This window comes from Verrucosispora sp. WMMA2044 (assembly GCF_027497155.1).
GTDB classification, from domain to species: domain Bacteria; phylum Actinomycetota; class Actinomycetes; order Mycobacteriales; family Micromonosporaceae; genus Micromonospora; species Micromonospora palythoicola.
In genome coordinates, this window is record NZ_CP114913.1 from 800102 (window position 1) to 857772 (window position 57671).

Annotated in this window: 51 protein-coding genes, 2 tRNA genes and 1 pseudogene (2 of these 54 running past the window's edge); 43 read left to right on the plus strand and 11 right to left on the minus strand. The window is 71.3% G+C overall.

Annotated elements, in window-relative coordinates:
- From O3597_RS03760 to O3597_RS03790, 7 genes are all read left to right on the plus strand, one after another.
- Positions 1–711: the 3' portion of a siderophore-interacting protein gene (locus O3597_RS03760; RefSeq protein WP_281603258.1), read on the plus strand. It extends 135 nt beyond the left edge of the window; only the last 711 of its 846 coding nucleotides appear in the window; its start codon lies beyond the left edge, outside the window; the stop codon is at positions 709–711.
- A 133-nt stretch (positions 712–844) separates the two neighbouring features.
- Positions 845–2494 carry a BCCT family transporter gene (locus O3597_RS03765; RefSeq protein ID WP_164449450.1) on the plus strand — a complete coding sequence of 550 codons (1650 nt, stop codon included), beginning with the start codon at positions 845–847 and terminating at the stop codon, positions 2492–2494.
- Positions 2495–2672: 178 nt separating this feature from the next.
- The gene (dnaG, locus tag O3597_RS03770; RefSeq protein ID WP_281603259.1) at positions 2673–4538 is read left to right on the plus strand and encodes a DNA primase; all 1866 of its coding nucleotides are present in this window, start codon (positions 2673–2675) and stop codon (positions 4536–4538) included.
- A 2-nt stretch (positions 4539–4540) separates the two neighbouring features.
- Positions 4541–5077, plus strand: a complete 537-nt coding sequence (locus O3597_RS03775; RefSeq protein WP_164449451.1) for a hypothetical protein — start codon at positions 4541–4543, stop codon at positions 5075–5077.
- A gap of 148 nt (positions 5078–5225) precedes the next feature.
- A complete protein-coding gene (locus O3597_RS03780; protein WP_281603260.1) occupies positions 5226–6158 on the plus strand; it encodes an ABC transporter ATP-binding protein in 933 nt (310 codons plus the stop codon).
- A 26-nt stretch (positions 6159–6184) separates the two neighbouring features.
- Positions 6185–6982: an ABC transporter permease gene (locus tag O3597_RS03785; RefSeq protein WP_281603261.1), complete on the plus strand. Its 798-nt coding sequence runs from the start codon at positions 6185–6187 to the stop codon at positions 6980–6982.
- A 21-nt stretch (positions 6983–7003) separates the two neighbouring features.
- Positions 7004–7813, plus strand: coding sequence for an ABC transporter permease (locus tag O3597_RS03790; protein WP_281603262.1), 810 nt, complete (start codon positions 7004–7006; stop codon positions 7811–7813).
- 126 nt (positions 7814–7939) lie between these two features.
- Here O3597_RS03790 and O3597_RS03795 read toward each other — a convergent pair whose 3' ends face one another.
- Positions 7940–8176 carry a flavin reductase gene (locus O3597_RS03795; RefSeq protein WP_281603263.1) on the minus strand — a complete coding sequence of 79 codons (237 nt, stop codon included), beginning with the start codon at positions 8174–8176 and terminating at the stop codon, positions 7940–7942.
- 266 nt (positions 8177–8442) lie between these two features.
- Here O3597_RS03795 and O3597_RS03800 point away from each other — a divergent pair, with 266 nt between their 5' ends.
- The 3 genes from O3597_RS03800 (at position 8443) to O3597_RS03810 (ending at position 9890) form a co-directional block, all read left to right on the plus strand.
- Positions 8443–9246: a helix-turn-helix transcriptional regulator gene (locus tag O3597_RS03800; RefSeq protein WP_281603264.1), complete on the plus strand. Its 804-nt coding sequence runs from the start codon at positions 8443–8445 to the stop codon at positions 9244–9246.
- Positions 9237–9428, plus strand: a complete 192-nt coding sequence (locus O3597_RS03805; protein ID WP_269737741.1) for a DUF397 domain-containing protein — start codon at positions 9237–9239, stop codon at positions 9426–9428. The genes O3597_RS03800 and O3597_RS03805 overlap by 10 nt, the downstream gene beginning before the upstream one ends.
- Before the next feature lie 138 nt (positions 9429–9566).
- On the plus strand, positions 9567–9890 hold the full coding sequence (locus O3597_RS03810; protein WP_281603265.1) for a hypothetical protein: 324 nt from the start codon (positions 9567–9569) through the stop codon (positions 9888–9890).
- A 5-nt stretch (positions 9891–9895) separates the two neighbouring features.
- Here the strand turns inward: O3597_RS03810 and O3597_RS03815 are convergent, their stop codons facing one another.
- From O3597_RS03815 to O3597_RS03835, 5 genes are all read right to left on the minus strand, one after another.
- The gene (locus O3597_RS03815; RefSeq protein ID WP_281603266.1) at positions 9896–10864 is read right to left on the minus strand and encodes a TAXI family TRAP transporter solute-binding subunit; all 969 of its coding nucleotides are present in this window, start codon (positions 10862–10864) and stop codon (positions 9896–9898) included.
- Positions 10861–11286: a roadblock/LC7 domain-containing protein gene (locus O3597_RS03820; RefSeq protein ID WP_235945082.1), complete on the minus strand. Its 426-nt coding sequence runs from the start codon at positions 11284–11286 to the stop codon at positions 10861–10863. Before O3597_RS03820 ends, O3597_RS03815 begins: the two co-directional genes overlap by 4 nt.
- Positions 11287–13701 carry a nitrate- and nitrite sensing domain-containing protein gene (locus tag O3597_RS03825; RefSeq protein WP_281603267.1) on the minus strand — a complete coding sequence of 805 codons (2415 nt, stop codon included), beginning with the start codon at positions 13699–13701 and terminating at the stop codon, positions 11287–11289.
- A gap of 62 nt (positions 13702–13763) precedes the next feature.
- Entirely contained in the window at positions 13764–14795 is a 1032-nt protein-coding gene (locus O3597_RS03830; RefSeq protein ID WP_281603268.1) for a TAXI family TRAP transporter solute-binding subunit, read from the minus strand.
- Positions 14792–16897, minus strand: coding sequence for a TRAP transporter fused permease subunit (locus tag O3597_RS03835; protein WP_281603269.1), 2106 nt, complete (start codon positions 16895–16897; stop codon positions 14792–14794). The genes O3597_RS03830 and O3597_RS03835 overlap by 4 nt, the downstream gene beginning before the upstream one ends.
- Before the next feature lie 762 nt (positions 16898–17659).
- Here O3597_RS03835 and O3597_RS03840 point away from each other — a divergent pair.
- The 15 genes from O3597_RS03840 (at position 17660) to O3597_RS03910 (ending at position 34758) form a co-directional block, all read left to right on the plus strand.
- Complete coding sequence (locus O3597_RS03840) at positions 17660–18721, plus strand: YihY/virulence factor BrkB family protein (RefSeq protein WP_348650328.1); 1062 nt, start codon at positions 17660–17662, stop codon at positions 18719–18721.
- Between the two features lie 183 nt (positions 18722–18904).
- The gene (locus O3597_RS03845) at positions 18905–20083 is read left to right on the plus strand and encodes an ROK family transcriptional regulator (RefSeq protein ID WP_164449460.1); all 1179 of its coding nucleotides are present in this window, start codon (positions 18905–18907) and stop codon (positions 20081–20083) included.
- Positions 20080–21654, plus strand: a complete 1575-nt coding sequence (locus O3597_RS03850; protein WP_281603270.1) for a sugar ABC transporter ATP-binding protein — start codon at positions 20080–20082, stop codon at positions 21652–21654. The genes O3597_RS03845 and O3597_RS03850 overlap by 4 nt, the downstream gene beginning before the upstream one ends.
- A complete protein-coding gene (locus O3597_RS03855) occupies positions 21651–22769 on the plus strand; it encodes an ABC transporter permease (RefSeq protein WP_164449462.1) in 1119 nt (372 codons plus the stop codon). The genes O3597_RS03850 and O3597_RS03855 overlap by 4 nt, the downstream gene beginning before the upstream one ends.
- 89 nt (positions 22770–22858) lie before the next feature.
- On the plus strand, positions 22859–23911 hold the full coding sequence (locus O3597_RS03860; RefSeq protein ID WP_164449463.1) for a substrate-binding domain-containing protein: 1053 nt from the start codon (positions 22859–22861) through the stop codon (positions 23909–23911).
- A gap of 21 nt (positions 23912–23932) precedes the next feature.
- A complete protein-coding gene (locus tag O3597_RS03865; RefSeq protein ID WP_164449464.1) occupies positions 23933–25141 on the plus strand; it encodes a Gfo/Idh/MocA family oxidoreductase in 1209 nt (402 codons plus the stop codon).
- Positions 25142–25642: 501 nt separating this feature from the next.
- Positions 25643–26803, plus strand: a complete 1161-nt coding sequence (locus tag O3597_RS03870; RefSeq protein ID WP_164449465.1) for an inositol-3-phosphate synthase — start codon at positions 25643–25645, stop codon at positions 26801–26803.
- On the plus strand, positions 26787–27764 hold the full coding sequence (locus O3597_RS03875) for an SCO3242 family prenyltransferase (RefSeq protein WP_281603271.1): 978 nt from the start codon (positions 26787–26789) through the stop codon (positions 27762–27764). Before O3597_RS03870 ends, O3597_RS03875 begins: the two co-directional genes overlap by 17 nt.
- Positions 27761–28690 carry a sugar phosphate isomerase/epimerase family protein gene (locus O3597_RS03880; protein WP_164449466.1) on the plus strand — a complete coding sequence of 310 codons (930 nt, stop codon included), beginning with the start codon at positions 27761–27763 and terminating at the stop codon, positions 28688–28690. The genes O3597_RS03875 and O3597_RS03880 overlap by 4 nt, the downstream gene beginning before the upstream one ends.
- 70 nt (positions 28691–28760) lie before the next feature.
- Entirely contained in the window at positions 28761–29408 is a 648-nt protein-coding gene (locus O3597_RS03885; RefSeq protein ID WP_281603272.1) for an EboA domain-containing protein, read from the plus strand.
- Complete coding sequence (locus O3597_RS03890; RefSeq protein WP_164449468.1) at positions 29378–30229, plus strand: TatD family hydrolase; 852 nt, start codon at positions 29378–29380, stop codon at positions 30227–30229. Before O3597_RS03885 ends, O3597_RS03890 begins: the two co-directional genes overlap by 31 nt.
- Positions 30229–31506, plus strand: coding sequence for a metabolite traffic protein EboE (eboE, locus tag O3597_RS03895; protein ID WP_281603273.1), 1278 nt, complete (start codon positions 30229–30231; stop codon positions 31504–31506). Before O3597_RS03890 ends, eboE begins: the two co-directional genes overlap by 1 nt.
- A gap of 120 nt (positions 31507–31626) precedes the next feature.
- Positions 31627–33015 carry a nucleotide pyrophosphatase/phosphodiesterase family protein gene (locus O3597_RS03900; protein WP_164449470.1) on the plus strand — a complete coding sequence of 463 codons (1389 nt, stop codon included), beginning with the start codon at positions 31627–31629 and terminating at the stop codon, positions 33013–33015.
- On the plus strand, positions 33012–34079 hold the full coding sequence (locus O3597_RS03905) for a polyprenyl synthetase family protein (protein WP_281603274.1): 1068 nt from the start codon (positions 33012–33014) through the stop codon (positions 34077–34079). Before O3597_RS03900 ends, O3597_RS03905 begins: the two co-directional genes overlap by 4 nt.
- Before the next feature lie 208 nt (positions 34080–34287).
- Complete coding sequence (locus tag O3597_RS03910) at positions 34288–34758, plus strand: hypothetical protein (RefSeq protein ID WP_164449472.1); 471 nt, start codon at positions 34288–34290, stop codon at positions 34756–34758.
- Between the two features lie 65 nt (positions 34759–34823).
- Here O3597_RS03910 and O3597_RS03915 read toward each other — a convergent pair whose 3' ends face one another.
- The gene (locus O3597_RS03915) at positions 34824–38864 is read right to left on the minus strand and encodes a hypothetical protein (RefSeq protein ID WP_281603275.1); all 4041 of its coding nucleotides are present in this window, start codon (positions 38862–38864) and stop codon (positions 34824–34826) included.
- 132 nt (positions 38865–38996) lie between these two features.
- Positions 38997–39470 carry a hypothetical protein gene (locus tag O3597_RS03920; protein ID WP_164449474.1) on the minus strand — a complete coding sequence of 158 codons (474 nt, stop codon included), beginning with the start codon at positions 39468–39470 and terminating at the stop codon, positions 38997–38999.
- Between the two features lie 442 nt (positions 39471–39912).
- Here O3597_RS03920 and O3597_RS03925 point away from each other — a divergent pair, with 442 nt between their 5' ends.
- From O3597_RS03925 to O3597_RS03935, 3 genes are all read left to right on the plus strand, one after another.
- Positions 39913–42753 (plus strand): PQQ-dependent sugar dehydrogenase, encoded by a 2841-nt coding sequence (locus tag O3597_RS03925; protein ID WP_281604466.1) that lies wholly within the window; start codon positions 39913–39915, stop codon positions 42751–42753.
- 77 nt (positions 42754–42830) lie between these two features.
- Positions 42831–44549 (plus strand): ThuA domain-containing protein, encoded by a 1719-nt coding sequence (locus O3597_RS03930; protein WP_281603276.1) that lies wholly within the window; start codon positions 42831–42833, stop codon positions 44547–44549.
- A gap of 251 nt (positions 44550–44800) precedes the next feature.
- On the plus strand, positions 44801–45808 hold the full coding sequence (locus O3597_RS03935) for a sugar phosphate isomerase/epimerase family protein (protein WP_164449476.1): 1008 nt from the start codon (positions 44801–44803) through the stop codon (positions 45806–45808).
- A gap of 45 nt (positions 45809–45853) precedes the next feature.
- Here the strand turns inward: O3597_RS03935 and O3597_RS03940 are convergent, their stop codons facing one another.
- Together O3597_RS03940 and O3597_RS03945 are read right to left on the minus strand one after the other, a co-directional pair.
- Positions 45854–47032, minus strand: coding sequence for an ROK family transcriptional regulator (locus tag O3597_RS03940; protein WP_164449477.1), 1179 nt, complete (start codon positions 47030–47032; stop codon positions 45854–45856).
- A gap of 157 nt (positions 47033–47189) precedes the next feature.
- Positions 47190–47573: a hypothetical protein gene (locus O3597_RS03945; protein ID WP_281603277.1), complete on the minus strand. Its 384-nt coding sequence runs from the start codon at positions 47571–47573 to the stop codon at positions 47190–47192.
- 275 nt (positions 47574–47848) lie between these two features.
- Between O3597_RS03945 and O3597_RS03950 the strand changes: the two genes are divergently transcribed.
- The 9 genes and pseudogenes from O3597_RS03950 to O3597_RS03990 all read left to right on the plus strand — a co-directional run.
- A tRNA-Asn gene (locus tag O3597_RS03950) sits at positions 47849–47921 on the plus strand.
- 289 nt (positions 47922–48210) lie between these two features.
- Positions 48211–49446, plus strand: a complete 1236-nt coding sequence (locus O3597_RS03955) for an NAD(P)/FAD-dependent oxidoreductase (protein WP_281603278.1) — start codon at positions 48211–48213, stop codon at positions 49444–49446.
- A 46-nt stretch (positions 49447–49492) separates the two neighbouring features.
- Positions 49493–50443, plus strand: a complete 951-nt coding sequence (locus O3597_RS03960; protein WP_235945084.1) for a hypothetical protein — start codon at positions 49493–49495, stop codon at positions 50441–50443.
- Positions 50440–52137 (plus strand): insulinase family protein, encoded by a 1698-nt coding sequence (locus tag O3597_RS03965; RefSeq protein WP_281603279.1) that lies wholly within the window; start codon positions 50440–50442, stop codon positions 52135–52137. Before O3597_RS03960 ends, O3597_RS03965 begins: the two co-directional genes overlap by 4 nt.
- Positions 52138–52287: 150 nt before the next feature.
- Positions 52288–52364: transfer RNA gene (locus O3597_RS03970), tRNA-Ile, on the plus strand.
- Between the two features lie 80 nt (positions 52365–52444).
- Complete coding sequence (locus O3597_RS03975) at positions 52445–52837, plus strand: type II toxin-antitoxin system RelE/ParE family toxin (protein ID WP_281603280.1); 393 nt, start codon at positions 52445–52447, stop codon at positions 52835–52837.
- Complete coding sequence (locus tag O3597_RS03980) at positions 52837–53151, plus strand: helix-turn-helix transcriptional regulator (RefSeq protein ID WP_164449481.1); 315 nt, start codon at positions 52837–52839, stop codon at positions 53149–53151. Before O3597_RS03975 ends, O3597_RS03980 begins: the two co-directional genes overlap by 1 nt.
- Before the next feature lie 220 nt (positions 53152–53371).
- A complete protein-coding gene (locus O3597_RS03985) occupies positions 53372–53626 on the plus strand; it encodes a hypothetical protein (RefSeq protein ID WP_281603281.1) in 255 nt (84 codons plus the stop codon).
- Positions 53608–54009 (plus strand): annotated as a pseudogene (locus O3597_RS03990) (type II toxin-antitoxin system VapC family toxin); the annotation flags it as partial. The gene O3597_RS03985 and the pseudogene O3597_RS03990, both read left to right, overlap by 19 nt.
- Positions 54010–54473: 464 nt before the next feature.
- On the opposite strand, the gene O3597_RS03995 reads toward O3597_RS03990, so the two are convergent.
- The gene (locus O3597_RS03995; protein ID WP_281604467.1) at positions 54474–55697 is read right to left on the minus strand and encodes an IS110 family transposase; all 1224 of its coding nucleotides are present in this window, start codon (positions 55695–55697) and stop codon (positions 54474–54476) included.
- A 219-nt stretch (positions 55698–55916) separates the two neighbouring features.
- Between O3597_RS03995 and O3597_RS04000 the strand changes: the two genes are divergently transcribed.
- From O3597_RS04000 to O3597_RS04025, 6 genes are all read left to right on the plus strand, one after another.
- A complete protein-coding gene (locus O3597_RS04000; protein WP_164449374.1) occupies positions 55917–56066 on the plus strand; it encodes a hypothetical protein in 150 nt (49 codons plus the stop codon).
- A gap of 139 nt (positions 56067–56205) precedes the next feature.
- Positions 56206–56424, plus strand: a complete 219-nt coding sequence (locus O3597_RS04005; protein ID WP_164449483.1) for a hypothetical protein — start codon at positions 56206–56208, stop codon at positions 56422–56424.
- Between the two features lie 37 nt (positions 56425–56461).
- Positions 56462–56842 (plus strand): hypothetical protein, encoded by a 381-nt coding sequence (locus O3597_RS04010; protein ID WP_281603282.1) that lies wholly within the window; start codon positions 56462–56464, stop codon positions 56840–56842.
- Positions 56770–57156, plus strand: coding sequence for a hypothetical protein (locus O3597_RS04015; protein WP_164449485.1), 387 nt, complete (start codon positions 56770–56772; stop codon positions 57154–57156). The genes O3597_RS04010 and O3597_RS04015 overlap by 73 nt, the downstream gene beginning before the upstream one ends.
- A gap of 87 nt (positions 57157–57243) precedes the next feature.
- On the plus strand, positions 57244–57489 hold the full coding sequence (locus O3597_RS04020; RefSeq protein WP_164449486.1) for a hypothetical protein: 246 nt from the start codon (positions 57244–57246) through the stop codon (positions 57487–57489).
- Positions 57490–57507: 18 nt separating this feature from the next.
- Positions 57508–57671: the 5' portion of a helix-turn-helix transcriptional regulator gene (locus O3597_RS04025; protein WP_281604468.1), read on the plus strand. It continues 64 nt past the right edge of the window; the window shows 164 of its 228 coding nt (coding positions 1–164); the start codon lies at positions 57508–57510; its stop codon lies beyond the right edge, outside the window.

The window sequence follows — 57671 nt, forward strand, 5'->3', positions numbered from 1 at the left end:
ATCAAGATTGTCTTTCCGGTGGCCGGGATCGACCACCCGCGCCCGATCGACCTCGCCGCCATTCGTCGTGACCTGCCGCGCGAGCAGTGGCCCCGGCTGCGCGCGTACACGGTTCGCGCCTGGGACGCGGCGGCCGGGGAGATGACCGTCGACGTGGTGCACCACGGCGACGAGGGGCTGGCCGGTCCGTGGGCGGCGGCGCTGCGCCCCGGCGACGAGGTGCTGTTCGTCGGCCCGGGTGGGGCGTACGCGCCGAGCCCGGCGGCCGACTGGCACCTGCTGGTCGGTGACGAGAGCGCTCTGCCGGCGATCGCCGCCGCCCTGGCCCGGCTGCCCGTCGGTGCGCCCGCGCACGTGTTCGTCGAGGTCGACGGCCCGGCCGACGAGCAGCCGCTGCCCAGCCCCGGCGCGGTGCGGCTGACCTGGCTGCACCGGGGCGTACGCCCGGTGGGTGAGGCGTTGGTGGCCGCGGTGCGTGAGCTGGAGTTCCCGCCCGGCACGGTGCACGCCTTCGTGCACGGTGAAGCGTCGTTCGTCCGTCAGTTGCGTCGCCTGCTGCGGGTGGAACGCGCGGTTCCCCGCGAGTGGCTGTCCATCTCCGGCTACTGGCGCAAGGGCCTGGACGACGAGGGCTGGCGGGCCACCAAGGCCGACTGGAACCGCCAGGTCGAGGCCGACGAACAGCCGCGTCTTCCCGTGCCGCTCGGTTGACCTTGCGGTCGACAACCGGCAAGGTGGCACCCCAACACGCCCTCTGAACGGCCGAAAGTCGGCTCTCCGGGGGTGATTGACCGGAATGTCGGAGCACGACGGCAGGGGAACGGGAGGATGGTCAGGGGTGACCATGAGCGAGCAGGTAGACGAGAAGACCGCCGAACCGGGCGGTAAGGGCAGCGCGATCGACCCGATCGTGCTCGGCCTGGGCGTCGGCGGGGTGCTCGCCGTGGTGCTCTGGGGGGCGCTGGCCCGTGACTCGCTGGCAAGCGTCGGCGAATCGGGTCTGGCCTGGGTGATCGACACGTTCGGCTGGTTCTTCGTGGTGGCGGCAAACGCCTTCCTGGTGCTGGCGGTGGTGCTGGCGCTGTCCCGGTTCGGTCGCATCCGCCTCGGCCGGGACGACGACGAGCCGGAGTTCAGCACGCTGGCCTGGATCGCCATGATGTTCAGCGCCGGCATGGGCATCGGCCTGGTCTTCTTCGCCGTGGCCGAGCCCATCCAGCACTACGCCACACCGCCACCGGCGACCGGCGTCGAGCCGCAGACCGGGCAGGCGGCGTCGGCGGCCATGCAGTTCACCCTCTTCCACTGGACCCTGCACCCGTGGGCGATCTACGCGGTGGTGGCGCTGGCGCTGGCGTACTCGACGTTCCGTCGCGGCCGGCAGAACCGGATCTCGGCGGCGTTCCGGCCGCTCATCGGCGACCGCGCCGACGGCGCCGTCGGCCAGGTCATCGACCTGCTGGCCGTCTTCGCCACCGTCTTCGGCTCCGCCACCAGCCTCGGGCTCGGCGCGCTCCAGGTCGCCGCCGGCCTCGACCTGGTCGCCGGGGTGCCGGACAGCACCGCGGTGGAACTGGTGGTGATCGGGGCGCTGACGCTGGCCTTCGTCATCTCCGCCTTCACCGGCCTGCACCGGGGCATCAAGTGGCTGTCCACCACGAACGTGGTGCTGGCCGTGGCGCTGATGCTCTTCGTCTTCGTGGTCGGGCCGACCATCTACACCCTTGAGGTGCTGCCCGCCTCCATCGGCGACTACCTCAGCAACCTCGTCTTCATGTCCACCCGGACCGGGGCGTTCTCCGACCCGGCCTGGCTGGGCGGCTGGACGATCTTCTACTGGGCGTGGTGGATCTCCTGGGCGCCGTTCGTCGGCACCTTCATCGCCCGGATTTCCCGGGGCCGAAGCGTGCGGCACTTCCTGATCGGGGTGCTCCTGGTGCCCAGCGGTGCCAGCGCCGTCTGGTTCGCGATCATGGGTGGCAGCGCGCTGCGGGTGCAGGCCACCGGGGTACGTGACCTGGTCGCGGACGCCTCCACCAGCAGCGAGCAGGCACTGTTCGGTCTGCTCGACGCGCTACCGCTGGCGGCGCTGACCGGCGTGCTGGCCATGGTGCTCATCGCGCTGTACTTCGTCACCAGCGCCGACTCCGCCTCGCTGGTGCTCGGTTCGCTGACCTCCCGGGGCGCGCTGCGCCCGCACCGGCTGGTCGTGGTCAGCTGGGGAATCCTGATCGGCGCGGTCGCCGCCGTGCTGCTGCTCGTCGGTGGACTTGACGCGCTGCAACAGGCCACCATCATGGTGGCGTTGCCGTTCGTGGTGGTGATGCTCGGGCTGGCCGTGGCCCTGGTCAAGGACATGGCCCGCGACCCGCTGCTGGCCGCCCCGGCACGTACCCGCCCGCACGGCCTGGCCGACGCGGTGCGCGCCGCCCGGTCGTACGAGGAGGAGGACCCGCCGCCGGTACGCCGCTACCTGCGTCGCCGCCCCCGCTGACCGTTCCTACCCGCCCGCCGCGCCGTTCCGCCGCTGTGCCGGAACGGCGCGGCGTCGGTGTTCGCACCCCGCGTCGACGGTGTCGGCAAGGGTGCATCCGCCGTCGGAGACGTCACCAAGGGGCCCTTCCGCGCGTCGCGGGCGGGCAGGGCAGGATGTAGGTCGAGGAGGTGGCGGCATGGCGGGGCGGATCCGGGACGAGGACATCGCGCTGGTCCGCGAGCGTACGTCCATCGCCGAGATCATCTCCGACACCGTGACGCTCAGGTCGGCCGGCGGCGGCAACCTCAAGGGGCTCTGCCCGTTCCACGACGAGAAGAGCCCCTCGTTCAACGTCTCGCCCGCCCGCAACGTCTGGTACTGCTTCGGCTGCGGCGCCGGTGGCGACGCCATCAAGTTCCTGATGGACGCCGAGCATCTCAGCTTCGTCGAGGCGGTGGAGCGCCTCGCCGCCCGCGCCGGCCTGCAACTGCGGTACGTGGAGGACGACCGTTCCGCACCCCGACCGAACCGTCCGCAGCAGGGGCAGCGGCAGCGGTTGGTCGCCGCGCACGCCGCCGCCGTCGAGTTCTACAGCGCGCAGTTGGCCACGGCCGGCGCGCGTCCCGCCCGCGAGTTCCTGGCCGAGCGCGGCTTCGACCGGGCCGCCGCGCAGCGGTACGGCTGCGGCTTCGCCCCCGACGGATGGGATCTGCTCACCAAGCACCTGCGTCAGCGTGGCTTCAGCCACGACGAACTGGTCACCGCCGGGCTGTCCCGCCCGGCCCGCTCGGGCAGCCTGATCGACCGGTTCCGCCGCCGGCTGCTCTGGCCGATCCGGGACCTGACCGGCGACGTGATCGGCTTCGGTGCGCGCAAACTCTTCGCCGACGACGACGGCCCGAAGTACCTGAACACCCCCGAGACACCGATCTACAAGAAGTCCCACGTGCTCTACGGCATCGACCAGGCCAAACGGGAGATCGCCAAGCAGGGACGGGTGGTGGTGGTCGAGGGCTACACCGACGTGATGGCCTGCCACCTGGCCGGCGTACCGACCGCCGTGGCGACCTGTGGCACCGCGTTCGGCGCCGACCATATCGGCGTGCTGCGCCGGCTGCTGCTGGACACCGACGCCGTCGCAGGCGAGATCATCTTCACCTTCGACGGGGACGCGGCCGGGCAGAAGGCCGCGCTGCGCGCCTTCGACGACGACCAGCGTTTCGTCGGGCGTACCTTCATCGCGGTCAGCCCCGACAACATGGACCCGTGCGAGCTGCGACTGGCAAAGGGCGACCTGGCCGTACGCGACCTGGTCGCCCGCCGCGAGCCGCTCGTCGACTTCGCGCTGCGCCACGTGATCAGCCGGTACGACCTGGACACGGTCGACGGTCGGGTCGAGGCGATGCGCCGCGCCGCGCCCCTGGTGGCGAAGCTCAAGGACCGGGAGAAGCGCCCGGAGTACGTCCGCAAGCTCGCCGGTGACCTCGGCATGGAGATCGAGCCGGTGCAGCGGGCGGTGCTGACCGCCGCCTCGGGACGGCCGGCGGACGGTCCGTCCGCCCGGCCCGCCCGGGTCGAGCCGAGTGTGGACAGCCCGCAGTCGATGGTGGAGCGGGAGGCGTTGAAGCTGGCCCTCCAGGAGCCGGTGCTGGCCGGGCCGATGTTCGACGCGGTCGAGGCGGCCGACTACCGGCACCCGGTGCACGTGGCCGTCCGGGCGGCGATCGCCGCGGCCGGCGGGGTCGCGTCGGCGGCCGGCGGCGCGGTGTGGATCGAAGCGGTACGCGACGCCTGCGACGATCTCGCCGCCCAGGCCCTGGTCGGTGAGCTGGCCGTGGAACCGTTGCGGATCGACGGCGAGCCGGACCCCCGCTACGTCTCGATCACCATGGCCCGGTTGCAGTGGGGGTCGGTCACCGCACGGATCCGGGAGCTGAAGTCCCGGATCCAGCGGATCAATCCGGTGAACAACAAGGACGAGTACTTCGCCGCCTTCGGTGAGCTGCTCTCGCTGGAGCAGCACGCCCGTGCCCTGCGCGAGCAGGCGGCGGGAGGGTTGTAGGGATGCCACTGTTCCGCCGCCGGCCGAAACTGCCACCGGCCGACCGGCCACCGCTGGAGCGCGACGAGCGGGTGCTGGCCTGGGCCGCGGCCGGCAACGGCGAGGGCGACGGGGTGGTGGTCGCCACCAACCTCGGGCTCTGGCTGCCCGGCCGGGGGCACCGGATCGGCTGGCACGACGTCGTCAAGGCCGTCTGGTCCGGCCGGGAGCTGACCGTGACCCCGGGCGAGCGGGTCGCCGAGCGGGACGGCTACCTGGTGGTCGCCGAGCTGCCGGCCGAGCGGTACCTGCTGCTCGATCCGGGTGACCTGCCGCACCAGGTACGCACCCGGGTCACCCGCTCGGTCGCGTACACCCAGCACCACGCCGTGCCCGGCGGATCCGGCCGGGTCGTCGGTCGCCGGGTGCCCGGCACCGACGGTCTGACCTGGATGGTCCACTACGACCCCGGCACCCCCACCGACGCCGCCGACGTCCTCGCCGAGACCGACCGCCTGGTCGCCGCCGCCCGCACCGCCACCACCCCCGCCGACCTCTGACAGCCCCGCGCCCCGCCTTCCCTGCGCGTCGATCATGCACTAGTGGCACTTGAAATGGGCGGAATTATCCGCTTTGTTAGGTGCCACAACTCCATGATCGACGGGTAATCGGGTGGGAAGTGTCGGGCCGGGTGTTTAGGGTCCGGGAGTGACCACGGGGCGACCATTGATTCAGGCACAGGGGCTGGTGAAGCGGTTCGGCGGCTTCACCGCCGTCGACGGCATCGACGTGGAGGTCCGCGCCGGTGAGGCGTTCGGCTTCCTGGGGCCCAACGGCGCCGGCAAGTCGTCCACCATGCGGATGGTCGGCTGCACCTCGCCGCCCAGCGGCGGCGAGCTGCGCATCCTGGGCATGGATCCGGTGCGCGACGGGCCGGCCATCCGCGCACGGCTCGGCGTCTGTCCGCAGCTGGACAACCTCGACCCGGAGCTGACCGTCCGGGAGAACCTGACGACGTACGCCCGCTACTTCGGCATCCCACGCCGGGTGGCCCGGGCCCGGGCCACCGAGCTGCTCGACTTCGTGCAGCTCGGCGACCGGGCGGACAGCAAGGTCGAGCCGCTCTCCGGCGGCATGAAGCGGCGGCTCACCATCGCCCGCGCGCTGGTCAACGAGCCGGACATCGTGCTGCTCGACGAGCCGACCACCGGTCTCGACCCGCAGGCCCGGCACCTGGTCTGGGAACGGCTGTTCCGGCTCAAGCAGCAGGGCGTCACGCTGGTGCTCACCACGCACTACATGGACGAGGCCGAGCAGCTCTGCGACCGGCTGGTGGTGATGGACGGCGGCCGGATCGTCGCCGAGGGGTCGCCGCGGGCGCTCATCGAGCGGCATGCCACCCGCGAGGTGGTCGAGCTGCGGTTCGCCGCCGAGTCGCAGGAGGCGTTCGCCGGCAAGCTGGACGCGCTGGGGGAGCGCGTCGAGGTGCTGCCCGACCGGATCCTGGTCTACGTGTCCGACGGTGACGCGGCGGTGGCCGAGGTCGCGGCGCTCGGCCTGCACCCGGCCAACGTGCTGGTCCGGCGCAGCAGCCTGGAGGACGTCTTCCTGCACCTCACCGGCCGCACCCTCGTCGACTGAGTCCGGACTTGCTGGAAGGGGCTGCCGTGACGGCACAACTGACCCGGGACCGACGCGCCCTGCCGCGGGTGCCGGCGCTGCGGGTGCTCGAATACCACCTGGTGGGTTACCGGCGCACCTGGCGGGCCGGCGCCTTCTCGTCCTTCCTGCTGCCCACGCTTACCGTGCTCGGGTTCGGGCTGGGCGTCGGGTCGTACATCGACCAGGGTGTCGGCGGCGTCTCCTACCTGGAGTGGATCGTCGGCGGGCTGCTCGCGTCGACGGCGTTGCAGGTGGCGATCGCCGAGTCGACGTGGCCGGTGTTCGGCAACCTCCAGTGGCAGAAGATCTACTTCGGGCAGCGCTCGTCGCCGCTGCGGGTGGGCGACATCCTCGCCGGCCACCTGGCGTTCGTGCTGTTCCGGGTGCTGACCTCCGTCATCGCGTTCCTCCTGGTGACCGGCGTGCTGGGGGCCCTGCGGTCGCCGTGGGCGGTGCTGACGGTGCCGGTGGCGGCGCTGCTCGCGCTGGCCGTCGCCGCGCCGACCTTCGCGTACGCGGCTTCGGTCGACTCGGACAGCTGGCTCGCCATGCTGTTCCGCTTCGCGGTGATCCCGATGACCCTGTTCGCCGGGGTGTTCTTCCCGGTCGAGTCGCTGCCGCTGGCGCTGCGCTGGTTGGCCTACGCCACGCCGCTCTGGCACGCCGTGGACCTGTGCCGGGCGGCGGTGCTCGGCGTCGCCCCGTACTGGTCGATCGCCGGCCACCTGGCCTACCTGGCCGTCTGGGCGGCCGGGGGATGGCTGCTCGCCCGCCGCGTTCTCGCCCGCCGGCTCGTCGTCTAGCTCGTCGTACAGGAGAAGGTCATGGTCGCTCTGGTGCTGCCCCGGCTGGTCGACGTCTCGGCCGCCTCGCGCCGGTCCGCGTCGGTCACCGAGCGGAACGTCGCCGCCCTGAGGTCCGTCTACTGGTTGCTGCTCATCTCCGGTTTCGTCGAGCCGCTGCTCTACCTGCTGTCCATCGGCGTCGGAGTGGGTGCGCTGATCGGCGACCTGACGTTGCCCAGCGGTGCGGTCGTCACGTACGCGGCCTTCGTCGCCCCGGCCATGCTCGCCTCGTCGGCGATGACCGGTGCGCTGGCGGAGACCACGTTCAACTTCTTCGGCAAGATGAAGTACATGAAGCTGTACGACGGGGTGATCGCCACTCCGGTGCAGCCGTTCGAGATCGCCCTCGGCGAGCTGGCCTGGGCGATGCTGCGGGGCAGCGCGTACTCGGCCGCGTTCCTCGTGGTGATGGTGGTGATGGACCTGACCGCGCCCGCCCGCGCGCTCGCCGCCTTCCCGGCGGCGGTGCTCGTCGGGTTCGCGTTCGGCGCGCTCGGCATGGCGATCTCCACGTTCATGCGCAGCTGGCAGGATTTCGACCTGATGAGCTCCGCGCAGTTCATCCTGTTCCTGTTCTCCGGCACCTTCGTGCCCGCCGAGGCATACCCGACGGTGCTGCGGTGGCTGGTCGAGGTGACTCCGCTCTACCGGGCGGTGCACCTGATCCGTGCGCTGACCGTCGACACCGGCGGCTGGAGTTGGACACTGGACGTGCTCTACCTGCTCACCGTACTGGCAGCCGGCCTGCTGATCGCCGCCCGCCGGATGAGCCGCCTGCTCTACAAGTAGCCCGCGGCCCTGCCGCGGGGGCGGTGCGGGTAGCGGAGAGTGTGGCACTCCAGGCGGCCTCCCATCGGCGTGTCGAGCGCAAGAAGTGCCACGCTTTCCGCACCGCGCACTGCACCGCACCACGTCTCAGCGGGGGCGGGCCCAGGTGAGGAAGCGGTTGGCCAGGGTCTCCGGCGGATGTTGGCCGGTGAGGTCGTCGGCCGCGTCGTACATCATGGTGCCGAGATAGATGAGCAGGCCGGTTCGGTTACCCCGGTACTCGCCGAGCAGCGCCAGCCGGGCCGGTGAGCACGGCCAGGCGGCCCCGCACACCCGGCACCGCCACGAGGGGCGCGCCGCCAGATGCGGCCGGTAGCGGGGCATCAGCGCTGCTCCGGCTCGCCGCTTCGCGACGACGTACCGTCGCAGAACCTCATTCGCATGAAGCCTCCGTCGAGGTGGAGGGGGCGCCGGCAGCCTGTCGGGTGTGCCGGCGCCCCGGCCTGGTTCCGCCCGCCGTCCGTTCCCGTGAGCGGTTCCGCTGCGTGACAGTCTGGTGAGGACGCGACTACGGTGGGAGACCCGGCGCGGTGACGACCAGCGCGTCCACGGCCGGTCGCAGGCGGTACGAGGATGTACGGAGGGTGTCCGTGGAGCGCTCGTCCATGCTGGAACACTTCGCCGAGGAGTTGCGGCTGGCGCGGGCCGGCGCTGGCCTGTCACAGGGTGCCCTGGCCGAGGCGCTCAGCTACTCGGCGGCGCTGGTGGCCAAGGTGGAGACCGGCGAGCGCCGGCCCAGCCTGGACTTCGCCCGTCGCAGCGACACAGTGTTCGGCGGGGACGGCCGGTTCGAGCGCATCCAGCGCCGAATCAGCCGGGAGACAGTGGTGCCGTGGTTCCGCGACTGGCCCGGCATCGAGGCCGAGGCCACCGCGTTGCGGTCGTTCGAGCCGCTGTGCGTGCCGGGACTGTTGCAGACCGAGGGGTACGCCCGCGCGCTGCTGTCCAGCGGCGGCCTGTTCGCCCCGGACGAGATCGAGCAGCAGGTGATGACCCGGTTGGACCGTCAGGGTGTGCTCACGCGCGACCGGCCGCCGCTGTTCACCGCCGTCATGGACGAGCACGTGCTGCGCCGCCGGATCGGCGACGCCGAAGTGATGGGCGAGCAACTGCGGCATCTCGTGAAGGTCGGCTCGACGCTGCCCCGGGTCCGGATCCAGGTCGTGCCGCTATCCGTCGGGGCCTACCCCGGCATCAACGGCCCCTTCGTGATCGCCACCCCGCCGCACGGGGAGGACGTCGTCTACCAGGAGGGTCAGCTCCACGGCCAAGTGGTCGACCGCGCCGAGCACGTCCGGCAGATGGTCGAGGTTTGGGAGTCGATCCGAGGTGAGGCACTATCACAGCAGCAGTCCCTCGACCTGATCGCGGAAGTGGCGGAGACATGGACATGACCGGTGCCCGGTGGCGCAAGAGCACCCGCAGCAACGGGCAGGGCGGCAACTGCGTGGAGGTGGCCGACAACCTGCCTGGTCTGGTGGCTGTGCGCGACTCCAAGGATCCGACCGGCCCGGTGCTGGCCTTCCCGCCCACCGCGTGGCGCACCTTCGTCGCCCACCTCCCCGTACACCCGTAGTCCCACCGCCCCCACGGCCCGGCGCCCCGCCAAGTCCTGGGCCGGTCCTCTGCGGCGGCCGTCCTAAATGGTCAATCTTGGACAGTTTCCGTTAGGCGGGCGATCAGTCGCGGGCTGCTGCTGACCGGCAACGGCCGGTTGGCCCGTGATCAGCAGTTGTCGGTGGCGGTGCTCGCCGCCGGAGCGGGTGCGGTCCTCGCGGGTGCCACGGCAGCCACCGAGGCGGGCGTACGCGGTCTGCGACCCGAGCCCCTGCACGTGCTCGTGCCGGCATCCCGTCGGGCCGGACGGAGCACCCTGCGCCAGTTGCCGATCGACATGGCCGCCGTGGTGGTGCACCGGACATCGGTCCTGCCTGCCGAGCATCTCCAGGTCGGCCGTCCGCCGCGCACGACCACCGCGCGGGCCCTTGTCGACGCCGGCTGGCGACCCGACGCCACAGATCGCGACTGCCAGCGGTGAGTGGGTCAGCCAACCTGGTAGTAGCGGGCGGCGCCGGGGTGCAGGGGGATGGGGTCGGTGGTGGCGGCGGACTCGCGGTCGAAGTTGCGGGCCTCGGGATGCGCCACGGCCAGGTCGGCCTGGTACGTGAAGAGCAGGCGGGTCAGGTCGTACGCCAGGTCGTCGGGCATGTCCGCGCTGACCAGGATCACGTTGGCGACCGTGACGGTGGGGGTGCCGGAGGGGGTGTCGTAGGCGTCGCCGGGCAGTTCGGCGGTGGTGTAGACCGAGCCGTGCGTGGTGGTCAACGGCTCGATCAGGTCGGCGACCGGCAGCAGCCGGAACCGGCCCGGTGCGCCGGTGAGCAGGTCGGCGATGCCCGGGGTGGGTAGTCCGCCGGAGAAGAACATCGCGTCGAGGGTGCCGCTGCGCATCCGGGCCACCGTCTCCGGCAACGACAGGCGGGCTCGGCGTACGTCCCGCTCCGGGTCGAGGCCGGCGGCGGTGAGCAGCCGACCGGCGATGACGTCGGTGCCGGACTTCGGCGAACCGGTGGAGACACGTTTGCCGCGCAGTCCCGCGACGTCGGCGATCTGCGCGTCGGCTCGGACGATCACGTGGGTGTAGTTGCTGTAGACCCGGGCCAGTGCCCGGACCGGCTGCGGACGTCCGTCGAAGGCGCCACGGCCGGCGGTGGCGTCCGCCGCCGTGTCGGCGAGGCTGAAGGCGATCTCCATGTCGCCGTCGACCAGCCGGGTGATGTTCTCGACGGAGGCCCCGGTCGGTTCCGCCCGAGCCTCGTAGCCGGGCAGGTGGCGGCTGATGACGTCGGCGTAGCCGCCGCCGAGCTGGTAGTAGACCCCGGTGGTGTTGCCGGTGGCCAGGAAGATGCGCCCGTCGTGCCACGGCCGAGCCTGCGGGGTGCGCTCGGCGGCGCAGGCGGGGACCAGCGCGACCGCCAGCAGCATCGCCACCAACCGCCGTCCCCGACTCATGCCGGCACCCCGCCGGATTGGTGGTCCGCCCAGGTCCGGGCCGCCGGTTCGAGCGCCTCGGCGACCCGCTGGACCAGCGTCGCCGTCTCGTACCCGATCTGGCCCAGGTCGCATCCGGCGGCGGCGAGCACGCCGAGCAGGGCGCGGTCACCGACGGCCATCACCAGCAGCACACCGCCGTCCATGTCCACGATCTGCTGTCGGACCCGGCCGGCGGACATCAGCCGGGCGGCGCCGACGGTCAGGCTGGCCAGGCCGCTGATCACGGCGGCGAGCTGGTCCGCCTGGTCGGTCGAGAGGTGCGGCGAGGCCGCCAGCCGCAGCCCGTCCCCGGAGACGGCGAGGGCGTGCGACACGTCCGGTACCTGCTCGGCGAAGTTCGCCAGAAGCCAGTCGAGGCCGGGGCTGCCGTTGGGCATCATCTAGGGTCTCCCGTTCGTCTGCTGGTTACGTCGCATCGCGTGGGCCACCCCGGCGGAGAGCGCGGACAGCCGGGCCCGTACCACCTCGGGGTCGAGCAGGTCCGGCGCGGCCTGCGGCGGCGGCATGTCGTGCAGTTCGGACTGAAGGCCGCCGCCGCGTACCCGCCGGGGCAGGCCAACCGCGGTTGCTTCCTCCGGACGGGCGGCGCCGGGCCGCCAGGCCGACGCACCGTTGGCCGACGGGGCCGACCCGTTCGGTGCGACGCCGACGGGTTGTCCGGGCGGCCGGTAGTGCGGTTGACCGGGCTGCTCGGGTGACCAGGCCGCCGCGCCGTTGCCCACCACCGGCAACGTCATCGTCGGGGCCCGATGCACGTCGGACCGGTCTGCGGCGCCGACCTCGGCGGGAGCGCCCCGGTGCCGGAACCAGGCGCCGACGGCCGGGGAAGCCGGCCGACCGACGGAGTTCGGACGGCCGGTGAGCTGCTCCATCCTGGTCAGCAGCGACTCCGGCACGTCCACCTGGGCCACCGTCCCGGCGCCGGCACTGTGCAGCCGCACCAGGATGCCGTGCCGGGCGGCCAGGTGGGCGACCACGTGCAGGCCCATGCTGCCGGCCGCCGCGCTGGACAACGCGGCCGGGGCGCGCAGCCTCTCGTTGATCTCGGCCAGCCGGTTCTCGCCGATGCCGATGCCCTGGTCGTGTACGCGCAGCGTCAGCCCGTCGACGGTGCGTCGGCCGTCCACATGCACGGGGGTGTGCGGCGGGGAGTACGACGTGGCGTTCTCCAGCAGCTCGGCCAGCAGGTGCACCAGATTGCCCACCGCCGAACCGTGCACCCCGGCGGTGGGCACGTCGATCTCGACCCGGGCGTACTCCTCGATCTCGGAGGCGGCACCGCGTACGACGTCGGCCACCAGATGCGGACCGTCCTGTGAGCGTCCGGGTTCGCCACCGGCCAGGACCAGCAGGTTCTCCCCGTTGCGCCGCATCCGGGCGGCGAGGTGGTCGAGGGCGAAGAGCCGGGCCAACGCGTCCGGATCGGTCTCCTCCTGCTCGAACTCGTCGAGCAGCCGCAACTGTCGGGTGATCAGGGTACGGATCCGCCGGGCCAGCGCCTCGACCATCCGGGTCACGTCCATCCGCAGCTCGGCCTGCGCACCGGCGAGCCGCAGCGCGGCCCGGTTGACGGTGTCGAACGCCTCGGCCACCTGGGCGATCTCGTCGCGCCCGCGGCTGATTCCCGCGGTGAGCTGCGAGGCCGTGCCCTCGGCCGGAGCACTGTCACCGGCCGCGATGGCGGTGATCCGCTCGGGCAGCTCCCGGTGTGCCATGGTCAGCGCCGCCACCCGCAGGCGGCGCAACCGGCGGCTGGTGCGGACCGCCAGCAGCGCGGCGGCGGTCAGCGAGACCAGCGCCAGGCCGGTGGTGGCTCCGCCGGTGACCAGCGCCCGTTGCCGGGCCGCCGTGGCCAGCTCGGCGGCACGCCGGTCCAACTCGTCGGAGAGTTCCCGGCCGAGCAGGTTGAACCGGCGGATGGCGCCGCTCTGGGCGACGTACCAGGCGTCGCCGTCGGCGGCCAACGCGGCCGGCTCGGTGTCGGCGTTCAACGCGCTGTCGCGCATCCGCCGCGCGGTGGAGACGTCGCTGCCGGCGATCAGACGGGTGTACGCGTCAGTGGCACGTTCCCCGGCGATCCGGGAGAACTCGGCCTGCCGCTGCTCCTGCGCGCCGCGTAGCCGGCCCAGCCGGACGAGTTCGCCCTCGACCAGCTCACCTCGCACGAAGATGGCCCGGAGCAGGTCACGTTCCAGCGACGCCAGGTGTTCCTGGGCCGCGACCGCCGCCACCTCGCGGGCGCGGTTGGCCAGCTCGGGGTCGCGTAGCTGGGCGGGCAGCGCGTCGGCGACGGCGAGCAGCGACTCCACGAGCGCCACGTAGCTCGCGTCGGCATTGTCGGTGGTGAGCGCGGCGATCCGGGCCTCGTCGAGCTGGTCGAGGTGTTCGGTCACGCCGTCGAGGTCGCGGCCGAGGTCCGGCGCGGCACGGCGAGCGTCGGAGCTGGCACTCTGGTAGCGCTCGCTGGCCTCGTCGACCCGGCGTCGCTGGGCGTCGACCAGTTGGCGGCCGGAGGTTCCGCCGCGCTGGCGCAGCGCCGCCGACTCGCCGAGTTCCCGTTCCAGCTCGTGCACCAGTGAGACGGTGGCGGTGGCGGTACCGGCCAGCACCCGGGCTCGTTCGGCGTCGGTGGAGGCGGCCAGGGCGTCACCGGTCTGGATGGCCCCCAGCACGAGCAGGCCGGCGGTGGCGATCAGGATCGGTGCGAGCAGTTGGGTACGCACCGACCAGAGTCGGCCGGTGTGGCCGGACGGACGGTTGTGCCGGCGTACGCGGGCCAGCGAGGACAGCGGCACGGGGGTCTCCCGAGGTAGGGGCGGCCGGGCCGGAGGGGAGGTACCGGCCCGGCCGCCGTCGGTCAGCTCGCGCCGAGGTCCTGCAACGCCTTGGCCGCACCCCGGTGCAGACCGACCGGGTCGGTCTTGCGGGCGGTGGCCAGGGCGATGCCGTTGGCGGCGGGATTGGCCTGGGCCAGCGCGTCCTTCTTCTCGAACACGGTCCGGGTGATGGCGCAGGCCACGTTGGCGTCGAGGTCCTTGCGGACGAGCAGCACGTTCGGGACCACGATGGTCGGGGTGTCCGCCGACGTGGAGTACACGTCCTTGCCGATCGTGCCGGCCTGGTACGCGGGGTTCAGTTCGCTCATCTTGGGCAGCAGCGGCGTGACGTCGACGAATTTCACCTTGTCGCCGGCGGTGGTGAACAGGTCGGTGAGGCCGCCGGTGGGCAGGCCGCCGGACCAGAAGAAGCCGTCGACGGTGCCGTCCTTGACGCCCTCCACGGTCTTGGTGAGGTCGAGCCGCTGGGCCTGGACGTCCGTGGCGGGGTTCAGGCCGGCGGCCTCCAGCAGCCGGTTCGCGATGACCTCGGTGCCGGATTTGGGGGAGCCGGTCGAGATCTTCTTGCCGCGCATGTCGGCCACCGAGTTGATTCCCGAGTCGGCCCGGACGACCACCTGGGTGTAGTTGTCGTAGATCCGCGCCAGCGCCTCGACCGGCTGCGGTGCGTTGAAGCTGTCCTTGCCCTCCACCGCGTTGACGGCGGTGTCGAACAGCGAGAAGGCCACGTCGTACTGGCCACCGACGAGCTGTTCGATGTTCTGGACCGACGCTCCCGTCTCGGCCGCGGTGCCGGTCAACCGGCCGCCGGTGCTGTCGGACAACTGCCCGGCCAGGGCGTTGCCGACCACGTAGTAGACGCCGGTGGCGTTACCGGTGGCGATGCCCACCCGGGTGTTCTCGGCCACCTCGCAGGTGACGGCGCTCGCGGCGTCGTCGGTGGCCGCGGCGCCCTGGCGGCCCCCGCAACCGGCGGCGACGAGGGTGAGGGCTCCCACCCCCGCCACGAGCCGCGCGTTGATCCGTCCCACACTGTCTCCTTCCTGGGTCATGCCGGTGATCCGGCTCGCGTCCCACCGGAGGGGCCGGTGGATCCGCGACGTACGAACACGCCCACCGTCATGACGCCGGCCAGCACGGCACCGATCGCGGCGGGCACGGGTTGCAGCCAGAGCAGGGTCAGGCCGGCGGCCACGCCGATCACCCGTTCCGGCACGCCCGCCGGGCCGACGCCGGGCAGCCAGCCGCCGGCCGCGACGGCCAGCACCGCGACACCGAGGGCCGTGACGACGGTGGCGACGAGGATCTGCCGGGGACCGCCGATGCCGAGCAGGCCGAGGCCGGTCGGGGTGACCACGAAGGCCAGCGGGATCAGGTACGCGGGCAGCGCGTACCGCAGGGTGTGCCACATGGTCGGCACCAACCGTCCGCCGGTGACCGCGGCGGCGGCGACGGCGGCGAGCGCGGTGGGCGGCGACACCTCGGACAGCACCGCGAAGTAGAAGACGAACATGGCGGCGGCGGGCGCGCCGACCCCGAGGTCGAGCAGGGCCGGTCCGATGATCACCCAGCCGATCACGAACGACGCGGTCACCGGGACCGCCAGGCCGAGCAGGCTGAGCGCGACGGCGGCGAGCAGCGCGGTCAGCGCGAGTACCACGGCGGGCTCGGAGCTGATCGCGCTCGCCGCGCCGACCAGCAGCGCGGCGGCCTGCGGACCGAGACCGGTCTTGGTGGTGGTGGCGGTGATGACGCCGGCCGCCGCGCAGACGACGGTGACCGCGAGGACTCCGCGTACGCCGGTGGAGAGGGCGGCGACCAGTCGGGCGGGGGTGAGCCGGTGTGCCCGGTCCAGGAAGGACAGGGCGACCGCGAGGAGGGTGGCCAGCACCACGGCCCGGGTGGCCGAGAGCCCGACGGCGAGCAGCCCGACGATGGCGAACAGGGAGGCGAAGTGATAGCCGGAGCGGGCCAGCAGCCGCCAGGCGGAACCGGCCGCGAGGGTTGCCGGACGCACTCCGGAGCGACGTGCGTCGATCTCCACGGAGAGCACGATGCCGAGGTAGTAGAGGATGGTCGGCACCATCGCCCAGCCGAGCACCTGGAGGTAGGACACGCCGAGGTACTCGGCGATGATGAAGGCCGCCGCGCCGAGCGTCGGCGGGGACAGGATGGCGCCCACGCCGGCGGCGGCGAGCATCCCGCCGGCGCGTTCCGGCGGGTACCCGGCGCGACGCAGGATCGGCCAGGTGACCGCGCCGATGCTGACGGTGGTGGCCGCCCCGGAGCCGGAGACGGTGCCGAGCAGGAATCCGGAGGCCACCGCCGTACGACCGGCGGCGGTGCGCGAGCGCCGGAACGCCGCGGCGGAGAGGTTCACGAAGAACCGGCCGGCGCCGGAGAGGTCGAGCACCGCCCCGTAGATGGTGAACAGCACGATGTACGTGGCGGCCACGTCCAGCGGGGTGCCGTAGAAGCCGCTGTCGGAGTTGTAGAAGGCGTCGACCAGTTGCCCGAAGTCCAGCCCGGCGTGCGCCACCGCCCAGGTCTGCGGCAGCAGCCCGCCGTAGTAGCCGTAGCCGAGGAAGACCAGACAGACGGCGGGCAGGATCCAGCCGGTGGTGCGCCGGCAGCCCTCCAGCAGCAGGAGCAGCAGGACGGTGCCCATCGCCACGTCCAGGCCGACCAGCAGCCCCTGCCGGTCGAGGAAGGCGTCGTAGCCGCCGCCACCGCCAGCGAGGGCGATCGGCAGCACCGGGTACAGGCAGCCGGCCAGCGCCGCGGCGGCCAGCAGCCAGTCGACCCGGCTGGGCCCGGACCGGCCGGTCGCGGTCGCGTCGGGAGCCGAGGGCCGACCCGCGAGCACCGCCCGCAGCCGGCGCGGCAGCCGCAGGTCGGCCGGGTAGGCGAGGAAGACCAGCGGGAGTACGCCGGCCAGGAAGAAGATCAGGTAGTACTTGCTGCCCTGCGCCAGCGGCCGGAACACCTGCCAGAGCGCGAGCAGGCCGATCGCCAGGGTGGCCGCGGTCAGGGCGAGGGCGACCGGCCCGGTCAACACCCGACCCGGCTTCTCGTCCTCGAACCGGCCGGCGAGTTCGGTCGGATCGATCAGGGCCGGATCGGTCCGCAGGGCGGTCGCCTCCGCCTCCGCCACTCGGCTGTGCCCGCCGTGATGCTGAGGTCCGGAATCTTCGGTGAATCGGATAGCCGACACGAGGGGGGACGATACGCGAATTGACTCCGCGTTGGGGGACATTGTCGAACATCGCTTCGCTGGGTGACTTTACATTCTTTCGTGTCACTCGAAGTGAAACAATTAAGAATAGTGTTCATGATCGGCCTGGACGTGCCGATGGGGGCGATGCGGGGCGCCCGACGAAGTGACGGTGCAGTCCGTTTTGCCGCATTGTCGACCGCCACGTGGCGGGCTGGGCGAGGCAAAAAATCTACTCAAGTGATTACGCTCCGTGCATCGAACTACGGTAGGTATCGACTCCAACCGCCTGGGTCGCGACGTGGTCGGCGGCCTCGGGCGGTCGGCCGGAGTGCGTCCCGGAGCGCATCGCCGGGCTGTCGGCGACCTCCGGCGGGCGATGACGAGACCATTTCCGCAGTGATCACATTCGCCCCGGCTCCCGCTGACGGGAAGCGAGTTCGGTGCATTTCCCAAGAGTGAGGCCACGGCTCGATGCCGACTGTTCGACCTTCGCCCGGCGGTCGCGGACCGGCCGAGGCGACCAGCCCGGCCGACGGTCGAGCTGCCGCGCGTGCCAGGTTCGGGTGGGTTACTTCCGGTCGGTGGCTGGGCATGTGTCCTGCACGATCACCGCGAGCGCAGCAGAGGGGAGGGGCGATGGCCTCCGAGGAGTCTTCCCGTCCAGACCGGCGTGACCCGGGGTCCGACCCCGTCCCCGAGGTGCGGCGGGACGAGTCGGGTGCCGAGCACGCCCGCGAGGTGCGGCGCGACGAGTCGGACGCGGACAGCCCCTCACCCGAACGGCCGGAGTCGGACGCCGACCCTGACCCGCCCGCACATCCGGGCCGGCTGTCGGGGGGCGAGTGGGTGGCGGCGCTGCGCCGGACGGTGCGCGAGTTCCGCGACGACGGCCTGACCGACTGGGCCGCCGCGCTCACCTACTACGGCGTGCTCTCCATCTTCCCGGGCCTGCTGGTGCTGGTCTCGCTGCTGGGCCTGCTGGGTCCGTCGGCCACCCGGACGGTACGGGACACCGTCGCGGAGTCGGTGCCCGAGCAGAACATCCGCCAGATCCTCGACACCGCCATCGAACAGGCCTCGCAGAACGGGGGGTTGGCCGGTGTGACCGCGATCGTCGGTCTGCTCGCCGCCTTCTGGTCGGCCTCCGGCTATGTCGCCGCCTTCATGCGCGCCTCCAACGCGATCTACGACGTGCCGGAGGGGCGGCCGATCTGGAAGACCCTGCCGATCCGGGTGGGGGTCACCGCGGTGATCGGCGTGATGCTGTTGGCCAGTGCGGTGATCGTGGTCTTCACCGGCCGCTTCGCCGAGGAGGTCGGCGCCGCCCTCGGGGTGGGACGTACGGCCGTGACGGTGTGGGACATCGCCAAGTGGCCGGTGCTGCTGGTCCTGGTCAGCCTGATGTTCGCCATCCTCTACTGGGCGTCTCCGAACGCCCGCCAGGGCGGCTTCCGCTGGGTGAGCCCCGGCGGGCTGCTGGCGGTGCTGATGTGGCTGCTGGTCTCCGGCCTGTTCGCCTTCTACGTCGGCAACTTCGGCTCGTACAACAAGACCTACGGCGCGCTCGCCGGGGTGATCATCTTCCTGGTCTGGCTCTGGCTGAGCAACATCGCCATCCTGCTCGGCGCGGAACTCGATGCCGAGTTGGCCCGGGCGCGAGCGATAAGCGGTGGCCTCCGACCGGTCGATCGAGAGCCCTATGTTGAGTTGCGCGACGACCGCAAGCTGCGCTCGAAGGGTGGTGAATCGCCTTCCCAGTGATCTTTCGGGCGCATCCACACCTAACTAGTCGCTCCCTTACGCCGAAACTTTTGCTAGATCAGGCAAAAGTTGCCGTCAGAATGCCCTAAGGTCTGGACAGCGCAGGCCGAAGCCTCCTACTGTGTCGGGCACCACACATCGGCAGTCCGTCGATGTGCACACCCCGGTGGGAGAGGTGAGCCCGTGCCCAACGCCGACCCCCTGCACGTCCGGCTGTTGCGGTTGTTACGCGACGAGGGAGCGCTGTCACGGGCCGAACTCGCCGACCGGTTGGAGATGCCCCGGCCCCGACTGCTCGCCGAGTTGGAGCGGCTGGTCGCCCTCGGCTACGTGGCGGAGGCGGGCAAGGCGGCCTCCCGGGGCGGGCGGCGGTCGACGCTTGTCGAGTTGAGTCCGGAGCTGCGCTTCGCGGCCGTCGACCTGGGCGCCAGCTCGATCGACGTCGAGGTCGTCAACGGCCGACTGGAGCCGGTGGCGGCGTACGCGGAGGCGGCCGACATCCGCTCCGGCCCCAAGGCGACCCTCCAGCGCGTCAACGAGCTGCTGCACAAGGCCCGGGTCGACGGCGTCTACGAGCGACTCGACGCGGTCGGCGTCGGCGTGCCCGGCCCGGTCAGCTTCCGCGACGGCGTGCCGGTCTCGCCGCCGATCATGCCCGGCTGGGACCGCTTCCCCGTCCGCGAGCTGCTCACCCGCGAGCACGGCTGCCCGGCGGTGGTCGACAACGACGTGAACATCATGGCCATCGGCGAACGGCACGGCGGGGTGGCCCACTCGGTCGACGACTTCCTCTTCGTCAAGATCGGCACTGGTGTCGGCTGCGGGATCTACCTCAGCGGCGACGTCTACCGGGGCACCGACGGGTGTGCCGGCGACATCGGACACATCCAGGTCGATCCCCAGGGGCCGATCTGCTCCTGCGGCAACGCCGGCTGCCTGGAGGCACTCTTCAGCGGCGCCGCCCTGGCCAAGGACGCCGTCGCCGCCGCGCGTGCCGGCACCTCACCCGCCCTGGCCGAACGGCTGGAGGCCAACGGTGAGGTCAGCGCCCTCGACGTCGCCGCCGGGGCCCTCGAAGGGGACGTGACCTGCATCCAGCTCATCCGCGAGGGCGGCCGACGGGTCGGCGGCGTGCTCGCCGGACTGGTCAGCTTCACCAACCCCTCGATGATCGTGATCGGCGGTGGACTCGCCCAACTCGGGCACATCCTGCTCGCCGAGATCCGCAGTGTCGTGTACCGCCGGTCGCTGCCGCTGGCCACCGGCAACCTGCCGGTGGTGCTCTCCGAACTCGGCCCACGGGCCGGCGTGGCCGGCGCCGCGGTACTCGCCAGCGACCTGGCCTTCGGGGAGGCGGCATGACCGGGCACGACGCCGTGAGCGGCACCGGCGGCACGCCGGTCGAGACGACCACCGGCGAGGTGGTGCTGCGCCTGACCGACGTGGTCAAGACCTTCCCGGGCGTACGCGCACTGGACGGGGTGCAACTCGAGGTACGCGCGGGCGAGGTGCACTGCCTGCTCGGGCAGAACGGTGCCGGCAAGTCCACCCTGATCAAGGTGCTCGCCGGGGTGCACCGGCAGGACTCCGGGCACGTCGAGTGGCGCGGCGGGCGGGTCGCCTTCGCCAACCCGCAGGCCGCGATGCGCGCCGGGATCGCCACCATCTACCAGGAACTCGACCTGGTCGAGGATCTGTCCGTGGCGGAGAACGCCTTCCTGGGGCACGAGCCGCGCCGGCTCGGCTTCATCCGCCGGAGCCACATGGCCAGCCGTACCCGCGAGATCCTCGGCCGGCTCGGTCACGCCGAGATCCCGCCGGGCCGGATGGTGCGGGCCCTGCCGGCGGCGGGCAAGCAGGTGGTCAGCATGGCCCGGGCGCTGTCCCACGAGGCCCGGCTGATCATCATGGACGAGCCGAGCGCGGTGCTCGCCCACGACGAGGTGGAGAACCTCTTCCGGATCATCCGCGAGCTGACCGCGCAGGGCATCGCGGTCATCTACATCTCCCACCGGCTGGAGGAGATCCGCGAGATCGGCGACCGGGTGACCGTACTCAAGGACGGCCGGACCACGGCGGCGAACCTGCCGGCCCGCGAGACCCCGACCAGCGACCTGGTCTCCCGGATGACCGGCCGCGACATCGAGTACGTCTTCCCGGACCGTCCCGCCGACACCGTGGTCGGCGACGAACTGCTCCAGGTCGACGGGTTGACCCGTAGCGGCGAGTTCGCCGACGTGTCACTCACCGTCCGGGCGGGAGAGATCGTCGGCATCGCGGGCCTGGTCGGCTCCGGCCGCTCCGAACTACTGGAGACGATCTACGGTGCGCGGGCGGCCGAGACCGGTTCGGTGCGGATGGCCGGCCGGGCACTGCGACCCGGCAGCGTCGGCGCGGCGGTCAAGGCCGGCATGGGCATGGCTCCCGAGGAGCGCAAGAGCCAGGCGCTGCTGCTCGGTGAGCCGATCTACCGCAACGTCACTCTCGCCACCTTCGCTCGCTACGCCCGCTTCGGGTTCACCGACATGGGTCGGGAGCGGGCGGAGGCCGACCGGATCGCCGAGAGCCTGGAGATGCGCCCGCGCGACGTCCGCCGGGCGGTACGCACGCTCTCCGGCGGCAACCAGCAGAAGGTGGTGGTCGGTCGTTGGCTGCTCGGCGACACGAAGCTGCTGCTGCTCGACGAGCCCACCCGGGGGGTGGACGTCGGTGCCCGGGCCGAGCTGTACCAGGTGATCCGGCAGCTCGCGGCCCAGGGTGTCGGTGTGCTGCTGGTCTCCAGTGAGGTGCCCGAGGTGCTCGGCCTGGCCGACCGGGTGCTGGTGATGCGGGAGGGACGGGTCGTCCGTACCGCCCCCGCCGACGAACTCGACGAACCCACGGTGCTCGACCTCGTCATGGCGGGGTCCCTGATGGAAGGCGCAGCGGCATGACCGATAGTCCGCCCACGACCAAGCTGCCGGCGCAGTCGCCGCCGGTGGACCCGGCCGAGACCGAGGCGGCGGGGCACGCCGCGCCGGCCGCCGTGGCGGGCCCCACCGGCGGGCTCTCCTGGTGGCACGGCGACGGCGGTGAGGGCGCCAAGCGGAATCTCGCCCTGATCGGGGTGCTGCTGGCACTTTTCGTGATCGGAGCCGCCACCCGCTGGGACCTGTACTCCAACCCGGACTGGGTCTGGGCGAACATGCTCAGCATCCTGAAGCTCGCCTCGGTGGTCGGCGTGGTCACCGTCGGGATGACCTTCGTGATCATCGGGGGTGGCATCGACCTCTCGGTCGGCGCGATCGTGGCGCTGGCCGGGGTCTGGTGCACCACGGTGGCGACCCAGAGCTTCGGCGCCGGCGGGATGATCTTCACCGCGATCATCGTCGGGGTGGCGGTCGGCCTGGTCAACGGGACGCTCATCGCGTACGGGCGGCTGGTGCCGTTCATCGCGACGCTGGCCATGCTGGTCGCCGCGCGCGGGTTGGCCGCCGAGATCTCGCAGAAGCAGACCCAGATCTCGCAGAACAGCACCATCAACGGCATCGCCAGCACCGATCTGCTCGGCATTCCGCTGCTGGTCTACATCCTGGCCGCCGTGGTGGCCGCGGGCTGGGTGCTGCTGAACCGCACCACCTTCGGGCGGCGCACGGTCGCCGTCGGCGGCAACCCGGAGGCCGCCCGACTGGCCGGCATCAACGTGCGGCTGCACACCCTGCTGCTGTACGCGCTGTCCGGCCTGTGCTGCGGCATCGCCGCCATCATGCTCACCGCGCAAGCCACCTCGGCCCAGGCGGCGATGGCGAACCTCTACGAGCTGGACGCGATCGCCGCCGTGATCATCGGAGGCACGCTGCTCAGCGGCGGGCGGGGCACCATCATCGGCTCCCTGCTCGGTGTGATCATCTTTGCCACCATCACCAACCTCTTCGCCATCAACGGTCTCTCCACCGAGGCGCAGAACATGGTCAAGGGCGGCATCATCGTCGCCGCCGTCCTGATCCAGCAGGTCCAGTTCGGCACCCTGTCCCAGTTCTTCCGTCGCAACCGGCTCACCACGAGCTGACCATCGCTGCATCCGGGTCACCGAGCAACCGACGGTGGCCGGGCTCCGTACACCCAAAATCCCCACCACTTGATAACCAGGAGGTCGTCATGACCCAGCACAGTCGCGACATGTCGCGGCGCCGGCTGCTCTTCGGGGGCGCGGCCGTCGGCGCCGGCGTACTGCTCGCCGGTTGCACCAGCAACGAGCAGGCACCGACCGAGGCGCAGACCAAGGCGGCCGACGGCAACGCCAACGCCGAGCCCGGCAAGCAGGTGACCATCGGCTTCTCCGCGCCGGCCGCCGACCACGGCTGGATCGCCGCGATCACCAACAACGCCAAGGCGCAGGCCGCCGCGTACTCCGACGTGGAGTTCAAGATCGTCGAAGCCGGCGCGGACGCGGCGGCCCAGCGGGCCGCACTGGCCACCCTGATCTCGCAGACGCCCGACGTGATCGTGCTGCTGCCGCACGACGGCAAGGAGCTGAACTCGTTCGGGCTGGAGGCGATGGCGGCCGGCATCCCGGTGGTCAACCTGGACCGGGCCTTCCCGGACGCCAAGGCGTACCGGCTCCAGATCAAGGGCGACAACTACGGCATGGGCGTCTCGGCGGCCACCTTCATCGCCGAGCAGCTCAAGGCCAAGGGCGTGAGCAACCCGGTGATCGCCGAGATCGCCGGGATGGACGAGTTGGAGCTGACCCAGGAGCGGACGCAGGGCTTCAACGACACCCTGGCCCAGCACGGCCTGAAGGTGAAGAACCGCCGGGCGGCGCGGTTCACCGCTGACTCCGGTCAGCAGGAGGCGAGCCAGCTGTTGCAGGCCGAGCCGAAGATCGACGCCATCTGGAACCACGACGACGACCAGGGCATCGGCGTGCTGGCCGCGATCAGCCAGGCCAGCCGCAACGAGTTCTTCATGGTCGGCGGCGCCGGCTCGAAGAAGGCGATGGAGGACATCCTGGCCGACAACACGGTGCTCAAGGCCACCGTGACCTACAGCCCGTCGATGGCGTCCTCGGCCATCTCGCTGGCCCGTCTCATCGGCCAGGGCCGGGGCATGTCCGACCTGGTGGAACTCCAGGTTCCCAAGGAGATTGTCCTCGCCTCCGAAACGATCACCAAGGAGAACGCGAGCGACTACCTCAAGCTCGGGTTCTGACACAACGGGGGGAGACCCACCTTGTCCACGAAAGAGAACGAACTGCGGGTCGGCATGGTCGGCTACGCCTTCATGGGCGCCGCGCACTCCCAGGCGTGGCGGACCGTGAACCGGGTGTACGACCTGCCTGCGCGGGCCCGGATGGCGCTCATCTGCGGCCGGGACTCCGCGAAGGTGGCCGAGGCCGCCGACCGGCTCGGCTGGCAGGAGCACACCACGGACTGGCGAGAGTTGGTGAACCGCCCGGACATCGACGTGGTCGACATCTGCACACCGGGTGACAGCCACGCCGAGATCGCGCTGGCCGCGCTCGCCGCGGGCAAGCACGTGCTGTGCGAGAAGCCACTGGCCAACACGGTCGCCGAGGCGCGGGAGATGGCCGCCGCGGCGGCCACCGCCCGGGCCGGCGGAGCGCGGTCGATGTGCGGCTTCAACTACCGACGGGTGCCCGCGGTGGCGCTGATGCGCCAGCTCGTCGCCGACGGGCGGTTGGGCGAGATCCGGCACGTCCGGGCCACCTACCTGCAGGACTGGATCGTGGACCCGCAGTTCCCCCTGGTCTGGCGGCTCCGTAAGGAGGTGTCGGGCTCCGGTGCGCTCGGTGACATCGGCGCGCACATCATCGACCTGACCCAGTACGTCACCGGACAGCTGATCAGCGGGGTCAGCGCGGTGACCGAGACCTTCGTCAAGGAGCGGCCGTTGCCGGCCGAGTCGAGCGGGTTGGCGGCGCAGGCCGACGGGGCCGGTGCCGCCACCGGTCCGGTCACCGTCGACGACGCGGCGATCTTCGTGGCCCGGCTGGACGGCGGGGCGCTCGCCACGTACGAGGCGACCCGGTTCGCCACCGGACGCAAGAACGCCCTCCGCGTGGAGATCAACGGGTCACTGGGCAGTGTCGCCTTCGACCTGGAACGCCTCAACGAACTGGAGTTCCTCGACGCCACCCGGCCCGCCGCCGAGCAGGGTTTCAACCGGATCCTGGTGACCGAGGCCGAGCACCCGTACCTGTCGGCCTGGTGGCCGCCGGGACACATCATCGGCTACGAGCACTCCTTCACCCACCAGATGCGCGACTTCATCGAGGCGGTGGCGACCGGGGTCGACCCGTCGCCCTCGTTCGACGAGGCGTTGCAGGTGCAACTGGTGCTGGACGCGGTGACCCGTTCGGCAGAACTGGGCTCCTCGTGGGCCGAGGTGGAGCCGTCACTGGCACCGGTCGCCGCCTGAACCACCTCCGGAGCCGACCGGCGAGGGTCGGCCACGGTTGCGCCCCGTGGCCGGTACGGGTCGGGTCCGGAGGTCGTGCCCCGGGCGACCGGCGGCACGAGCAATGCGGTTCCTCCGGTGCGGCCGGACCGGGATTCCCCGGCAGCACCGGAGGGCCGCCGCCCATCGACCGGTTCACCGAACGTCCACCTGGAGACTCCCGCCGCCAGGCGGACCGCGTCCGACGAGTCGTCCGATCGGGACATCGTCGTCCCGACCGGGCCGGATGCGGGGGAGGCAGGGGCGAGACGCCGACTGTCCCTGCCTGCCAGCCCCGTCCGTCCGACCCATCCGGTACGCCGGCCCGGCGTCGTCGCCGCCGACCTCGACGCCGGCCGGCGAGTCGCACCGGAGCGGGCGGCGGACGGGGCGCATCGGCACAACCCGTATCTTTTTCAGCTTTTTCCTGATATCAAGGTTCAATCGATGCATGTCGGTTTCCTGGGCACCGGAAGGAGCGCTATGCGTACAGGTGTCTGGCTGGTGGGGGCACGTGGCTCGGTCGCGACCACCAGCATCGTCGGAGCGCTCGCGCTGCGTGCCGGGCTGACCGGGCCGACCGGCTGCGTCACCGAACTGCCCGGGGTCAACACCCCCGCCTTACCGGGCTTCGCCGACCTGGTCTTCGGCGGCCACGACGTGGTCGCCACGCCGATCGCCAAGCGCGCCGAGGCGCTCGCCGACGCCGGTGTGCTGCCGGCCCGCCTGGTGGCCGCGCTGCCCGAGGAACTGGCCGCCGTGGAACGGGAACTACGCCCCGCGCCCACCGGCGGAACCCAGGCCGACCGGGCCGCCGCGATCGTCCGCGACCTCACCACGTTCCGCCAGCGACACGAGCTGGCCCGGGTGGTGATGGTGAACGTCGCCGCCACCGAACCGACCCCCCCGGCACATCCCGGCCACGCCGATCCGGACGCGCTGCGCGTCGCCCTCGCCGGGCCCGACGAGGTGCTGCCACCCAGCTCGCTGTACGCGTACGCGGCCGTCACGGCGGATTGCCCGTACGTCGACTTCACCCCGTCGACCGGTCTGCGGCTGCCGGCGCTCACCGCGCTGGCCGACCGCCACGGCGTGCCGCACGCCGGCCACGACGGCAAGACCGGGGAGACGCTGCTCAAGTCGGTGCTCGCCCCGATGTTCGCGATGCGCCACCTCGCCGTCCGGTCCTGGTCCGGGCTCAACCTGCTCGGCGGCGGCGACGGCGCCACCCTGGCCCACCCCGACGCCAACGCCGCCAAGGTGCGCAGCAAGCAACGGGTGCTCGGCGAGACGCTCGGCTACCTGCCGCAGGGCGACACCCGGATCGGCTACGTCGAGGAACTCGGTGACTTCAAGACCGCCTGGGATCTGGTCACCTTCGCCGGCTTCCTCGGCACCGGGATGCGGCTGGAGTTCACCTGGCACGGCTGCGACTCGGCGCTGGCCGCCCCACTCGTGCTCGACCTGGCCCGGCTCACCGCCGCCGCGCACGCCGCCGGCCGCACCGGGCCGCTTGACGACCTGGCCTTCTTCTTCAAGGACCCGCTCGGCACCGCGACCCACTCGCTGGCCGACCAGTGGAACCGGCTGTGCGCGTTCGCGGGCAGCCTGGACGCCGGAGACACCGATGCCGCGCGTGGCTGACCTGGCCGAGCTGGTCCGCGCCCCGGCCGCGCTCTCCGTACCCGGGGACGTGGTCGCCGGTGCCGCCGCGGCCGGCGCCCTCGGTCCGCGTACCCCCGCCCTCGCCGCCGCGTCGGTGCTGCTGTACTGGGCCGGCATGGCCGCCAACGACTGGGCCGACCGCGAGCTGGACGCCGTCGAACGCCCCGAGCGGCCGATACCGAGCGGCCGGGTCAGCCCCGGCCTCGCGGTCGGCCTGGCCACCGGTCTCACCGTGGCCGGCGTCGGGCTCGCCGCCGCAGCCGGCGGCCGGCGGGCCACCGCCGTCGCGTTGCCGCTGGCGGCCGCCGTGTGGGGGTACGACCTGGCGGCCAAGAACACCGCCGCCGGCCCCGCCATGATGGCGACCTGCCGGGGACTGGACGTGCTGCTGGGTGCCGCCGGGGGCCGGACGGCGCGGGCGTTGCCGGCGGCGGTCACCGTCGCCGCGCACACCTGGACCGTCACCGCGCTGTCCCGCCGGGAGGTCAGCGGCACCGACCGGGCCCTGCCGCTGCGTACCCTCGCCGGCACCGCACTGGTCGCCGCGAGCGCCGCGCTCCCGCCCGGCCGCCGGCTCACCGCGAACGTCTTCTGCACCGGTGGCCCGGCGGAGTCCGGCCGGCGCGCCCCTGTCGTCCGCACCGACGGTGAGCGAACCGGCGACGTCGGGAACGGTCGGCGTGCCCTCGGCACCGTGGCGGTGGCGCTGCCCGCCGTCCTCGCCGCCTGGTACACCGCCCGCTACGGCACCGCGCAGGCGCGGGTGGCGGCCGAGCCGACCGCCGCGCGGGTTCGCTCGGCGGTCGGCGCCGGCATCACCGGCCTGCCCGCGTTGCAGGGGGCGCTGACCGCCCGCGCCGGGTCCGGACTGCTCGGACTGGCGGTGGCGGCGGCCGCGCCGCTGGGCCGGCGGCTGGCCCGGAAGGTCTCACCGACATGACGGCCGCCGCCACCGCCCCCGAGGGACTGCGATTCGGGTACGGGACCAACGGCTTCGCCAACCACCGCCTCGACGACGCGCTCGCGGTCATCGCCGACCTCGGCTACTCCGGTGTCGCGCTCACTCTGGACCACGACCACCTCGACCCGTTCGCGCCCGGACTCGCGGGGCGCGTCGACGCCGTCGCTCGCCGGCTGGCCGACCTCGGCCTCGGACTGGTGATCGAGACCGGCGCGCGGTTCCTGCTGGACCCCTGGCACAAGCACGCCCCGACGCTGCTGCACGACGACCCCACGCTGCGGATCGAGTTCCTGCGTCGGGCGGTGGCGATCGGCGCGGATCTCGGCGCCGAGGCGGTCTCGTTCTGGGCCGGAGTCCGGCCGGACACGGTCACTCCGGCGGTGGCCTGGGACCGCCTGGTCGCCGGCTGCGCGGCCGTCGTCGAGGCGGCCGAGGCCGTCGGGGTGACGCTGGGGTTCGAACCGGAACCGGGCATGCTGGTCGAGGACATCGCCGACTGGCGCCGCCTGCACGCGGTGCTCGGCTCGCCGGCCCGCCTCGGCATCACCCTCGACATCGGACACTGCCGGTGTCTGGAGCCACGGCCGGTAGCGGACTGTGTCCGTGACGTCGCCGCACACCTGGTCAACGTGCAGATCGACGACATGCGGCGCGGGGTGCACGAACATCTGGAGTTCGGCGTGGGTGAGATCGACTTCCCGCCGGTGCTGGCCGCGCTGCGGGAGATCGGCTACCGGGGCCTGGTGGCGGTCGAACTGCCCCGACACTCGCACGCCGCACCCACCGTCGCGGCCCACTCGCTGGAATTCCTGCGCGCCGCCGCCTCGCCGCACGCCCTTTGCTCTGCTTCAACCGGCGCACCACCAGGCGTCCGCTGTCCGGACGACGACCGACGCGTGGCGTGAAGCAGAGCAAAGGACGCACGCGGTGGTACCGCCACGGCCGTCGACGGCGGCGGACGAGGGAGGAGACGCGATGACAGTGGACGAGCTTCGGGCGGCCCTGCGGGGCGTACCCGATCCGGACTGGTTGGCCACCGCCCTGGACCGTGTCGCGGCCGAGCCCACCGCCATCGCGCGGTTCTTCCCGGCGGCCGGCCGGCGCTGCGGCCGACACGACCTGCCCGACCTGCCCGGTTGGACCGCCGACGAGGCGGCCCGGGCCCTGCTGCTGGCCAGCCTCCGCACCGACCATGCCGAGCAGGCCGGGGCGCTCTACCGCACCGGGGACGCCGCCGAGAAACGGGCCGTGCTCAAGGCGTTGCCGATGCTGCCGATCGGCGCGGCCGGCACGCCGCTGCTGCACGACGCGATCCGCACCAACGACACCCGGCTGGTCGCCGCGGCCCTCGGCCCGTACGCCCGCCACCTCGACCCGCCGGCCTGGCGGCAGGCGGTGCTCAAGTGCGTCTTCACCGGTGTGCCGCTGGCGGCGGTGGCCGACCTCGACTCGCGCGCGGACGGGGAACTGGCGGAGATGCTCGCCGCGCTGGCCGCCGAACGCCGGGCCGCCGGCCGGAGCATGCCCGCCGACGCCACCGAACTGCTGGACCGGCTCACCGCCGCCAGCCAGCCCCAGCCCAGGGAGGTGTTATGCGGATCTTCGACCCGCACATCCACATGACGTCGCGCACCACCGACGACTACGAGCGGATGGCCGCCGCCGGCGTCCGGGCAGTGGTGGAACCGGCGTTCTGGCTGGGCCAGCCGCGCACGAACGTCGGCTCGTTCACCGACTACTTCGACTCCTTGGTCGGGTGGGAGCCGTTCCGGGCCGGGCAGTTCGGGATCCGCCATCACGCCACGATCGCGTTGAACCCGAAGGAGGCCAACGACCCGCGCTGCCGGCCGGTGCTCGACGAGCTGCCCCGCTACCTGGAGAAGGACGGCGTGGTGGCGGTCGGCGAGATCGGCTACGACTCGATGACGCCCGAGGAGGACGACGCCTTCGCCGCGCAGCTCGCCCTGGCCGTGGCGCACGACCTGCCGGCGATGGTGCACACCCCGCACCGGGACAAGGCCCGGGGTGTCGAGCGCAGCCTGGCCGTGGTCGCCGAGTCCGGCATCGCGCCGCAGCGGGTGGTGCTCGACCACCTCAACGAGACGACCGTGAAACTGGTCCGGGACACCGGCTGCTGGCTGGGCTTCTCCATCTACCCGGACACCAAGATGTCGCCGCCGCGCATGGTCGAGCTGCTCAAGGCGTACGGGACCGAGCGGGTGCTGGTCAACTCGGCCGCGGACTGGGGGCGCTCCGACCCGCTGCTCACCCGGGCCACCGGCGAGGCGATGCTCGGTGCCGGTTTCACCGACGACGACGTCGACCGGGTGCTGTGGCGCAACCCGGTCGAGTTCTACGGGCAGTCCGGACGGCTCGACCTGACCGACGACGACCTCGCCGAGCCGACCTTCGCCGGCAACTCGATCCTGCGCGGCGGCAGCTGATGCGGCTGCGGCATCCCGGTGGGGGGACCGTCCACCTCGGGTACTGCACGAACGTGCACCCCGCCGAGGACCTCGCCGGCATCGTCGCCCAACTGGACCGCTACGCGGTGCCGGTCCGCGAGACGCTCGGCGCCGATCCGCTCGGCCTGGGCCTGTGGCTGGCCGCCCCGGTGGCCGCCGAACTGGCCGCCGATCCGGCCGCCCGTCGCCGGTTGCGCACCGAGTTGACCGTACGCGGGCTGGAGGTGGTCACCCTCAACGGTTTCCCGTACGCGGCCTTCCAGGCGCCGGTGGTCAAGGGGGCGGTGTACCGCCCGGACTGGACCACGGACGACCGGCTCGGATACACCCTCGACCTGGCCCGGGTGCTTGCCGACCTGCTGCCCGACGACGCCGCCCGCGGCTCGGTCTCCACCCTCCCGCTGGCCTGGCGTACGCCGTGGGACCAGGCTCGCGCGGACGCCGCCCGGCACCGGCTCGACCGGCTCGCCGCCGGACTCGCCGCCGTCGAGCGGGACACCGGTCGGCCGGTGCGGGTCGGCTTCGAGCCGGAGCCCGGTTGCGTGGTGGAGAGCACCCCGCAGGCCGTCGCCGCGCTGTCCGGGGTGGACACCGACCGTCTCGGGATCTGCCTGGACCTGGCCCACCTCGCCTGTGCCTGGGAGGAGCCGGTCGCCGCCCTGGAGCGGCTGGCCGGTGCCGGCCTGCCGGTGGTGAAGGTGCAGGTGTCCGCCGCGTTGGAGGCGACCGACCCGGCCGGTGACGCCGCCGCCCTGCGCCGCTGGGTCGAGCCGCGTTTCCTGCACCAGACCCGCACCGCCGGCTGCGCCGCCGCGACCGGCAGCGCATCGACGGCGGCGAACGGTGCCGCACCGACCGCCGGCAACGGTGCCGCACCCACCGCCGGACCTGGGCTCGCCGATCCGGCGGATCCGAGCTGGGCGGCCGACGATCTGGACGCCGCCCTGGACGCCGCGCTGCCCGGACCGTGGCGGGTGCACTACCACGTGCCGCTGCACGCGCCACCGGAACCACCGCTGGGTTCGACCCTGCCGGTGCTGCGCGCCGCGCTGGCCGCGCTCTTCGCCGGCACCGACGCGGGGTGCGACCACCTGGACGTCGAGACGTACACCTGGGGGGTGCTGCCGGCCGCGCGTCGGCCGCGCACCGACGCGGAACTGGCCGCCGGGATCGCCGCCGAACTGGCCTTCACCCGGGACGAGTTGGTCGCCCTCGGACTGGCCCCGCAGTCGCGAACAGAGGGGGTGTCGCGGTGAGCGCGAGGAGTGAGCCGGTGTTGCGAGCCCCGCAGTCGCGAACAGAGGGGGTGTCGCGGTGAGCGCGAGGAGTGAGCCGGTGTTGCGAGCCCCGCAGTCGCGAACAGAGGGGATCAGAGCATGAGTCGGCAACTGGTGGTGCTCGACGTGGTGGGGCTGACGCCCCGGCTGCTGGCACACATGCCCCGGCTGCGCGCGGTCGCCGACACCGGGTTCCGCGCCGAGTTGGGCACCGTGCTGCCGGCGGTCACCTGCTCGGTGCAGTCGACCTTCCTCACCGGTGCCCTGCCCGCCGAACACGGCATCGTCGGCAACGGCTGGTACTTCCGGGACCTCGGCGAGGTGCTGCTCTGGCGGCAGCACAACGCGCTGGTCGGCGGGGAGAAGCTGTGGCAGGCCGCGCGCCGCGCCCGGCCCGGCTACACGGTGGCGAACGTCTGCTGGTGGTACGCGATGGGCGCGGACGTGGACTGGACGGTCACCCCGCGACCGGTCTACCACGCCGACGGTCGCAAGGAGCCGGACTGCTACACCGATCCGCCGCAGCTGCACGACGCGCTCACCGAGCGGCTCGGCACCTTCCCACTGTTCACCTACTGGGGACCGGGCGCGGGCCTGCCGTCGTCGCGTTGGATCTGCCGGGCGGCCGAGCAGATCCTCACCGGGTACTCGCCCGACCTGACCCTGGTGTACGTGCCGCACCTGGACTACGACCTGCAACGCTTCGGCCCGTCGTCGCCCCGGTCCGCCGCCGCGGCGGCCGAGTTGGACGGCGTGCTCGCGCCGCTGCTGGACGCCGCGCAGGCCCGCGACGCGACGGTGGTGGTGCTGTCGGAGTACGGCATCACCGAGGTGTCCCGGCCGGTGGACGTCAACCGGCTGCTGCGCGCCGAGGGGCTGCTGCGGGTGCACACCCAGGTGGGCATGGAGTACCTCGACCCGTGGACCTCCCGGGCGTTCGCGGTCGCCGACCACCAGGTCGCCCACGTGTACGTGCGTGACCCGGCCGACGTGCCGGCGGTGGCGAAGCTCTGCGCCGGGCTGCCCGGGGTGGCCGAGGTGCTCGACGCCGACGGCAAGGTGGCGCACGGGTTGGACCATCCGCGCGCCGGTGAGCTGGTGCTGGTGGCCGAGCCGGACGCCTGGTTCACGTACTACTACTGGCTCGACGACGCGCGTGCGCCAGACTTCGCCCGGCTGGTGGAGATCCACCGCAAGCCGGGGTACGACCCGGCGGAGCTGTTCTTCGACCCCGCCGGACCCGGCGCGGCGAAGCGCCGGGCCGCTACCGCGCTGGCCCGCAAGAAGCTCGGGCTGCGGTACCTGATGAACGTGGTCGGGTTGGACGCCGGCGCGCGGGCGGTCCGGGGCTCACACGGCCGGCTGCCCGCCGATCCGGCCGACGGGCCGGTGCTGCTCTGCTCCGACGCGTCGGTGGCCCGGGACCGGATAGCCGCCACGGAGGTGAAGGGGCTGCTGTTGGAGCTGGCCCGATTGGAGGGACGGTGACGGTCGCCGAGGCACCTGTCGACTCCGCCGGGTTGCGGGCCCGCTTCGACGCCGAGCTGACGGCCTTCCTCGACCGGCAGGATCCGGACTGGCCGGACGGCGCACCACGGGGGGTCTTCACCACGCTGCACCGGTTCGTGCTGGCCGGCGGCAAGCGCCTGCGACCACTGTTCTGCTACTGGGGCTGGCGCGGCGCGGGTGGCCCGGACGGCACGCCGATCGTGGCCGCCGCCGCCGCGCTGGAGCTGTTCCACGCCTTCGCGCTCATCCACGACGACATCCTGGACGGCAGCGACCGTCGCCGGGGCGAGCCCTCGGTGCACCGAATCTTCGCCGACCTGCACGCCCGGTCGTCGTGGCGGGGCGACCCCGAGGCGTACGGGCGCAACACCGCCCTGCTCTGTGGGGACCTCTGCGCCGCCTGGTCGGACCAGATGTTCCACGAGTGCGGGCTCAGCCCCGACCAGGTGCACCAGGGGTACGCCGTGTTCGCGCTGATGCGTACCGAGGTGATCGCGGGGGAGTATCTCGATCTGGTGTCCGGGGTGGGCGACGGCTCGGTGGCCAGCGCGCTCACGGTGATCCGGATGAAGGCGGCCCGCTACACGGTCACCCGGCCGTTGCAGATCGGCGCCGCGCTGGCGGGTGCACCCGTCGAGCTGCTGGACGCGCTGGCCGAGTTCGGCGACCCGCTCGGGGACGCCTTCCAGCTCCGCGACGACGTGCTGGGGGTCTTCGGTGACCCGGCGGTGACCGGCAAGTCCGTACTGGACGACCTGCGCGAGGGCAAGCCGACGGTGATGATGGCGCTGGCCCGCGACGCCGCCGACCGGGCGCAGGGCGCCCGGCTGCGCGAGCTGTTCGGCAATCCCGACCTGGACGCCGACGGCGCCGCCGAGCTGCGCGAGATCATCGAGCGCACCGGAGCCCGCCGGAAGATCGAGCAGATGATCCAGGTCCGTGCCGAGGCCGGGCTGGCGGCGTTGGAGCACACCGAGGTGACCGCGGAGAGCCGGACCGCCCTGATGGAGTTGGCCGCCCAGGCCATCGACCGTCAGCGCTGAGTTCGCGCGTCGGACGTTTGTCTGGTTCGGCCGGGGCGGCGCGGCATTTTACAATAATGTACGCCGATGCTGCACTTTTATTTCGTCCGCAGAATTGTGGCCGAGGCATTGATGGCAACGATATGAATCGTTAGGATCAAATCAAGTCCGGTTCGCCGGAACCGGTAATCGAAGCGGGGAGATGGTGTTCGTGGTAAAACGAAAGTCAGTGGTGGTCAGGTTGCTGACCGCGGCGGTGCTGGCGCTCGGTGTCGGGGCTGCAATCGCGCCGCAGGCGGTGCACGCCGCACCTCCGCCGGGTGTTTCCGACGGTGCTGCCGGCGACTCCGCCGTGGCCGCCTGCTACGAGGGACGGATCCCGAACAGCAGCCGGTACGACGGCAACATCAGTGTCCACGTGTACGGCTCGGCGTGCACGACCCGGTGGGGTCGGCTGGTGTGGGACGACAACAACAACTGCTGCGTTCCGGTCTGGGTGAAGGTCGAGCGGCAGGTGAACGGCAGCTACGGCTGGCTACCGACGCACACGAAGACCAAGAAGGTGCTGTTCGGTGATTTCGGCAACCACAACACGGCGACCGTGCCCTGGGTGCAGTACAGCAACCAGCGTTTCCGGGCCTGTTGGGGCGTTGGCACCAGCGAGCCGTCCACCTGGAACTGTGGCCCCTTCGTGAACTAGGGCATCGACCAGCGGTTGGGTAGCGCGATTGGGTGGGTCCGCCAAAGCGGACCCACCCAATCCCATTACAGGCCGATGTTGCGGAACTCGCGATTCAACGATCGCGCGTAGTTCGCCGCTCCGCTGATCTTCGGGTGGAACGATTGTTGAGACGGGTTCTGGACCTTCGAATGGTCCTCACCCGCCGTTTTCGCGGCAACGATTCCGTGAATGGTTTCGGGTTCGCCGCAGACCCCCTGTCCGGCGAAGTCGCCATTGATGATCGGATCGACGAAGCGAACCCGGCCGAGGCTGCTGTTCGCCGCGATCGCCACTTCGCTGAGGACGTCGCGCAACTCGACAGCCAACTGGTTGGTCCAGGCAGCCTCCGAGTCGCTGATCCCGTAACCGAGCCACTCGACGCAGTTCGCATCGTTGGAGAACAGTTGTGGGTAACCCATGAGCATGATCTGGGCGTTCGGGGCCATCACGCGGATCGCGCGGAGCACCGTGGCGATTGACTGGCGGCCCTCCCGGTCCATGAGCCGGGGCAGGTAGTCGGCGGCCCGGTGACCGTCGATGTCCGACTCCTGGCACGGGATGGGTAGCAGAATGCAGTTCTCTATCGCCGCCGACCACTCCACGTCGTTGCCACCGACCGAGAGGGTGACCAGCGTGGTGTTCTCGTCCACGAACCCCTTGTCCAGTTGGGAGACTTCGCGGGCCTGCTGGCGGGCCGTGGTGCCCCAGGCGGTCTGGAAGGGCGCGCCGGTCAGGGGGTCGGAGACCTGTACGCCGCTGATCGGATTCGACCCGCTGGGCAGCAGGTTGTGCGTCCGGGCACCCGAGCACGCAATGAGGTGATAATCCATCGTGGGGTCGAAGGCGTCCGATCTGGCCCCGATCGAGCGTTGTTGCGGGTCGTCCCGCAACCACGCCTGACGCGACCAGGCATGCTGTGAGCGATGACAGCCGTTGCGGTGCTCCAGGACACCGCCCCCGTTGTGGTTGGAGTCGTGGTAGTAGTCGGTCGACGCGTCGGTGGCTGCTCCCTCGCCGGAGGAGTACGACTCCCCGAGCGCGACCACGAAGTTGCGCGGCTTCTGGCTCAGCGGCACGATCGCGACGGCGTCCCACGCCACGTTCTCGACACCGACATCGACGCCCCGGGTGATGTTGCTCAGTGACACCTGCGGGACTCCGTTGAACTGGAAGGTGCCCAGCGGCACCCACCGGTTGGTGCCCTGACGCTGGCCCACCACGCGGGTCTTGTGGCGCTTGCTGGTGATGTTCGCGCCGCGATCGACCGTGTAGTGCGCCTGTTGACTGTGCGCGCCGTGACTCGGCATGTGCACGTACACCCGCGCCCACTGGTTGAGGCTGCGGCCGAGACGCCACGTCCCGGTGACCTTGAGGCGGTCGGTCTGCTCGGACGCGGCGTTCTGTTCGTGGGCGAACCAGAAGTGCCCGTTGAGGCCGCTGCCGATCTGGTGGAAGTCGGCCTTGGACGGGTACAGGCCGGAGGCGTTGCCGCTGAACTGGAGGCTGAAGGTGCCGTTGTTCGTCACCGGCGTGGGGCATGCGTCGGACCGGACGATCCCGACGGAGCTGGGCTGGTCGTCGACGATCAACGCCCCGGCGGGCAGGCCGCTGACCGCGCACCTCGGTGGATAGTGTGTCCCTCGGGCCGGCTCGGCCGAGCCGGGGCTGAACCGGATGTTCTCGTAGCCGCACGCGACCTGGCAGCCGGACTTCCAGTCGACCGGCCAGTGCCACCAGCAGTGGTAGTCGCTGTAGCCGCACGAGGTCGACGTCGAGGTCACCGAACAGTTGTTGGCGCTGGTGCAGAAGGTGCCCAGCGGCGGTTTGATCGACTGCGTGCGGTGCAGCGGGTCGACCCACCACGCCTGGAGGTAGCCGGCGTGGTACTCGTTCGGCGTCCGGAAGTCGTACTTGACGATCGGGTACGCGGCCCAGCCCATCACCTTCTCCGGGTATGACCAGTCGCCGGGGTGGGCTGCGTCACCCGGAGAACCGTTGCCGTTGTCCCCGTCGAGGAACGGCGTCCGGGTGTACGGATACTCCGGATTGGCGATGTTCTGCGACCAGCCGAGGCCCCAGTTGCCCCGGTCGTCGGTGCAGTTGGGGCCCGGCGAGCAGCCCGTTCCCCCGGTGATGGCCTGCGGGTTCAGCCCGGTGTTGTAGGCCCAGATCGCCGCCCACCAGTTCTCCGGGTTGGCCGGATCGGCATCGTTCATGCGGATGCCGAGGTTGTAGGTCTGGTTCCACTTGTCCTGGAGGATGCGCAGGCTGGCGGCGATGTTGGTGGCGTAGTCGACGGCGATGGCCCGCTGCTCGTTCGCCGGGCGGATCACCTCACCCGGCTTGCCCCGGCCGGCCATGCGCATTCCGTCGGTGACCTGGCCGACACCGTAGCCGCAGTCCGCGTCGGTCCAGTCGATGTCCCAGCCCTGCTCGTCGGCGATGCCGTAGTAGTTGCCGACCAACGGGTTGCCGGGCACCCCTTCGAGGGCGTGCCAACTCGCCTGCCACAGGTTCGACTCCTGCGCCAGGATGCCGAGCATCACCTGGGCGGGTACCCGGCCGCCTCCCGCGAGCGGAATCGGCGGCAGCATTCCCTGCGGTGACCAGGCCGGCAGGCCCGACTGCCGCCAGTTCGCCGGACGTTGGACGGTGAGCGCACCCTGTACCGCCAGGTTCGCCGCCCACTCCACCTGCCGCCAGTGCGGCTGTTCGACCTGCGTCCGCACGTCGTTGCGCGGCACGGAGCAGTAGCGGTCGGGCTCGACGGGATCGGTCGGCGAACCGCTGGCCTGCGCTCGGAGCCCCCCATCGGCCCGGTGGGCCCGAGCCACCTGTGGGTCGATACGTCGACCACCGTCCGCCTTCCGGCTCGCCCGAGCACCAAGGGCCACCCGGAAGTCAACCTGCTTGCCGGTGCCCAACACCTCTGCGCGCAGTGCGACCGGGAGACCCGACGCTTCGCCGGTCGGCGGCACCGCGGCGGCGGTGCCGTTGGTGACAGGGGCTCGGCGCAGCGCCAGGTGGCCGTGCGTGGACAGCTCGGTCGACGTCGGCACGGCCACCCGGCGTACCGCCGGGGGCAGCGACCCGGTCGACGTGGGCTCACCGGTCAGAAAGACCTGGCCATCAGTGCCGCGATCGAGGCCGATCCCGGTCAACGGCCCTCGCGCCAACTCCCGCACCTGGCCGTCCTGCACCCGGCGCGCCAGGGTGGTCTCGTCGTCCGCCGCCTCCAACCAGGTGAGTCCTCCGGCGGAGTCCGGACGCAGGTAGGCAGCGACGCCCCGGGTGGTGGCGAGCGTGTGGCGGGAACCGTCCCGGTCCAGTCGGAAGATCCGGCCACCCTCCGCCGCGGCCAGGTTGGCACCGTACGGGACCGCCGAGGTCACCTGGCCACTGAGCTGCTGCCGCCGGACGACCGTGCCCCGTACGGTGTCGACGAGGTGTACGCGGGTCCGGCCGAGGTCGCTCGCGCCGCCCTGGGTCAGCACGGCGGTCTCACCATTTCCGCAGCCCGGGTTGTAGTACGCGATGCTGACGTTCAGGCCCAGCTTCGTCACCTTCCCGGTGCCGATCTCCACCACCGCGGCGAACGCACCCCGGTCGAACAGGTGGCTGCGGTTGGTGAAGTGCCGGGGTTGGTAGACCACGACCGCCCGGCGGCCGGACGCGGTCAGGCAGGCGCGCCCGATCCACTGTTCGCTGCTGATCGTCGGCTCGCTCAGCGACGCGACGGTCCGCCAGGTGTATCCGGTCCGCTCCTCGGCCACCAGCAGGTGGAAGCCCCGGCTGTCACCGGAGGTCGTCCACGCCAGATCGGCCGACGAACGCCAGCCCTTCGGCAGCACCGTGTCGCGGTCGCCCGCAGGCACCTCGGCGATCTCGGCTGCGGGCTGTGGCGCGGCGTCGACAACCGACTCCGGTGCGGGTACCGGTGCGGGTGCCGGTGTCGGTGCGGCCTGGGCAGGGCCGGCCACCGCACCGAAGGTGGTGGTGAGCAGCGCGGCGATTACCGCGGCGACTCTTCGGCGTGCAGTTCCATCGAGGGTCTGGTCGGCCCGGTGGGGCCTTCGTGTGCGCATTCGCTCCTCTTCCTGCTGTGGGTGGACCGCGCCGGGACCGGCGCGGGGGTCGATGGCAGGGCGAACCTGACCTGATCCGGGCAGGGTGGGACGGCCGCTCGTGCGACAGGCACGAGCAGCTGGTGTAGGAGGTCAGGACGACGTGGCTGAGGGGGCGGCCGGCGCGGTGGGTCGCCAGCCGGACGGCACGGCGTCCGGTGGGCAGTCGAAGAGCTCCGCCGAGACGATTCGCGGCTGACCCGGCGACCGGGTCACCTCGAATCGGGCGCAGAAGATGTAAAGGGCCTCTACCTGGGACCAGAGCCAGCCCGAGCCGGTGCCCTCCAGGACCAGGCGCACCTCGCCGAGCGAGCCGATGCCATCAACGTCCGGCTCAGTCACGTCCGAACTCAACTCACGGGCGTTGGCGTGCACGGTGGCGACGATGCGGTCCAGGATCTCCCGGGTGCCCGACGGACTCCCCGACGTCTGGTCCTGGCGGGCCCATTCGGTGGCATCGGCCGCGACCTGCTCGATGTGTGCCGTGATGCTGCCCCGGGCGTCCTCGTGGGCAGAGTCGACGCAACCACTTGTGATGAGGAGAACTGCGCTCAGCGGCACAGCCACGACGAGCCGGTGGGTGACAGGCCGCCGGCCTGGGCGGGTCACGGTGGCGTCAGCGCATCGACACCAGCACGCGTTGGCACGTCTTCTCTGTTGTGCAGCCTCACTGCCACTACCCCCGTAGTAGTCGTGTACGTGGTACCCAACTGCCGAAGATCCTACCGACGTAGAGGAGTGTGTCAATCGATCGACACCATCGCATGTAGACAGCAAAACCGTCGTACTTTGAGTGGATCAAACAAAAGTCGGTCGCACTTCATCGAAAGTTGTAGACATGTGCGCGTCATGTCGCCTAGCGTGTTCGCCAGCACCGAAATGTTTCGTCGAGGTGAACCGGCGGCGCGGGACCCCCCTCGGCACCCCCGCTACGGCATCCGGCGCGACGGCGCGCGCCCCGCCCTGGCAGAAGCACTCGTCAGGAAGGGACAGCACTGCGATGTCCACCATGCGCACCACCCACCACCCCGCACGGTGGTCCACCAGCGCCTCGGCGCTGCTCCTGGTCGTCACCGCCGGCGCGATCGCCGTCGCCGACCCGACCCCGGCCCGCGCCCACCCCATCGTCGCCAGCGATTTTCAACAGGTCACCCTCGCCAAGGGAGTGGCCGAGGTCGGCGAACCGATGACCCTCGCGGTACTGCCGGACCGCTCGGTCCTGCACACCGCCCGCAACGGCACCCTGCGTCGCACCGACGCGGCCGGCACCACGACGGTGATCGGCACCGTGCCGGTCTACACCCATGACGAGGAGGGCCTGCAGGGCGTCGGCGTCGACCCGAACTTCGCCAGCAACCGGCACATCTACCTCTACTACGCCCCGCCGCTGTCCACCCCGAGCGGCGACGCGCCGGCCACCGCCAGCGACTTCTCCGCCTGGCAGGGGGTCAACCGGCTGTCCCGGTTCACCCTCAACGCCGACTTCACGCTCAACCAGTCCAGCAAGGTCGACGTCCTCGACGTGCCCGCCGACCGGGGCATCTGCTGCCACGTCGGCGGCGACATCGACTTCGACGCGGCGGGCAACCTGTACCTGTCCACCGGCGACGACACCAACCCGTTCGACTCGGGCGGCTACTCGCCGCTGGACGAGCGCACCAACCGCAACCCGGCGTACGACGCGCAGCGCAGCGCCGCCAACACCAACGACCTGCGCGGCAAGATCCTGCGGATCAAGGTCAACGCCAACGGGTCGTACTCGATCCCGGCCGGCAACATGTTCGCTCCCGGCACCGCCCGGACCCGCCCCGAGATCTACGCGATGGGCTTCCGCAATCCGTTCCGGATGAGCGTCGACAAGGCCACCGGCGTCGTCTACGTCGGCGACTACGGGCCGGACTCGGGCTCCACCTCCGCGCGCGGGCCCAGCGGGCAGGTCGAGTTCAACCGGGTCACCGGCCCGGGCTTCTACGGCTGGCCGTACTGCACCGGCACCAACACCACGAACGAGACGTACGCCGAGTGGAACTTCGCCAACGGCACCGCCGGTCCGAAGTACAACTGCACCGGCGGCGCGACGAACAACTCGTTCCGCAACACCGGTCTGACCACCCTGCCGGCCGCCAAGCCGTCCTGGATCCGCTACGCCGGTGACGCCGGCAGCCCACCGGAGTTCGGTGGTGGCTCCGAGTCGCCGAGCGGTGGCCCGGTCTACCGCTACAACGCGGCGTCGACGTCGACCACCAAGTGGCCGCAAAGCTTCGACGGGCTCTTCTTCGCCGGTGAGTTCGGCCGAGGCTGGATCAAGCCGATCCACGTCAACAGCGACGGCTCGGTGGGCGCCATCGACGCCTCGTTCCCGTGGAACGGCAAGCAGGTCATGGACATGGCCTTCGGCCCGGACGGCGCGCTCTACGTGCTCGACTACGGCACCGGCTACTTCAACGGCGACGCCAACTCGGCGCTCTACCGTTACGACTACGTCGCCGGCGGCAACCGGGCGCCCACGGCGGTCGCCTCGGCGAACCGGACCTCCGGGGTCGCCCCGTTGACCGTGAACTTCTCCTCGGCCGGGTCGTCGGACCCGGAGGGTGGGGCGTTGACCTACTCGTGGGCGTTCGGCGACGGCACCACCTCGACGTCGGCCAACCCGAGCAAGACCTACACCACCAACGGCAGCTACACCGCCACGCTCACCGTACGCGACCCGCAGGGCGCCACCGGCACCGCGAGCGTGCAGATCCGGGTCGGTAACACCGCGCCGACGGTCACCATCAACGGCCCGGTCAACGGATCGCTGTTCTCCTTCGGCGACACCGTGCCGTTCAGCATCACGGTGACCGACCCGGAGGACGGCACCATCGACTGCACCAAGGTCAAGATGACCTACGTGCTGGGCCACGACAGCCACGGCCACCAGATCACCTCGCGCAACGGCTGCTCAGGTTCGATCACGATCCCGGTGGACGGGGAGCACGACTACGCGGCGAACATCTTCGCCATCTTCGACGCCGAGTACACCGATGCCGGCGGGCTCACCACGCACACCCAGCACACCCTCCAGCCGCGCAGCCGGCAGGCCGAGCACTACAAGACCTCCGCCGGCATCGCCACCTTCGACAAGGCGGCCGCCGAGGGCGGCAAGACCGTCGGCAACATCAACAACGGCGACTGGATCGCGTTCGAGCCGTACCGGATCAACAACGTGACGTCGTTCAGCGCCCGGGTCTCCTCGGCCGGCTCCGGCGGCACCCTCCAGGTGCGCGCCGGCTCGGCCACCGGCACCGTGCTCGGCTCGGCCACCGTCCCGGTCACCGGCGCCTGGGACACCTTCACCTCGGTCACCGGCAGCATCAGCAACCCGCCGTCCGGCACCACCACGCTCTACCTGACCTTCGCCGGCACCGGGACCGGCTCGCTCTACGACCTGGACTCGTTCACCTTCACCACCGGCAGCGGTGGCACGGGCGGAACCGGTCCGATCGTCGGCCTGGGCGGTAAGTGTCTGGACGTGCGCAACGCGGCCACGGCCGACGGTACGCAGATCCAGATCTACACCTGCAACGGTACGGCGGCGCAGACGTGGACGGTGACGCCGAACTCGACGATCCGGGCGTTCGGTAAGTGCCTGGACGTCGACGGTGCCGGCTCGGCCGACGGTACGAAGATCCAGCTCTGGACGTGCAACGGCAGCGGTGCCCAGAACTGGTCGGCCCAGTCCAACGGCACGTTGCGTAACCCGAACTCGGGCAAGTGTCTGGACGTGTCGAACAACAGCTCCGCCGACGGGCAGGCCGTGCACCTGTGGACCTGCCACACCAACGCCAACCAGCGCTGGACCCTGCCCTGATTCCGAGGAGGGGCCCCTCGTGAACACCTAGTGTTGTGAAGGGCCCCTCCTGACACCACCACCGTTGGGAGAGCGACATGCGCAGACTCCTCCGAACCACCGTCGGCCTGGCCACCGCAGCCCTCGCCGTACTCGCCTGCACCACCCCGGCCACCCCGGCCAGCGCCGCCGACGCCCCGTACGACGTGCTGGTCTTCTCCAAGACGGCCGGTTTCCGGCACGACTCCATCGCGGTGGGCACCCAGACCATCCGCGACCTGGGCGCGGCGAACAGCTTCACCGTCACCGCGACCGAGGACGCCGGCGTCTTCACCACCGGCAACCTCGCCCAGTACGAGGCGGTCATCTTCCTCAACACCACCGGCGACGTGCTCAACGGCAGCCAGCAGAGCGCGTTCGAGTCGTACATCGGCTCCGGTGGCGGCTACGTCGGCGTGCACTCCGCCGCCGACACCGAGTACGGCTGGTCCTTCTACGGCAACCTGGTCGGGGCGTACTTCCGCTCCCACCCGGCCATCCAGCAGGCCACCGTCCGGGTGGAGAACCGCGCCCACGCGGCCACCGCCCACCTGCCGCAGAACTGGGTCCGCACCGACGAGTGGTACGACTTCCAGAGCAACCCCCGCTCCGGGGCGCGGGTGCTGGCGAACCTCAACGAGTCGACGTACTCGGGCGGGGTGATGGGCGCCGACCACCCGATCGCCTGGTGCAAGACGTACAACGGCGGTCGGTCCTTCTACACCGGCGGCGGCCACACCCAGGCGTCGTACGCCGAACCGGCCTTCCGGGCGCACCTGCTCGGCGGCATCCGGTACGCGGCCGGCCGCACCAAGGCCGACTGCCGGCCGGAGACCGGCTACACCACCCTCTACAACGGCTCGACCAGCGGCTGGTCCCAGGCCGGGCCGGGCAGCTTCAGCAACTCCGACGCCACCCTGACCTCGGTCGGCGGGATGGGACTGTTCTGGCACAGCGCCAAGCAGTTCACCAACTACTCGCTGAAGCTGGACTGGCGGGTGGCCGGAGACGACAACTCCGGGGTCTTCATCGGCTTCCCACCGTCGAGCGACCCGAACTCCGCCATCAACAACGGCTACGAGGTGCAGATCGACCCCACCGACGCCGCCGACCGGACCACCGGCGCGGTCTACGGCTTCAAGTCCGCCGACCTCGCCGCCCGCGACGCCGCGCTGAATCCGGCGGGGGAGTGGAACACCTACGAGCTGCTGGTGGAGGGGGAGCGTCTCCAGGTCTTCCTGAACGGCACGAAGATCAACGACTTCACCAACACCGACCCGGTCCGGTCGCTCGCCGGGCACATCGGCATCCAGAACCACGGCACCGGCGACGACGTCTCGTTCCGCAACATCCGGATCAAGGAACTCGGCGGCTCGAACCCGCCGCCGGGCGGTGACCGGACCGGCCGGATCACCGGGTTGGCCGGCAAGTGTCTGGACGTGCGTAACGCGGGCACGGCCGACGGTACGCAGATCCAGATCTACACCTGCAACGGTTCGGCGGCGCAGACGTGGACGGTGACGCCGAACTCGACGATCCGGGCGTTGGGCAAGTGCCTGGACGTCAACGGTGCCGGCTCGGCCGACGGTACGAAGATCCAGCTCTGGACGTGCAACGGCAGCGGTGCCCAGAACTGGTCGGCCCAGTCCAACGGCACGTTGCGTAACCCGAACTCGGGCAAGTGTCTGGACGTGTCGAACAACAGCTCCGCCGACGGGCAGGCCGTGCACCTGTGGACCTGCCACACCGGCGCCAACCAGCGCTGGGTCCTGCCGTAACCGAACAGGTTGTGCCGCCCCGGTGCGACGGTCACCCCGTCGCACCGGGGCTCTTTCGAACCGCCCGCGACCCGCCTAGAGTGGGAGACGGCGACCGCGAGGTGGCCGGTGAGTCGACGGGAGGCGCAACCCGTCGGCCCCAGACGCGAACGCGTCCACCGGTGCACCGTCGAGGCCGTCACCCATCCGGTCATCCCTCGCCCCGGTCCCGCAGGTAACGGAATCCCCAACACGACAGGGGAAAAGGACACATGGCGCGACCGATCACGCTGTTCACCGGCCAGTGGGCCGACCTTCCGTTCGACGAGGTGTGCCGGCTCGCCGCCGAGTGGGGCTACGACGGCCTGGAGATCGCCTGCTGGGGCGACCACTTCGAGGTCGACAAGGCCATGGCCGACGACTCGTACGTCGAACGCAAGCGGGAGACGCTCGCCAAGCACAACCTCCAGGTCTTCACCATCTCCAACCACCTGGTCGGCCAGGCGGTCTGCGACCACCCGATCGACGAGCGGCACCAGGGCATCCTGCCCGCCCGGATCTGGGGCGACGGCGAGCCCGAAGGGGTACGCCAGCGGGCCGCCGAGGAGATCAAGGACACCGCCCGCGCGGCGGCGAAGCTCGGCGTGGACACCGTCGTCGGCTTCACCGGCTCGTCGATCTGGCACACCCTGGCGATGTTCCCGCCGGTGCCGCCGGCCATGATCGAGCGCGGCTACCAGGACTTCGCCGACCGGTGGAACCCGATCCTCGACGTCTTCGACGAGGTCGGGGTGCGTTTCGCCCACGAGGTGCACCCCAGTGAGATCGCGTACGACTACTGGACGACGAAGCGGACCCTGGAGGCGATCGGCAACCGGCCCGCCTTCGGGCTGAACTGGGACCCGTCGCACTTCGTCTGGCAGGAACTCGACCCGGTCAACTTCATCTTCGACTTCGCCGACCGGATCTACCACGTCGACTGCAAGGACGCCAAGGTGCGTACCGGTGACGGCCGGCGCGGCCGGTTGGCCTCGCACCTGCCCTGGGCGGACCTGCGCCGTGGCTGGGACTTCGTCTCCACCGGCCACGGCGACGTGCCGTGGGAGGACTGCTTCCGGGCGCTGAACGCCATCGGTTACTCCGGCCCGATCTCCATCGAGTGGGAGGACGCCGGGATGGACCGGCTGGTGGGCGCACCCGAGGCGCTCCAGTTCGTCCGCCGGCTCGCCTTCGACGCACCGTCGGCCGCCTTCGACGCGGCCTTCAGCAGCAAGGACTGAACGCCTTCGGTCGCCGGGGGCCGGCCCGCAGCCGGCCCCCTGTGGTCAACCGGCGCTGAAGACATGTTCGCTGGCCAGGTACGCCGCGCCCACCACGGCGGCCCGGCCCGCCAGGTCGGACAGCACGATCGGCATGGTGCCGGTGGCCAACGGCGCCGACCGTCGGTAGACCACGCCACGGATCTCGGAGAGCAGCAGGTGGCCGAGCCCGTCGGGTGCGCCGCCGATCACGACCATGCCGGGGTTGAAGAAGCTGACCAGACCCACCAGCACCCGACCGAGCCGGCGGGCGGCGTCGCGGACGAGGAGCTGGGTGGCCGGATCACCGGCGGTGGCGGCCGCGACCACGTCCGCGACGGTGAGCGAGCCCGCCTCGGTGACGCGCGCGGCCAGCACCGGGGAGCGGTCCGACCGGGCGACCGCCAGTGCCGCCCGGACCAACCCGACATCCCCGCAGTACGCCTCGAGACAACCGGCCTCCCCGCACGCGCAGGGCGGCCCTTCCTCGCCGAGCGGTAGGTGCGCGATGTCGCCCGCGCTACTGGTCGCGCCCCGGTAGAGCGATCCGCCGAGCACCAGCCCGCAGCCGAGCGCCGTACCGAGCTTCACGTAGAGGAAGTCCTCGACGGTACGGCCGATGCCGGCGTGCCGCTCGCCGAGGGCGAGCACGTTCGCGTCGTTGTCGACGAGCACCGGGCAGCCCAGTTCGGCGGCGAAGGCGTCCCGGACCGGAAAGCGCTGCCACCGAGGCAGGACGGCCGGTGCGGTGGAGGTGCCGCCGTCGACCGGCCCGGGAAGGGCGACACCGACCCCGGTGAGTTCGGTGACGCCCAGTTCGGCGCGGAGCTTGTCGACCAGCTCGATGGCCCGGCCGATCACCGGCTCCGGCCCGTCGCGTACGTCCGCGACCTCGCTGGCCTCGGTGAGCACGTTCAGCTCCCCGTCGGTGACGGCGACGGTGACCTGGTCGGTGGCGACCACCACGCTGGCGAAACGCACGCCGCCGGAGAGGCGCAGCAACGACGACCGGCGCCCGCCCCGGGACGCCGCCGGCCCGGCGGTTTCGACAAGCCCGCGGGCGACGAGCCCGCCCAGTTCGGTGGTGAGGGCCGTCCGGGACAGGCGCAGCAGGTCACCCAGCTCCACCCGGGACCGGGGGCCCTCGTCCCGCAGCAACCGGACCAACCGTGCCTGCTGCGGATTCTCCGGCCGGACCAGGGCCATCTCGACCACCTCCGGGCGAAGTGTTCCACGGCGGTGTTTCGAACCAGTGGCCAGCCGAAGCCGACAGCGTCAACGTCTGGCCGCGTCGGTCCGCTGCCGTCCGGGCGTACGGACGGGCCCGGTCACCGAGGTCGGTGGCCGGGCCCGTCCGAGGTGCTCAGAGCGTGCTGCCGTTGGCTCCGGTACCGGTCGGCTTGGTGCGGGGGGTGGTGGACGTCGAAGCGGAGCTCGACGTGCCGGAACCCGACTTGCTGCCGGCCGTGGCCGGCGTACCGGCGAACGTGTCGTCGGCCGGGGTGAGCCCTTCCTTGCCGTTGGAGTTCAGCTTCTCGCCCAGCTTGGAGTTGCCGAGCTTGTCCTTGCCCTCGTGGTAGAGGCGGTTCGCCTGGGCCTGCGCGACCCCGGCCGCCTCCTGGACGGTCGGGTGGTCGAGCACCTTGCGGCCCCGGACCACCAACTCCTCGTACTTCTCCCGGCCGGCACGGGCGCCCAGGACGAACCCTGCAGCCAGCCCGCCAAGGAACATGATCTTTCCGCGCATGGCGGCTCCTTTCGTACCTGACGCGCCGTCGTCCCGCTCCCGGAAGCCGGGTGGCGGGACTGACCGATTCGCGCCTGCGTCCTGTCGTCGGCAGCTAACTACCCATCCTGCTCTCCGCTCATACCTCCTTGTGCCAGGATGACGATTTGTCTGGTAAACGGTCGCCGCGTCGCTCGGTGGTGGCCGATGAACCCCCTGGACCAACACCCCCTGCCGTCCTGTACTCTTGTGCCCGGCGCGCGGTGCGGAGCGATCCGTTCCGGGCGTTGTTGCGGTCCCCCGTAGCTCAATTGGCAGAGCAGCCGGCTGTTAACCGGCAGGTTTTTGGTTCGAGTCCAAACGGGGGAGCTTCCTACTTCACCACGACGCCCACCGGCCAGATCTGGTGGGCGTCACTCGTGTCCCACCAGATCCGGCCGGCGGCGCGACGCCGGGCTTTCAGCGGGCGGCACCCGGCCAACGCGTCTACGCTGGTGCGCGTCGATCCTGCGACGACAGCCGGTGGGTGGGATGTCCGGAAACTGGAAGATCGGCTCGGCCGAGCCGCGACCATCCGAGGCCGCCGCGCGCCCCGCCGTGGCGGCGCGCCCCGCCCGCCGCCAGCCCGCACCGGCACAACCAGGGCACGACGTACCCCATGCCCGCTGACACCGACGTCGTGATCGTGGGCGGCGGCCTCGCCGGCCTCGCCGCAGCCCGCCGCCTGCACCGCGCCGGAGTGTCCTGGCGGTTGGTAGAGGCCGCCGACCGGCTTGGTGGCCGGGTCGCCACCGACACCGTCGACGGCTTCCTGCTCGATCGTGGATTTCAGGTCCTCAACACGGCGTACCCCCGGCTCGGCGCGTTGCTCGACGTGGACCGTCTCGACCTCGGCTTCTTCGTTCCCGGGGTGCGGGTACGCAAGGGCGACCGGCTGCTGCGACTGGTCAACCCGTTGCGCGAGCCCGCCGGTGGTCCGGGCACCGCCCTGGCCCCCGTCGGCTCCCTGCCCGACCGGCTGCGCTTCGCCGCACTCGCCGCGAGCTACGCCACGCTGCCTCCCGAACGTCTGCTCGCCCGGCCCGAGACCACCGCCGAAGTGGCGCTGCGCCGCGCGGGCCTCTCCCACGCGATCATCGAGGACCTGCTTCGTCCGTTCCTCTCCGGCGTGCTGCTCGACCGGGAACTGGCCACCTCCAGCCACGTCCTGGCGATGGTGCTGCGCTCGTTCGCCCGGGGCCGGGTCGGCCTGCCCGCCGACGGCATGGCGGCGCTGCCCCGGGCCGTCGCCGCGCCGCTGCCGACCGGGCTGCTGGAGCTGCACACTCCCGTCGCCGAGGTGACACCCGGTCGCGTCCGGACCACCGCCGGCGAGTTGCGCTGCCGGGCCGCCATCGTCGCCGTCGACCCACCCACCGCCACCCGGCTGCTGGACCTGCCGCCGGTACGAATGCACGCCTACACCACCTTCTACCACGCGGCCAGCGAGCCACCGCTGGACGAGCCGATCCTGCTGCTCGACGGCGACCGCCGCGAGATGGTCGCCAACACGGTCGTCGTCACCCACGCCGTGCCCGGCTACGCGCCCACCGGCCGGCACCTGATCGCCACCTCCGTGGTCGGGCCGTCGGTACCGTCCGAGCCGGCCGTGCGGCTGGAACTGACCCGGCTGTACGGGCGGCCCACCGCCGACTGGGAACACCTGACCACGGTCACGATCCCCGCCGCGCTGCCCGCCGCGCCGCCGCCACAGGGCCGGCTACGTAAGCCGGTGGGGCTGGGAAACGGACTGTTCGTCGCCGGTGACCACCGCGACAGCCCGTCCATCCAGGGGGCACTCGCCAGCGGCTGGCGCACCGCCGGAGCCGCCCTGCGGCACCTGCGCCAGCACTGAGAATTCGGGGTCACCGGGCCAAAGATGATCACTTATGATCCTCGCCATGCCCGCACCCCTCCCGCCGCCGGTGTTCGACGCCGCGGCGGCGTACCCCCAGGTGGCCGGCGCCCGTGGCGCGCTGGCCGCCGGTGACTGGCCGGCGCTGCGCGCCCTCGTCGACGCCCAGGACGCCCACGGTCGGACGGTCCTCGTCGGCGAGGTCGGTGACACACCGGACGCCGAGCCGCTCCTGCGGAAGGCACTCGCCGAGCAACCGGACGACCCGGTGGCCGCGGCCATGCTGGGGGCGCACCTGATCCACGCCGGATGGCGGATCCGGACGGCCAGCCGGGCACAGGACGTCAGCCGGGCACAGTTCGCCCGGTTCTTCGATCATCTGCGCCGGGCCGAGCAGATCCTCATCGAGGCCACCGCCCGCCACCCGCAGGACGCGGCAGCCTGGACCCAGCGGGTCACCAGCGCCCGCGGCCTGCAACTGGGCCAGGCCGAGGCCCGGCGCCGCTACGACCGGCTCGCCGCCGCGCACCCGCACCACCTGCCGGCGCAGGGCTCCCTGTTGCAGCAGCTCTGTCCGAAATGGAGCGGCAGCTGGGAGAAGGCGTACGACTTCGCCCGGGAATGCACCGACGCCGCACCGGCCGGCGCGCCCAACGCCGTCCTCGTCGTCGAGGTGCACCTGGAGCAGGCCTTCGACCACGGCACCCTGTCCGCCGCGCGGGCATTCCTGCGCGGCCAGCAGGTGCGCGCCGCGATCCACGACGCGGCTCAGCGCTCCATCTGGCACCCCGAGTTCCGCCACGGTTGGGACTGGGTCCAGGTACGCAGCACCTTCGCCCTCGCCTTCTGCCTCATGCAGGAGTGGACACCGGCGGCGCAGCAGTTCGCCGCCCTCGGACACCTCGGTGACGAATCGATGTTCGGCTACTTCGGCGACGCGGTGGCGCAGTTCCAGCGGTTCCGCGACAAGGCGTACGCGAAGGGCGGCCGGCCGTGATCCAACACCTGGAAACCGACGGGGTGCCGACCCTGCTCGCCCCCACCGGCGGGCCGATGCGGGCCGGGCTGACCTTCCGGGTCGGCACCGCCGACGAGACGCTGGCCCGCCACGGCATCACCCACCTGCTCGAACACCTCGTTCTCGCCCCGCTGGGCACCGCCGACTACCACTTCAACGGCGCCACCGGACCGACCTTCACCACCTTCCACATGCAGGGCTCAGCACCGGACATCGCCACCTTCCTCACCTCCGTCTGCGCCAACCTGACCGACCTGCCGACCGGGCGGTTGGAGGTGGAGAAGGACATCCTGCGTACCGAGTGGAGCAGCCGGGGAAGCGCGGCCATCGACGACATCCCGCTGTGGCGCCACGGCGCCCGCGACCACGGGCTCAGCAGCTACCCGGAGTGGGGGCTGGGCAGGCTCACCGCCGAGGACCTGCGCCAGTGGGCCGCACGCTGGTTCACCCGGGAGAACGCGGTGCTCTGGATCGCCGGTGACCGGGTGCCCGAAGGACTGCGGCTGGACCTGCCCGCCGGCACCCGGCAGCCGGTACCGGCCGCCTCGTCGGCGCTGCCGGCCACCCCGGCGTACTTCGTGCACGGCTCGCGGGCGGTGGTGCTCGACGCGGTCGTGCGGCGCCGCACCGCCGCGAACATCTTCGCCGAGGTGCTGGAGCGCGAACTGTTCCGGGCGCTGCGCCAGGACGCCGGTCTCTCCTACACCATCGGCAGCGGCTACGAACCGCGTGGCGACGGCCAGGCCCACCTGCGGACCCTGGCCGACTCGCTGGCCGAGAAGCAGGACGCCGTGCTCGGCGGATTCATCGACGTGCTGGCCAAGCTGCGGGTGGGCCGGATCGAGCAGAGCGACCTCGACGCCGTGGTGGCCAAGCGGATCGACATGTACGCCACCGCCGAGGCCGACGCCACCCGGCTGCCCGCGTACGCCTTCAACCTGCTCAACGGCGAGCCGAACCGCACCATCGACGAGCAGCTCGCGCAGCTGAAGGCGGTAACCCTCGCCGACCTGCACGAGGTCGCCCAGGAGGCGTACGCCTCGGCGCTGCTGATGGTGCCGAACGGGACCAGCGCCGACTGGGCTGGCTTCACCGCCGCGCCCACCTCGTCGGAGTCGACCGTCGCGGGCACCACCTACCGCGCCCGCGACGACGACAGTCGACTACTCATCGGCACCGAGGGAGTCAGCCACCTCAGTGCCGGTGGCACCCTCACGGTCACCTACGCCGACTGCGCCGCGATGCTGGCCTGGCCCGACGGCGCCCGGCAGCTCATCGGCCACGACGCGATCGTGCTGCACATCGAGCCGACCCTGTTCGACACGCGCCCGGCGGCGATGCACGTCGTCGACAGCGGGGTGCCGATCGACCGGCAGATCACCATGCCGCCCCGCGATCCGGAGAGCATTCCCCAACCGCGTGCCCTCCGCGCGGCTCGCGAGCGCCTGACCCGGCCGAAGCGGGCCGGGTGGGAGATCCTGCTGATGGTGCTCAGCGGCCTGGCCACGCTGGTGGTGGGCGGGTTCACCCTGCTGCTCACCATCGGCATGCTGATCAGTCCCACCGCCGAGGAGGACGTCGCCGTACTGTGGGGTGCGGTCGTGGTCGGCTGGCTGCTCACTGTTATCCTCGCGTTGCCCATCGTGCTGCTGACACGAGGGCGACGCCGGTGAGGAGAGGCCGTGGCCGCCGGATCCCTCCCGACCTGCACCGCACGGCGCTCGCATCGGGCGTCCGACCGTACGGTCCGTCGGCCCGCAGGGAGGTCGGGAAGGTTCGTTGGCCGGTGATCGACTGGGCGGGATAAGATCCGGCCCGGTGCCGGGGCGGTAGCTCAGCCGGTTAGAGCAGGGGACTCATAATCCCTCGGTCGCGGGTTCGAGTCCCGCCCGCCCCACCATTGAACGCGATCATGCTGCCGACCTGCGCGTTTGCGGTTCGGATGCTGCCTCAAGGTATAGGCTGAGCTATAGTTGGTCCATGCCACACGGCCCCGCCCGTCACTGGGCGATCAGAACGACCAGCGATGTCCGCGACTGGTTGCGCTCGCTCCGTCAGACCGATCCGGCGACCTACCGGTCGGTCAACGTGGCGATCGACATGCTCGCGGAGACCGGTCCGGGGCTGGGGCGTCCGTTGGTCGACACGCTCAGAGGGTCGAGCATCGGCAACCTCAAGGAGCTGCGACCGAGGTCTGGGCGGGACGTCGCGATCTGGGTTCTGTTCGTCTTTGATCCCTGGTCACAGGCGGTGCTGTTGGTGGCCGGTAACAAGGCCGGAGACTGGTCTCGATGGTGTGAGGAAGCGATCCCGGTCGCCGAGGTCGCCTACGAGGGCTGGCTCGCCTTTGAGAGGAAGCGGAGGGAGGGCTGATGAGCGACTTTAATGACTGGGACGACATCCGTGCCGAGTTGCACGACGGGGACGACGCCGCGCTCGATGTGGAGCGCGCCCGCACCGAGGCATGGATCAGCGCGTTCCACCTGGCCGAGGAGCGTAAGCGTCTCGGGCTCACCCAGCGGCAGGTTGCCGAGCTGATGGGGGTCACCCCCGGCCGGGTCAGTCAGATCGAGAACGGCGATCTGGAGGCCAACGAGGTCGCGACCCTGAGTCGGTACGCGCGAGCACTGGGCGCCCGGATGCGGATCATTTTCGACTATGGCAGCGATCTCCGTCAGATCGCCTGATCCTTGGCCGAGCGTATGAACCGCGCTCCTGACGTGCGCGCCCGCAGCGGGAACGGGTCACCGGCGATAGTCGCTGGTTGGTTCGCATGGTGGTACCTTCGGCCCACGTACTTCTCTGGCCTGCGGTTTTGGGTCCGTGCCGTAGTCGTCATGCGAACCGGTTGATCGAGGGTTCGAGTCCTTCCTGGCTAGCAAGCGAGACTGCATGCATAATGAATGCATGGTTGCTCTTCAGATTCGGGACGTGCCGGAAGAAGTGCGAGACGCCCTGGCGGCCCAGGCCAAGGCGCGTGGGCAGTCACTCCAGGCGTACCTGCTGGAGTTGGTGGAGACCCAGGCTCGACGGCTGCGCAATACGGCGGCCCTTGATCGCTTCGCCGGCCGGTCGGACGGTGCTCGTTCCCTGCCGGGGGAGAGAGCTGCCGAGTTGGATGACCAGCGGGAGCAGCGCGGACCGTGGGGGAGCGCCGCGTGATCGTGGTGGATGCGTCGGCTATGGTCGATGCCCTGGTTGACGACGGGCCGGTCGGCGACGCGGCGCGGGCGGAACTGACCGGAGATCCGCACTGGGCTGCGCCGAGCCATCTTCTGATCGAGGTCATGTCGGTGATCAGAGGCAAGGTCCTCGGTGGGAAGCTCGGCCTTGCTCGGGCACAGGAGGCGATCGAGACCCTGCCTTCGTTGGTCATCGACGAGGTTGGTGCCGCGACGCTGCTTGATCGGACGTGGCAGTTGCGGGGCAATGTCACGGCGTACGACGCGGCGTATGTCGCGGCGGCGGAGTTGCTGGCCTGTCCACTCGTGACCGGTGATGGTCGGCTCGTCAAGGCCAACGGTGTGCGCTGCGAGATCCGGCTGCCGCACCGTCCCACCCTCCGGCGATCCGATGAGCTGCTGGGCCCGTTCCACCGCAGCCAACGCACGCCCGTCGCCGTCCCGCAGTTCTGCCCGCATCTGCCCGATCTCCACCAGCAGCCGCTCATACCGGTCCGCCGCGAGCTGGTCGCGGACCGTCTCGCGGCGGCCGGACCGCCACGCCACCACCCACAGCGCGCCGAAGGCGATACCCACCATGGTCAGGATGGATGCCGCGACAGCGTGGGCGACGAGACCCGCCGTCGGGGGTCCGGCCGTCGCCGCGAACAGGGAGTGGAGGGCGAATGCACCCCAACCGAATGCCGCCGCCGCAACCGCGACCACAGCGGCGGCAGTGAACCGGCGGGATGGCCGCCGTACTGCCGCGAGGTGGGCAGCACCGGCTTGGATGGCGTCGTCCAGGTCAGCGGCGTCGGCGACTGGTGGGGGTGTCCCTATGGGTTTCGTCAAGCGGGGATGGGTGCCTGATCTGTCGGCCGTGGTTGGTAGGGGATCTTGTCGCGGAGCATGGCGAACAGGACGTCGCAGCGGCGTCGGGCGAGGCAGATGAGGGCGGCGTTGTGGCGTTTGCCTTCGGCGCGTTTGCGGTCGTAGTAGGCGCGGCTGACGGGGTCGGCGAGGGCTGCGAACGCGGCGAGGAAGAACGCGCGTTTGAGGTTCTTGTTGCCGCCTCGGGGTGGGTGTTCGCCGCGGATGCTGGTGCCGGATCGTCGGGTGACGGGGGCGAGGCTGGCGTAGGCGGCGAGGTGGCCGGGGGTGGCGAAGGCGGTGCCGTCGCCGACTTCGAGCAGGATCCGGGCGGCGGTCCTGACGCCGATGCCGGGCATCGAGGTCAGGACCGGGGCAAGAGGGTGCGCATCAAGCATCCTCTCGACCTCACCGGCGGCCTGGTCGCGTTGTCGCAGGATGTCGCGGAGGCTGTCGGCGAGGCGGGGCAGGATCGTTTCGGCGGCTTGGGTGCCGGGGACGGTGACGGTCTGCTCGTCGAGGGCGGTCATGATCTGGGCGACGAGCCGCTCACCCATGCGAGGCGCGTGCACTGTCGCGATCGAGAGAAGCTTGCGGCGGCCTGCCTTGCGCAGCCCGATCGGACCGCCACAACGCGACAGCAACTCCAGGACCGCCTTGTGGTGGACTTTCGGACCCAGCACCCGTTCCAAGGCGGGATGGATCTGCGTTAGCAGGCCCCGGATCCGATTCGACACCCGAGTGGCCTCGCCGGCGAGGTCGTCGTCAAAGCCGACGAGGACTTCCAGCTCAGCCAGGGCCTCGTCGCCGGTGTCGACCCGCCGTAGCGTATGCGGCAGAGTGTGGGCCGCGTCCGCGATAACGTAGGCGTCACGGGCGTCGGTCTTCGCCGAACCGGGATGCAGATCGGCGATCCGCCGCATCGCCAGGCCAGGCAGATAGGCCACCTGATGCCCGCACGCCCGAGCCACCGCGACCGGCAAGGCACCGATCGAGGCAGGCTGATCGACCACGACCACGACCCGGCCGTGGCGGGCGAGTTTGTCGAACAGCTGCCGCAGCCGGACCTCGGTGTTCGGCAACGGCGCGTCGTGCAGCCGCTTGCCGTCCGGGGCCAACCCGACCGTGTGATGATCACCCTTACCGACGTCCAAGCCCAGGAAGACGCCATAACCGTCGCGCACCAGACCGCCTCCACGCATCGCATCGTGGCCTCGGCCGCAGTCAAGGCGTCGGACTGCCGGCAGCCACGTTACGAAGAGACCTACCCCGAACACGGGTGGCCGTGTCCCTATCAGCGGTCCGCCGACGCCACCCGACCCAGCGACAACACCCCCCGGATCATCCGAACGACAGGGGCAGGAAGTCATACCGGGCCGGGCGACCGAGGGTCCCCGGCTGGGGACGATCAAAAAGGTAACGTGGCAGGCGGCCTGGTCGCCCTGCTCGCCTACAACGCCATCCAGATCAGCCTCTACGGGCTGCTCGGCGCGACCCTCGCCGCACTGCTCGGCGGGTCATGGACAGTGTGGGCCGGTATCGCCCTCGCCACGGTGTCGGCGTACGGATGAACGTGCCCAGGTAGGCACGGACGAACGGGACCAGCCTCATGCCCAAGATCCGAGAGGTAGGTGGTGGTGCCCCTCTGCTGAAACCTCCTACCGCGCCGCTTCCGCTCCTCGCCGCTGCGCGGCTGCGGTGCGGGTCGGCTTGCTCACGAAGCACTACCCGCAGCGCTCGCGCAGCGCATTCAGCCCCTACCTGCTCGACGATCCGCTCGGGCGCGCCTCGGCGGCGCCCAGCGCCACGAAGGTCGTCTGCAGACCCTGCAACGACGGGCTGTGGTGCTCATCGATCGATGACCGCTTCGGCCTGATCAAGAAGGTTCTTGGTGGGTGCGGCGAGTTGGGCACGTTCACGCGTACCTGACTGGCCACGCCAACCTGTACGCCGACACACGGTCGCCGTGTTCGGCCGCTGGCCGGTCGTCCGCTCCACCCTGCTGCTGGCCGGTGTCCTCACCGCGTCGCTGCTGATCGTCGCCGTGTTCATCGCCGTCGGCGTCAGCTCGGCCGACGCACCCACGTGGGACGGGTTCGCCGCCTCCGGCCTCGCCGTCGGCGGTATCGGCGGCGCGGTCGCCTTCGCCGTCGCTTCCCTCATGGGCATCGACGCCCCCGGCAGCTTCGTGGAGGAAACCGTCGACCGGCGGGCGGTCAGCCGCGCCACCATCACAGGGGCGCTGGTGCTCGGCGGCGTGTACGCCCTGGCGGCGTGGGCGATGGGCCTGGCCGTCGGGCCGACCAGCCCCGGCAAGCCGCCGCAGCCGACCCGGACCTGCCCCTGACGATCCTCGACCGGGCCGGCAGCTTCTGGGTCACCGCGGCGGGGCTCCTGCTGATCCTGGCGATCCTCACCGCGATGCTCGCCTTCCACAGTGTGATCGCCCGGTACGTGTTCGCGATGGCCCGCGAAGCGGTGCTACCGACCGGACTCGCCGGAGCGGACAGCGGCGCCCGGGTCAGCGCGCCACGTGGCGGGTCACTGGCCCAGACCGTTACCGCCGCCGTGGTGGTGGCCGGGTTCGCGTTGGCCGGCGCGGACCCGGTCGGGCAGATGTTCGCGTGGCTGTCCACGCTGGGCGCGTTGGGGCTGCTGTGACTGCTGCTGGCCGCGTCGGCATCAGCCCTGGCCGCACCGAAACCCGCCCGGGACGACGGTGGTCTGTGGCAGTGGCGGATCGCGCCCATGGCGGGGTTGCTCACCGGCTCGGTGGTGCTCGTCGCGATGGTCAGCAGCGCCGGATCGTTGCTCGGTGCCGCCCCCGGGTCGTTGCTGCCGCTACTGCTCCCGGCGATCGTCGTCGGCACCGCCGCCGTCGGTGGCATGTGGGCCGGTCACCTGCGTCAAACCCGGCCGCAGGTGTATGCGGGTATCGGCCACGGCACACCGTCCACGAACGCTGTCCCCGACGCCATCAACGTCAACATCTGACTGAGGAAGCGGCTGCGGATCGCGTGCGGGTTGACTGGTGAGCAGGTGGCGGCGGAGACGGGCTGGTCGCTGTCGAAGGTGTGGCGCATCGAGCAGGGTCAGTGTGGCGTGTCGGTGTCCGACATGCGGTGCTTGGCCCGCCTGTACGACGCCGACGAGGTGACCGTGGATCGGCTGGTGGC

Coding starts and splice junctions, on each gene's coding strand:
- O3597_RS03945 (WP_281603277.1), bottom strand. CDS start 47,573: ATGCGCGGAAAGATCATGTTCCTTGGCGGGCTGGCTGCAGGGTTCGTC.
- O3597_RS03995 (WP_281604467.1), bottom strand. CDS start 55,697: ATGCGTGGAGGCGGTCTGGTGCGCGACGGTTATGGCGTCTTCCTGGGC.
- O3597_RS03960 (WP_235945084.1), top strand. CDS start 49,493: ATGCCCGCACCCCTCCCGCCGCCGGTGTTCGACGCCGCGGCGGCGTAC.
- dnaG (WP_281603259.1), top strand. CDS start 2,673: ATGGCGGGGCGGATCCGGGACGAGGACATCGCGCTGGTCCGCGAGCGT.
- O3597_RS03930 (WP_281603276.1), top strand. CDS start 42,831: ATGCGCAGACTCCTCCGAACCACCGTCGGCCTGGCCACCGCAGCCCTC.
- O3597_RS03775 (WP_164449451.1), top strand. CDS start 4,541: ATGCCACTGTTCCGCCGCCGGCCGAAACTGCCACCGGCCGACCGGCCA.
- O3597_RS03790 (WP_281603262.1), top strand. CDS start 7,004: ATGGTCGCTCTGGTGCTGCCCCGGCTGGTCGACGTCTCGGCCGCCTCG.
- O3597_RS03925 (WP_281604466.1), top strand. CDS start 39,913: ATGCGCACCACCCACCACCCCGCACGGTGGTCCACCAGCGCCTCGGCG.
- O3597_RS03900 (WP_164449470.1), top strand. CDS start 31,627: ATGAGTCGGCAACTGGTGGTGCTCGACGTGGTGGGGCTGACGCCCCGG.
- O3597_RS03870 (WP_164449465.1), top strand. CDS start 25,643: ATGCGTACAGGTGTCTGGCTGGTGGGGGCACGTGGCTCGGTCGCGACC.
- O3597_RS03860 (WP_164449463.1), top strand. CDS start 22,859: ATGACCCAGCACAGTCGCGACATGTCGCGGCGCCGGCTGCTCTTCGGG.
- O3597_RS03820 (WP_235945082.1), bottom strand. CDS start 11,286: ATGATGCCCAACGGCAGCCCCGGCCTCGACTGGCTTCTGGCGAACTTC.
- eboE (WP_281603273.1), top strand. CDS start 30,229: ATGCGGCTGCGGCATCCCGGTGGGGGGACCGTCCACCTCGGGTACTGC.
- O3597_RS03940 (WP_164449477.1), bottom strand. CDS start 47,032: ATGGCCCTGGTCCGGCCGGAGAATCCGCAGCAGGCACGGTTGGTCCGG.
- O3597_RS03985 (WP_281603281.1), top strand. CDS start 53,372: ATGGTTGCTCTTCAGATTCGGGACGTGCCGGAAGAAGTGCGAGACGCC.
- O3597_RS03875 (WP_281603271.1), top strand. CDS start 26,787: ATGCCGCGCGTGGCTGACCTGGCCGAGCTGGTCCGCGCCCCGGCCGCG.
- O3597_RS04020 (WP_164449486.1), top strand. CDS start 57,244: ATGGCGGGGTTGCTCACCGGCTCGGTGGTGCTCGTCGCGATGGTCAGC.
- O3597_RS03915 (WP_281603275.1), bottom strand. CDS start 38,864: ATGCGCACACGAAGGCCCCACCGGGCCGACCAGACCCTCGATGGAACT.
- O3597_RS03975 (WP_281603280.1), top strand. CDS start 52,445: ATGCCACACGGCCCCGCCCGTCACTGGGCGATCAGAACGACCAGCGAT.
- O3597_RS03890 (WP_164449468.1), top strand. CDS start 29,378: ATGCGGATCTTCGACCCGCACATCCACATGACGTCGCGCACCACCGAC.
- O3597_RS03880 (WP_164449466.1), top strand. CDS start 27,761: ATGACGGCCGCCGCCACCGCCCCCGAGGGACTGCGATTCGGGTACGGG.
- O3597_RS03980 (WP_164449481.1), top strand. CDS start 52,837: ATGAGCGACTTTAATGACTGGGACGACATCCGTGCCGAGTTGCACGAC.
- O3597_RS03955 (WP_281603278.1), top strand. CDS start 48,211: ATGCCCGCTGACACCGACGTCGTGATCGTGGGCGGCGGCCTCGCCGGC.
- O3597_RS03795 (WP_281603263.1), bottom strand. CDS start 8,176: ATGCCCCGCTACCGGCCGCATCTGGCGGCGCGCCCCTCGTGGCGGTGC.
- O3597_RS03815 (WP_281603266.1), bottom strand. CDS start 10,864: ATGAGTCGGGGACGGCGGTTGGTGGCGATGCTGCTGGCGGTCGCGCTG.
- O3597_RS03805 (WP_269737741.1), top strand. CDS start 9,237: ATGGACATGACCGGTGCCCGGTGGCGCAAGAGCACCCGCAGCAACGGG.
- O3597_RS03830 (WP_281603268.1), bottom strand. CDS start 14,795: ATGACCCAGGAAGGAGACAGTGTGGGACGGATCAACGCGCGGCTCGTG.
- O3597_RS03935 (WP_164449476.1), top strand. CDS start 44,801: ATGGCGCGACCGATCACGCTGTTCACCGGCCAGTGGGCCGACCTTCCG.
- O3597_RS03850 (WP_281603270.1), top strand. CDS start 20,080: ATGACCGGGCACGACGCCGTGAGCGGCACCGGCGGCACGCCGGTCGAG.
- O3597_RS03855 (WP_164449462.1), top strand. CDS start 21,651: ATGACCGATAGTCCGCCCACGACCAAGCTGCCGGCGCAGTCGCCGCCG.
- O3597_RS03885 (WP_281603272.1), top strand. CDS start 28,761: ATGACAGTGGACGAGCTTCGGGCGGCCCTGCGGGGCGTACCCGATCCG.
- O3597_RS03765 (WP_164449450.1), top strand. CDS start 845: ATGAGCGAGCAGGTAGACGAGAAGACCGCCGAACCGGGCGGTAAGGGC.